Source organism: Actinomadura fibrosa (assembly GCF_900659615.1).
Classification (GTDB): Bacteria; Actinomycetota; Actinomycetes; order Streptosporangiales; family Streptosporangiaceae; genus Spirillospora; species Spirillospora fibrosa.
Map to the genome: position 1 here is coordinate 1 of NZ_CAACUY010000034.1, position 56,378 is coordinate 56,378.

Genomic DNA, 56,378 nt, shown 5'->3' on the forward strand with positions numbered 1-56,378 from the left:
GAACGCGCCGTAGCGCAGCACGATCCCCTCGATCCACCCCGCACCCAGCACCGCCTTCTCCAGATGCCCGACCGCGGCGATCATCGCCGCCATCGGCGCGACCGGCGCGGGGTCCAGGGGGTCCTCCTCGCTCTTGACCGGCCCACCGGTGCGGCCGTAGGTGAACGCGCCGTTGCTCTGCGCGACGAACCGCCGCACCCCGTGGGTCCGCGCGGCCGCCAGCAGGTTGTCGGTGCCCTCGATCCGCAACCGGTCGGTCGCGGCGAAGCTGCGCGCGAAATGCCGGGTGTCGATGTGCCCGATCGCGGTCAGCTGGTTGACGATCACCTCGGGAGCCGCCTCACGCACCGCCGCCTCGACCTGAGCCCGATCCAGCGCATCGGCGATCACCGGCACCGCACCCCACTGCGCCGCCCGGGCCTTGCCGGCATCGCTGCGCACCATCGCGAACACCTCATGCCCGGCCTCCACCAGACGCGGCAGCAGCTCCTTGCCCATCGCCCCGGTCGCCCCTGCCACCAGAACCCGCATCGTCGGCTCCCTTCCTCTCCGGTTCGATCTCGCCACTTGAACCGAAGAGCCCGCCGATTGCTGACAGAACCCGGACGTGATCCACCTCACACCACCAGCAGCGGCTCCCCGTGGTCGGCCGCGGCCCCCTGCCCCCAGTCGCGCGTTCGAGCGTCCCGGCCACTCGGCGACGGAGATCGGCGCGGACGGGTGCAGGGTTGTAGTAGCTAGTTGTTTCAGTCATAGTTGAAACTACTAGCCAGCCCACTACGAAGTGAGCCGTGGAACACGTGACCCCCAACAGCCTCGACACCCGCTGCGCCGGTGATCTCTACCTGCCCGAGGCGGGCAACGCGATCCTCGGGCACAGCGTGCGGAGGCCTCGCGTGTGGAACGCATGGCGGTGCATGGAACGCCTCCGGGGCCGTGCTGGTGTCCATGCGCTGCGCGACCATCCGCAGCAGGACTGGCAGCACCGCGAAGGCGAGCAGAGCGCTCGCGTGCCGCACCTGACACCGGAGGGAGACAGCACGTCCGGCTTCCGGGCATCACCACGACACCCACCCGTGACCCGGTGGCCGCCATGACACAGTGAACCGGCACGCGATCAGCAACGGAGGGTGCGACGATGAGCACTGAGGAGCAGCAGGACCGGCTGGTCCGCTGGGTGGAGCGGGTGGCCGCCTTCTGCGTCGAGGAGTGGGGCCTGCCGCCCATCACCGGACGCATCCTCGGCTGGCTCATGATCTGCGATCCGGCCGAGCAGTCCGCCGGGCAGATCGCGGAGGTCATCCAGGCCAGCCGGGCCTCGCTCACCTCGAACATGCGGTTCCTGACCGCCATCGGCCTGGTCAAGAAGGTGCGAAGGCCCGGCGATCGCGTCTCCTACTACCGCATCGAGGACGACGCCTGGCAGAAGGTCATCCAGCGCAAGCTCGAAGGCCTGAGCGCGTTCGGCGAGATCGCCGACGAAGGACTCACGATCGCGGGCGGCGAGAGGCACCGCACCGAGCGCATCAAGGCCGCCCAAGACTCCCTGACATGGCTGCAGAACCTCGCGGCCCGTCATCCGCTACGCCGTTAAGGAATCCCCATGCCCCGCTGGCAACCCAAGCTCGGACTGATCCAGGAGACGCTGCTGCTCACGCTCCACGCCAGAGCCCTGGACGCCGGGCTGCCCAGCCCGATCCTCGGCGACACGCTCTCCGCCGACCTGGCCGGCAAGATCGATTACGACTTCGGCAAGCTGAAGGTCAAGCCCAGTCTCGTCCTCACCACCGCGCTGCGCGCCAAGAGGCTCGACGATGTCGTCCGCGCCTACACCGCCGCTCACCCCGGATGCGTGGTGCTCGACCTGGGCTGCGGCCTGGACACCAGGATGTACCGCTGTGATCCGCCGCCCGGCGTCGACTGGTACGACATCGACTTCCCCGAAGTGGTGGACCTGAGGGCCGAATGCCTGCCCGGCCGTTCCCACCTGGTCGGAGCCGACCTCACCAGCTCCGACTGGCTCGCGGCCATCCCCGGGGACCGGCCGGCGATGATCGTCGCCGAGGGGCTGCTCCCCTTCATGCCCGGAGACTCCTTCCAGGCGATGATCCGCGCCCTGACAGGGCATCTCCCTTCGGGCGAACTCGCGCTCAACGGCTACACCCGCTTCGCCGCCTGGGCCATGAAGTACCACCCGACCATCAAGGCGCTCGGCATCAAGGCCGCCCAAGGTTTCGACGACCCACGCGAACCGGAGTCCTGGGACGCCGGCCTCGAACTGATCGAGGAGCAGATCCTCACCCGCGCACCGGAAGTAGCCCGGTTCCCGCAGCCCCTGCGCGCGCTGACCCGTCTCACCGCCCGCAGCACGGCCTTGTCTCGGCAAGGGGCACGCATTCTCCGCTACCGGTTCTGAGTCCGGGCGGACGCCTCCCTAGGGAGAGGGCGGGAGGAGGCGGAATTTGGGTCCTGACCGAAAGGAGGACGGGCGCTAGTGTCAGGATCACATCCGGTCTTGACCGAAAGGGTCTCCTCGTGATCCAGCGTCGCCAGTTCCTCCAGACGGTTGCCGTCGCGGGCGGTATGCCCCTCCTGTCCCCCGGCCTCGCGAGCGCCACGGAACGTCCTCCGCGCGAGGCGGAGGGGACCGTCACCGAGCTCGGCCCGGCCAGCGTCACCACCCCGCTCGGCAACGGCGAGTTCGTGGACGGGGTCCTCTACGCGGGCACCCGGGGGCTGTCCCCCAACGTCGTCGGGGCCTACGACCTGGCCGAGGACGCCGTCACCGCCCACGTCGACATCCCGACCGGCATCGGCGTCTGGGCCATGTGCAAGGTCGGCACCGACGTCTACGTGGGGACGCACAGCCAGTCCGACCTCTACCGCCTCGACACCCTGACCGGCTCGGCGACCAAGGTCGGCGCGTACTCCTACCACTTCATCTGGAACCTCGCCGCGTCCCCCGACGGCAAGGTCTTCCTGGCCATCTCCGAGCCGGGCCGCGTGGTGGAGTACGACCCGGCGAGCGGCGCCAGCCGCGACCTCGGCGTCACGGTCGAGGGCGAGGCGTACGTGCGCAGCATCGCCGCCGACGAGACCACGATCTACGCGGGCGTCGGCGCGCACGCCCACCTCGTGACGATCGACCGCGCCACCGGCGCCAAGCGTGACATCCTCCCGGCCTCGCTCGTGGGACGCGACTTCGTGGCCAGCCTCGACGTCTCCGGGACGCACATCGCGGGCGGCATCTCGTCCAACGGCGAGGTCCTGGTGATGTCCAAGAGCGACCCCGCCGACCACCGCATCATCACCACGTCCGAGAAGTACGTCCCCTCCGTGCTCCTCCACGACGGCTACGTCTACTTCACCGGGCGCCCCTCCGGCGCGCTCTACCGGTGCGCGCTCGACGGCGGCGAGGTGGAGACGCTCGGCGTCGCGCAGCCGGAGGCCGCCACGCACCGGCTGCTCGCGCACGAAGGGAAGGTGTACGGGGTGCAGGACGGCGCCGTCTTCGTGTTCGACCCCGCCACCAAGGCGCTCGACTACGTCAACCTCGTCCAGCGCGGGTTCAGGGCGGCGCCGGAGCAGCCGATGTCGGTGCATTCCGACGGCAGGCGGGTCTATGTGGGCGGCAAGGGCGGCGCCGACATCCACGACCTCGCCACCGGGACCCGCACGCGGCTCGGCATCCCCGGGGAGCCGAAGACCGCGCTGACCGTGCGCGACCGCACCTACCTCGGCGTCTACACCCAGGGGCTGCTCTACTCGCACCGGCCGGGCGACGCCGAGGCGACGCTGCTGGCCAGGACGGGCAACCAGCAGGACCGGCCGCGCGACCTCGCGTACGACCCGGCGACGGGCCTGATCGCGATGACGACGCAGCCGGAGCCGGGGCATGTCAACGGCGCGCTGTCGCTCTACTCGCCGCGCACCGGACGGTTCGAGACGCACCGGCCGGTGGTCGAGCGGCAGAGCCTCTACGCGGTGACGTGCCGGCGGGGCGTCGCCTACATCGGCACCAACGTCCAGGAGGGGCTCGGCCTGCCGCCCGTGACGACGACCGCGCGCCTCGCCGCGTACGACCTGCGGCGCCGCAGCCTGCTCTGGCAGGTGGAGCCGGTGCCGGGGGCGAAGGTCGTCCCCGGGATCGCGCACACCGAGCGGGCCGTCTACGGCGTCACCGACACCGGGGTGCTCTTCGAGTTCGACCTGCGTCGGCGGACGGTGACCCGCACGGTGCAGGTCGGCGCGCGCGGTTCCGACCTGCACATCGTGGGACGCAGCGCCTACACGACGGACGGCCAGGCCGTCTACAAGATCGACCTGGCCGCTCTCACCGTCAGGGTCATCGCCGGCGGGCTGGCGGGCGAGTGGTTCGGCGGCGAGCCCAAGCTCGCCCTCGACCCCTCGCGCCGCGCGCTCTACGGGGTGAAGGGCCGCGCGCTGGTGCGCATCGCGATCACGGGGTGACCGCGGCGGGGACCGTCAGCGCCGGGCACCGGGGATCGAGCCTGATCCGGGCCAGGTCGCGGCCGATCAGGGCCCAGGCGTTCCACGAACCGGGCTCGAAGGCCAGCTGCGGGTTGGTGTACCACTCGTCGCCGAGCCCGGTCGCGAGGAGCTTGGCCTCGGTGTGCAGCGCGTAGACGTTGCCGCCGCCGAAGTAGGTGGAGGCGAACACCCGGCCGCGGTGCACTTCGATCTCGCCGTACCCGGGCAGGGCGCCCTGGTGCGTGATCGTCCGGGTGGCGAGGTCCATCGCGAACCAGCTCGCGTTGCGCTTGTAGACCCCGTACAGCACGCCGTTGTGCACCTTGATGTCCTGGAACGTCCGGTAGCCCTGGACGGGGTCGACCTGCCAGAGGACCTTGCGGGTGGCGAGGTCGAACGCGGCGACCGACGCGGACGTCTTGGTGGGGGGCGTGCCCCCGCCGCCGAGCACGTCCCCGCCCAGGTAGACGACGCCGTTGGCGGAGTCGAGCGAGAGGCTCATCAGGCTCTGGTCGGGGATGACGTCGACGTACACCTGCTTGTCGCCGGTGTCGGGGTCGACCACCGACAGCGCGCCCTTGAGGTTGGCGCCGAGCGGCGCGGTCGCGACGAGCAGCTTGTCGGTGCGGGGGTCGTACTCCAGGTCCCACGGGCGCTGCTGCCCCTGGCCGAGGTAGCCGAGGCTCCGGATCCGGCCGGTGCCCGGGTCCAGCTCGATGATCTGCCCGCTCGGGTAGATCGCGGCGTACACCTTGTCGCCGCGCCGGACCATCGCCTTCGGCTCGCCCGGCACCCACAGCCGCCGCTGCGCTCCCGTGCTCAGGTCCCGTACGGTCACCGCGTAGTGCCCGCCGATGTAGAGCGCGCGGCGGCCGTGGTCGAGCAAGATCGACTGGGGCCGCTCCGAGCCGGTCGTCAGGCCGGCCTCGATGAGGTCGGTGTAGGTGACGGCCTTCGTGGTGAGGTCCATCGTCCACATGCCGCCGCTGCCGGAGAACCCGGTGAGCCGGTCGCCGTCCGGTACCAGCCGGCGCGTCTCCTCCCCGAGCCGCGGCGTGCCGAGCTCGGTGGGCGCGCTGTCGCCGGTGCGGTAGCGGTAGACGGTGCCGTTGGGCCGGGACGCCAGGTAGGCCGTGCCGTCGGCCCCGAAGGCGATGGTGTCGAGGGTGACGCCGCCGAGGTCGACCGACCGCGGGTCGGTGCCGTCCTTGCGCACGTCGAGGAGGGTGGTGCCGCTCGCGGCGAGCACGCGGTCGCCGTGCTCGGCCACGGCGCCGATCCCGGCGGGGCCCTGCGCGAGTTGCCGGACGGCGCCGTCCGACCGCCGGATGGCCATCAGCTTCCCCTTGTCGAGCAGCCCGGCGTAGACGTTGTCGGCGTCCGCCGCGACGGCCCGGACGTAGCGTTCACCGGCGGCGAGCACGCCGAAGTCGCGCACGGCCCCGGTCGAGGGCACGTACTCCCAGACCCTGCCGTCGGGGTAGGTGCCCGCGTAGAGCGTGCCGTCGGGCGCGGTGGCGAGGCTCCAGACGAACCCGCCGTTGCGGCCGAACGAGCGCAGGTGCTGCACCTCGCCCGTCGCCGGGTCGAAGCTGTAGAGGTCGGGCACCGGGTAGGTGCCGATGTAGATCTTGCCGCCGGACACGGTGGTGGCCCAGGCCCCCTCGGCCTCGCCGGCGGCGGGCGCGTCGGGCAGCCGGACCTCGCGGACGACCTTGTTCGTGGCGAGGTCGATCTCGGCGAGCAGCGGCGGCTTGAGGCCCCGGGTGACGACGTACGCCTTGCCGTCGTGCACCGTCGCCCCGACGATCGCGCCGGTCAGGGACGCGGGGCCGAACGTCTGGTAGCCCGGCGCCGCGCAGGACGCCGGCGAGGCGGTCGCCGCGAGGGCCCCGGGGGCCGGTGGGATCGCGGTTGCGGCCAGGAGGGCAGAGACGATCACGGCCCGGGCCCGGCGGCGGGAACGGCTTGGGTGCATGCCGTACCTCCTCAGTAGACTTATGGCCTGGACCGTAATCAGCGACGGCCGTGCTAGTCAACGGTTCCCCGCTCTTGCTCCCGGCCAGGGACCGGCTTAGGGTCTTGACCGATATCGGCAAGAGAGGGGTCCGATGACGGCATTCTCGACGGAACGCTTGATCGGCGGGCTCACCGTCACGCTCGATCTCGACGTCCTCATCGGCGCCCATCCGGATCGGGACGGTCCGCCCGGGACCCCCGAGGCGGTCCTCGGCGCGCTCGCCGCGCACCGGATCACGGGCGCGGCGGTGGCGAGCCTGCGCGCCGCGCTGTTCGACATGGCCTCGGGCAACGACGAGGTCCTCGCCCTGGCGGCCGAGCGTCCCGAGGTGGTACCGGTCGGCGCCGTCGACCTGCGCGACCCGATCGGCGCCGCGGCGGAGATCGACCGGCTGGCCGCCCTGTCGGTGCGGGCGGTGCGGCTGTTCCCGGACGAGCAGCACGTCGAGGCCGACTTCCCGTCCGTGCGGCACGTCGCCAAGCGCGCCGCCGGGCACGGGCTCGTCGTCCTCACGGGCGGTGACGTGCGGCGCTTCTGGCGGCCGTTCGGAGGGCTCGGGGCCACCGTCGTCTTCCTCGACACGCACTTCTACCACCTGGGCGACTTCCTGGTGGCGGCGGCCGACGAGCCCGGTTTCCACACCTCGACCCGCCTCCTCAACTCCCCCGACGCGCTGGAGACCGCGGCCGCGCACCTGGGCCCCGACCGGCTGGTGTTCGGCTCGCGCACGCCGCACACCGAGACGGTCGTGCCGCTGCTGCGCCTGGCCACCGGCGGGCTCGACCCCGCCGGCGTCGCCGCCGTCGCGGGAGGCACCGCCCGCCGCCTCCTCGGGCTCGATCCCGGAGCCGCCTCATGATCATCGACGTGCACGCCCACTGGGGCCCGTGGTTCTTCACCATGGACGTGACCCGCCTGAGCCTGCGGACCATGGACCGCTACGGGATCGACCTCGCGATCGTGTCGGCGACCGAGGCCGTCATCTACGACGCGCCGCACGGCAACCGCGCGCTGGCGGAGGTGCTGGAGACGACCGACCGGCTCTACGGGTACGTGACGGTCAACCCCCGGCGGCTCGCCGACGCCGAGCGGGACCTCGCCGCCTACCTGCCCACCGGACGGTTCGTCGGCGCCAAGATCCACACCGACTACACCGGGTCCCCGGTGTCCTCGCCGCAGATGCGCGACGCCCTCGCCCTGCTCGCCTCGCACGGCTGCCCGGCGCTCGTCCACACGTGGGGGACGTCGGTGCTCGATCTCGCCGCGCTCTGCGAGCAGACCCCCGGCCTGAAGGTCATCGCCGGCCACATGGGCGCGGACGGGTACCGGCACGCGATCGAGGCGGCGAACGGCTGCGACCGGGTCTACCTCGAACCGTGCTGGTCGCAGGCCCCGGCCGGACGGTTCGCCGAGGTGGCCGCGGCCGTCGCGCCCCGGCAGCTGCTCTTCGGCACCGATGCGACGCTCATCGACCCGGCTTCGGCGTTCGGCGCCGTCGCGGCCGCCGGCCTCTCGGACGAGATCGCCGAACAGGTCGCCTGGCGCAACGCCGCCGAACTGTTCGGCCTGCCCTCGCCCCGATCCCGGAACACGGACGGCGTCCAGGGTGAACCGGAACCTCTCCCCCCACGCCTGCCCTAAAGCTCCGCCGCAACTCCAGGCCGACGGGCCCCTCCGCCTCCGCCGCAACTCCAGGCCAGCGGGGTCATCCGGCCCCGCCGCGGCTCCGGGTCGGCGGGCTTCTCCGGCCCCGCCGCGGGCTACGGTCGGCGCGCCGGACCCGCGTCGGCATGCCGGACCCCGCGTCGGCGCGCCGGGCCTGCGTCGGCGTGCCGGGCTGCGTCGGCGTGCCGGACCCCTGCGTCGGCATGCCGGGGCCTGCGTCGGCATGCCGGACCCGTGTTGGCGTGTTGGGGCTGTGGGTGGCTCGGTTGTCATCGGGCCTGACCGAAAGCCGTGGGGTGCTCCCAACATGCCCTTTCACGGCCCCGATCCCGCGCCGGACGACTCGATTCGCGGCCGGTGGGCGGTGCCGCCGGCACGGGAGGCGACATCGACGCGGTTCACGCGGTGGCCGACACGTGTCCGGACGACAGCGGGATCGGATGTTCCGTCCCCGGTCAGGCCGCGATCGGCAGCACCGGTGGTCCGCCGGTACCGGCCGGGCACGGTGCGCGGCGGTGACCAACGGGCTCCGCCGGCGGGGCGGAGATGATCCACATCACGCCCAGGCATTGACACCCGAAATCCGCCGCGGCTACTTTCGGCCTAGACCGTTATTGTTCCTCGTTCCGCCCCCTGCCCCCACGCGTCTCCTCGAACTAAGGGGTCCCGTTCCGATGAAGATCAGTCGCAGCCGGCTCACGGCGTCGATCACCCTGCTCACGCTGGCCACCGGGCTCACCGCCGCCTGCGGCGGCGGCTCCGAGGGCTCCGGCGCGTCGCTGACCCTCTGGATGTATCCGGTCATCACCGACGTCCAGGCGAACAACGCCTACTGGAAGAAGATCGAGACGGACTTCGAGGCCGCCCACTCCGGCACCGACCTCAAGATCGAGCTCCAGCCGTGGGACGGGCGCGACACCAAGGTCGCCACCGCGCTGTCCGGCGGCAAGGGCCCCGACGTCGTCCTGCTCAACCCCGACCAGGTCCCCCAGTACGTCGCCAACGGCACGCTCAAGCCGGTCGACGGCACGGTGGCCGCCACGAAGAGCGCCTTCCTGCCCAACGCGCTCAGCGCCCTGAGCGTGGACGGCAAGCTCTACGCCGTCCCCATCTACCACACCGTGACCAGCATGATCTTCAACAAGAAGCTGCTGGCCAAGGCGGGCATCAGCACGCCGCCGCAGACCTGGGACGAGGTCAGGGCCGCCGCGCCCAAGCTCAAGGCCAAGGGCTACGCCACCCTCGACTACTCGGCGTCCTCCGAGGCCTCGCTCAACATGAACTTCTACCCGCTGCTGTGGCAGGCGGGCGGCAGCGTCTTCACCCCGGACGGCAAGAAGGCGGCCTTCGACAGCCCCGAGGGGCTGGAGGCGCTCACGTTCCTCACCGGCCTCTACAAGGAGGGCGCGGTGCCGAAGAGCGCGCTGACCAACAAGAACGTGGTCGCCGACCAGGCGCTCGGCAAGCAGCAGGTCGCCGCCGGGCTGATGAACGTGCCGGCGGACGCCGAGATCGCCGCGAAGACCTGGGGCGAGGAGAACGTCATCGTCGGCCTGCCGCTGGAGGGCCGCAAGCGCGTCGGCTTCGGCATCCCCGGCGGCCTGGCCGTCAACGCCAGGTCCAAGCACACCGCGGCGGCCGAGAAGTTCCTCAAATTCATGATCGACCCCAAGCAGATCACCAGCCTCGGCACCGCGTCCGGCTTCCTGTCGCCGCGCACCGACGTGAAGGTCCCGCCGCCCAACCCGCGCGCCGCCAAGTTCGCCGAGGCCCTGCGATACACCTACCCCGGGGACGCCAACCCGGCGGCACGGCAGGTCATGGCGCTGCTGCGCACCGAGATCCAGGCGGCGCTCACCGGCAAGAAGACGCCGAAGCAGGCATTGGAGGACGCCGCGAAGCAGGCGGACGACCTGCTGTCGAGGCAGCGGTAGCCGACCGACGATGAACGCGAACGAACGGCCAGGTCCGGGCGGCGGCGTCCGCCCGGGCCACGGACTCGTGGAGGCGTCTGTGCCCATGTCCAGCGCGGCCGCCGTGGCCCCTCCCCCCGGCGGCGACGCCGAGAAGGGCCCGGCAGCCGGCGGCCCGCCCCAACCCGGCGGGGGCGGGGGCAGTGGCGGGCGGGCCCGCCGGCGCCGCCAGGCCCGGGCCGGGCTCCTCTTCGCGGCCCCGATGCTCCTGCTGTTCGCGGTGTTCCGGTTCGGGCCGGTGCTCGGGGCGGTCTTCCTGTCGCTGACCGACTACCGCCTGAACGGCGAGTGGACGTTCGTCGGGGCCGAGAACTACACCCGGCTCGGCGGCGACGAGCTGTTCCGCGACAGCCTCACGGTCACGCTGCTGTACGTGGTGATCTTCGTGCCGCTGACCGTGCTGCTGTCGCTCGCCACCGCGGCGATGCTGCACCAGGTGGTCTGGCGGCGCGGCCTGTTCCGGGGGATCTTCTTCCTGCCGTACGTGACCAGCATCGTCCTCGCCGCCGTGATCTGGAAGTGGATCTACGACGCCGAGGACGGGCTGCTCAACGGGCTCCTCGGGCTCGCCTCGCTCGGCCCGGTCGACTTCCTCGGCAGCGGCGGGCTGGTGCTCCCCTCGATCGCGCTCACCTCGGCGTGGAAGGGCTTCGGCTACTCGATGCTGATCCTGCTCGCCGGGCTCCAGGCGATCCCGCGCTCCTACACCGAGGCAGCCATGATCGACGGGGCCGGGCCGTGGCAGCGGTTCCGGCACATCACCCTTCCGCTGCTGCGGCCGGTGCTGTTCTTCGTGCTGGTGATCGAGACCATCAGCGCGTTCCAGGTCTTCGACGCGATGTACGTGATGACCGGCGGCGGACCCGTCCGCTCCAGCTACTCCCTCGTCTACATGCTCTACGACTCGGGCTTCAAGTTCTTCGACTTCGGCTACGCGAGCGCGATCGGGCTGGTGATCTTCGTCTTCGTGCTGGGCGTCTCCCTCGTCCAGCGCCGGTTCCTCGGCAAGGAGGACTGACCGCCATGGCGGCATCCCGCACTGCGGCCCGCGCCGGACGGCTCACGCTGCCGGTCCTGCTGGTGCTCACCGCGATCGTCACCATCGCCCCGTTCGCGGCCATGGTGCTCGTCGCGTTCGCCCCGGAGAGCGGGCAGACCTTCCCGGACGCGCTGCTGCCGGACCGGCTCACCCTGGCGAACTTCGAGCGCGTGCTGTCCGGCTCCGACGTCCTGCGCTGGACGTTCAACTCGCTGGTCTTCTCGTTCGTATCGGTCGTGCTGGTCCTCCTGTTCGCGGCCATGGCGGGCTACGCGTTCGCCAAGAAGCGCTTCCCGGGGCGCGACGCGGTCTTCTGGGCGCTGCTCGCGACGCTGATGGTGCCGTTCCAGGCCACGCTCATCCCGTCCTACATCCTGGTCTCGCGGCTGGGCGGCGTGGACACCTACTGGGGCATGATCGTGCCGACGCTCGCCAACGTGCAGGCGATCTTCCTGATGCGGCAGTTCATCGTCCAGCTCCCGGACGAGCTCTTCGAGGCCGCCGAGATGGACGGCGCCTCGGAGTGGCGGATCTTCACCACGATCGTCCTGCCGCTGGTGCGGCCGGCGCTCGCCACCCTGGGCGTCTTCGTCTTCCTCTGGCACTGGAACGACTTCCTGTGGCCGCTGGTCATCGGGCAGTCCGGCGAGATGCAGACGCTCACCGTCGGGCTGGCGACGCTGCAGAGCGAGGACGTGCCGATCAACCAGGTCATGGCGGGCGCGACCATCACGGTGGTGCCGAGCCTCCTGGTCTTCGGCCTGCTCCAGCGCTACCTCACCGACAGCATCGCGATGACGGGCCTCAAGGGCTGACCGGCCCGTGGTCATCGACATCGACCGGGTGCTCGGCCCGATCCCCGAGGACGACGTGGCGAGCGCGGACGAGCAGGGCCTGCTCGCCGAACTCGACCGGCTCCGCATCGACCTGGCCTGCGTCGTGCATTCCCACGCGCTGTTCCACGACCCGACGTCCGACCCGCCGCGGACGGTGTCCGACCGGCTCGTGAGGGTGCCGGTCCTGGTGCCGGGACCGCTCGGCACCGGCGCCGTCCCGGCGCGGCTGGTGCGGCTCTGCCCGGCCGAGCACCGCTTCGCGCTCACCGGCCCGCACGGACTGGCGCTGGCCGGCGACCTGTCCGACCAGGGCACGGCGGTGCTGCTGGGCTGGGGTTCGGCGACATTCGAGGAGATCCACCACCTCGCGACGCGGTACCCCCGGCTGCGCCTCGTCCTCATCGACACCGGCTACCGGAGCCTGCGCGAGCTGGCCGACCTGATGGACGCCCACCCCGCGATCGGCGTCGACACCGCGACGCTGAACGGGCACCGGAGCGTCGAATGGCTGGCCCGCCGCTACGGCGCGCACCGCGTATGGTTCGGCACGGGCGCGCCGGTCGGCGACGACGCCGGGCCGCGCTTCCAGCTGGACCATCTCGACCTGCCCGGCGCCGACGTCGCGCTGATCGCCGGCGGCAACGCGCGTGCCCTGCTCGGGCCCGGCCGGGACGGCCGGTGAACGACCCGGACGCCTGGCGCGGCAGGGTCGTCGACGCCCACGGCCACCTCGGCGGCTGGTCCGGTTTCGCCATCGCCGACACCTCGGCCGAGAGCCTGGTCGCGCTGATGGACCGTTGCGGGGTGGCCGCGATGTGCGTGTCGCATCTGCTGGGCGTCGGTCCGGACGCCCGCGCGGGCAACGCCCTCCTGCTCGCGGAACTCGCTCGGTGGCCCGGCCGGTTCCTCGGTTACGCCGTCTACGATCCGCACGACCCGGAGGCCCCCGGCCGGGTGCGCGACCTCCTCGGCGAGCCCGGCATGATCGGGGTGAAGCTGCATCCGGACACGCATCGGCACCCGCTCGACGGCCCCGGCTACGAGCCCGCCTTCGCCGCCGCCGCCGCGACCGGCGCGATCGTGCTGTCGCACGGCGAGCACGGCTCGCCCTGGTCCGACCCGGCCCGCTTCGCGACCGTCGCCGGACGGCACCCGGCCGTCCCGCTGCTGATGGGCCACGCCGGGCTGTGGCCCTCCGGCTTCGCCGCAGCGGCGGACGTCGCGCAGCGGTGCCCGAACGTGGTGCTGGAGACCTGCGGCTCGCGGATGACCGCCCGGCATCTGGCGCGGCTGGTGGCGGACGTCGGCGCGGACCGCATGGTGTTCGGCTCGGACGCGCTCTTCCTCGACCTGCGCGTCGGCCTCGGACGCGTGGTGCTGGCACCGCTCGACCCGGCCGACCGGGACCGGCTCCTCTTCGGCACAATGACCAGGCTCCTGGAAGGAGCACGATGAGGCCGCCCCTCGACGGCGGCACCCCCGCCCGCACGGTGAACGGCACGGTCGGCCTCTTCCTGGCACTGCGCGCCCCGGCGTGGGCGGCCCCGGCGTGGGCGGCCCCGGCGTGGGCGGCCCCGGCGTGGGCGGCCCCAGCGTGGGCGGCCCCGGCGACGAGGTGATCGGGGCCGCCGAGGCCGAGCGCAGGCACGGGTTTCGGACTCAGCCGGAAATGACGTGACCGAAAGCCTCGATGGCGCGGAGGGCGTCCGCCTGCGGCATCCCGGGCGGCTGGACGCGGAGCACGACCCCGTCGGCGCCCATCGCCGCGTAGCGCTCCAGCCGCTCCGCGCACTGGCCCGGCGAGCCGATCACGCTCCGCGCGGCGATCTCGTCCCAGCCCTGCGCGTAGCGGCCCGCGTCCGCGGAGGTGCGCTTCCAGCCCGTGTAGGCCTCGTACAGGTCGCGGAGCGGAGCCTCCAGCGCCTCGCGCGCCTCCTGCGACGTCGGCGCGCAGTAGCCCTCGCGGCAGACGATGACCTCGGCGCCGAGCGTGCCGGGGCCCCGCTCGTACGCGCGGTACTCCTCGATCTTCCCGGGGAGGTCGGAGTCGAGCTCGTTGAACGAGGTCGTCCAGCCGTCGCACATGCGCGCCGTCCGCTCCAGCACGGCCGGGACCCGGCCGCCGTTCCAGAGCCTGGGGCGCGGCGCCTGAACGGCACGCGGGGCCAGGAACGCCTCCTCGACCTGCGTGAACCTCCCCTTGAACGTGACCTCGTCCTCTGTCCACAGCCGGGTGAGGAGCCCCAGGCACTCCTCGAACCGGGCGACCCGCTCGCGCTGCGGGACGCCGAAGAGGGCGAACTCCTCGGGCCGGTAGCCGAGCACGAACCCGGCCGTCAGCCGGCCGCCCGACAGCACGTCGATGTGCGCGAGCGTCTGGGCCAGCACGACCGGGTGGTAGAACGGCGCGACGATCCCGGCGGTGGCCAGCCCGATGCGCTCGGTGCGCGCCGCGATCCAGGTCAGCGAGGTGAGGATCTCGTGGTAGCCGGGCCGGTGCAGGTGGCGCTCGCCCAGCACGACCCACGCGAAGCCGGCCTGTTCGGCGAGCCGCGCCTGCTCGACGGCGTCGTCCAGGGACGGGCGGTCCGCCGCGTCGCCGTACAGGTTCAGATACAGGCCGAGGCGCATGGGGCCGTCCTCCAGTCGTCGGTGGCATTGACATCAGCCGAGCACGCTACTTACGGTCTAGACCGTAAATCATTTGCCCTCTCATTGCGACCCCAGCAGAGGAGTCAGCCTTGAGCGTCGCCCTCCCCCGGCCCGGCGAGCGCCCGCCCGCGACCGGGGGCCCGATCGCCACGATCCGCACGTGCGTCGTCCGGGCCCCCTACCGCCGCCCGTTCCAGATCAGCAGCGGCGTCAGCACGGAGCTGATCAGCCTGGTCGCGGAGGTGGAGACGGCGGACGGAGCGATCGGCGTCGGCGAGACCTCGCCGATGACCGCCTACACGGGCGAGACCCTCGCCGGCGTCACCGCGGCCGTCGAGGAGCACCTCGGCCCCGCCCTGATCGGCCTCGACCCCCTCGACCGGGCCGGCGCGCACGTCGCGATGGACGTCGCGCTGCGCGGCCAGCACGTCGCCAAGGCCGCCCTCGACATCGCGCTGCACGACCTGGCCGGGCGGCTCGCCGGATGGCCGGTCACCGCGCTGCTCGGCGGCCGGGTGCGCGACCGCGTCCCGATCGCCTGGGTGGTCGGGCTCGGCACACCGGACGAGATGGCGGCGGAGGCCGCGGACTACGCCGGGCGCGGATTCCGGCACATCAAGGTCAAGGGCGGTCACGACCCCGAGCGCGACCTCGACCTCGTGCGCGCCGTCCGGACCGTCCTGCCCGCCGACGCCGAGCTGTGCCTGGACGCCAACGAGGGCTACGACCTCTCGGCGCTGCCCGTGCTGGCCAGGATGGCCGACGCCGGGCTCTCCCTGCTGGAGCAGCCGCTGCCGCACTGGGACCTCGACGGGCTCGCCCGGCTCCGCGAGCGCCTGGACGTCCCGGTGATGGCGGACGAGAGCATGCGGTCGCCGCAGGACGCGCTGGAGATCGTCCGGCGCGGCGCGGCCGACGTGCTCAACATCAAGATCCTCAAGGTGGGCGGGCTGCACCCCGCGCTGCGGATCGCGGCCATCGCGGAGGCGGCCGGGCTGGCGGTCAAGGTCGGCTCCATGCCGGAGCTGGGCGTGGCGACGCTGGCCGCGCTGCACCTGGCCGCCGCGCTGCCGGGCGCGACCGTGCCCGCGGACCTGGTGGGGCCGCTGCTGGTGCGGGACGAACCGCTCGCGCCCTCGGCGTTCGCCGCCGCCGACGGATGGGTGGACGTCCCGACCGCCCCCGGCCTCGGCCACGACCTGTGACCCGGAACGGAGACCCGACGATGCACCCACTGGTCGACCGGCTGCGCGGCACCCTCCTGCCCGCCGTGGTGACCCCGATGGACCGGCGGGGCGTCGTGGACTACGACGCCCTCGCGGCGTACGCCGACCGGATCGCCGCCGGGCCGATCGGCGGCGTGGCCGTGTGGGCCCACACCGGGCGCGGGCTCCACCTCTCCGCCGGCGACCGCGACCGGGTGCTGACGACGTGGCGGCTGGCCACCGCGAAGCCGATCGTGGCGGGCGTCGGCGTTCCGCGCTCGGTCTCCGCCCCGACCCTGGCCGCGGCGTCGGACGCGACGGTGGCGATGGCGGTGCGGGCGGCGGAGCTCGGTGCGGACGCCGTGATGGTCTACCCGCTGGCCGCGCTCCGCGAGGAGCCCGACGGGCACGACCGGACCGTGCAACTGCACCAGCGGGTGGCCGCCGAGAGCGGGCTGCCGCTCGTCGGGTTCTACCTGCACGCGGAGGCGGGCGGCTACCCGTACCCGCCCGCGTTGATCCGCGACCTCCTGGCGCTCCCCGCGATGCTCGGCGTGAAGACGGCGACGCTCGACAGCGCCATCGGATGCCAGGAGGCGATCTGGGCCGGCCGCGGCACCGGCAAGCTCTCCATCACCGGCGAGGACCGCATGTACGGCCCTTCGTTCATGTGGGGCGCCGACACCGCGCTCGTCGGCATCGCCGCGGCGCAGGCCGAGCTGAGCGCACGCGTGCTGCGCGCCTGGACGGCACGCGACCACGCGGCGTTCGTCGAGGCCTCCGACCGGCTCGACCGGTTCGCGGCGGCGACGTTCTACGCGCCGATCGAGGGATACGTGCAACGCATGCTGTGGGCGGCCGTCTGGGAGGGACTCGTCCCCGAGGCCGCGGCGCACGACCCGTACGGTCCCGCGCTGCCGCCCTCAGAACGCGACCGGGTAATCGCCTGCCTAGAGGACCTGCGCACCACCGCCGCGCACTGACCAGCCAGTTCCGCGGCGAAAACAACCGGCGGATCCGCGGCGAGCGACGGGGTGGGCGACGAACAGCAGCGACCGGCCGCGCGCGGCACCGCGAGCGGCGAGCAGGCGCGGCGACCGGCCGGGGGGCGCGGCGAACAGCGGGGGGTGCGGTGAGCGCCCTCCCGCCCGTCTCCCGCCGGGACGGCCGGGCAGCGGGGCGGCTGGGCAGCAGGACGACCAGGCGGTCGGGTGGCGGAGCGGTCGGGTGGCGGGGCGGCCGGGACGGCGCGGCGAGCGGCGGGGGGGCGGTGTGAGCGCCTCCCGGCCCGTCTCCCGCCGGGCGGCCGAGTGGCGGGGGCGGGAGGTCGGGGGTGGGGGCGGCGGGGGCGTGGCGGTCGTTCTCGTGGAGTCGGCGGACGGGCCCGCCTCTTACGCGAGCTTGCCGTGTACGTGGCGCATCGCGCGGGCGATGGTCTCAACGTGGTCGGGCGTGTAGCCCTCGTTCCAGTGCAGGATGACCAGCGTCCGGTCGATGAGGCGCTCCGCGTTCGGGCAGAGCCCGGCCGGATACGAGCGGCCCTCCAGCGGGAAGCGCGAGGCGCCGTAGACGGGCTCGTCCGCGAGCGCCGGGTTGGCGTACAGGGGGCGCTCCAGATACCCGGCGACCGCCGGGACGCCCTCCGCGGCGAGCGCCTCCGCCCAGGCGCGGTTGCCCGGATCGTCCGGCACCGTGAACGGGAACAGCCACCAGGCGTGCCCCGCCGGATCGGGAAGGCCGATTCCGGTCAGGTCCCGGAGCGAGTCCAGGAGCCGCCCGGCGCTCTCCGCGCGGCGGGCGACGACCCCGGCGGCCTTGGCGAGCTGGGCGCGGGCCACCGCGGCCACGAGCTCGGTCATGCGGTAGTTGAGGCCGAGCGACAGGTGCCGCCGGCCGAGCGTCCGGTCCCAGCCCTTGTCCATGAACAGCCGCATGCGGCGGGCCAGCTCGTCGTCATCGGTGCAGCACAGACCGCCGTCACCTGCGGTGATGTGCTTGTACTGCTGGAGGCTGAAGCACGCGATCTCGCCGACCGTGCCGAGCAGATCGCCTCCGGGGGTGGTGCCGAGCCAGGCCTGGGCGCAGTCCTCGATGAGGATCAGGCCGTGCCGGTCGGCGACCGCGCGGAGCCCCGCGAGGTCGGCGGGCGCGCCGAAGAGGTGCACCGCGATGATCGCCCGGGTGCGCGGGGTGACCGCCGCCTCGACCGCGGCGGGGTCCAGGTTGCCGGTGGCGGGATCGACGTCGGCGAAGACGGGGACCCCGTTCTGCGCGAGGATCGGCGCGACGGTCCCGAAGTCGGAGATGGGGGTGGTGATGACCTCGTCGCCGGGGTCGAGGCGCACCGCCGCGACGGCGAGGTGCAGCGCCGCCGTGCCCGAACTCGACGCGACCGCCGCGCGGCGGCCGTACAGCGCGGCCATCTCGGCCTCCAGGGCGCGTGCCTCGGTGCCGAAGGTGCTGCACAGCACGGCACTGTCCAGGACGCGCAGCACCGCCTGGCGCTCCTCGGCTCCGAGCGTCCGGCCGCTCGGCGCCAGCACATCGGGGAACCGTCCGCCGTCCGCGCCCATACCTCTCCTGCCTTCGGTATTTTCGGTCTTGACCGAAAGTTATTTCACGCCAGGAACTGCGTCAAGAGCGCAGGCGTGGGAGGTAACGATTCCCGAGGACGGTGCACTAACCTAGCCGGTTGAGGGCTGGACCTAAATAGAGGAGCAGAGAGTGCCCATCACCATCGGGGTCGTGGGTCCCGAAGACCTCGTCCACCGCGCCGTCGCGGTGGGCACCGAGATGGGCGGCGCCGTCATGTCCGGCCTCGCCTACCGGCACGAGGGCGAGGCCGTGGAGGTCGTCGCGGCGGCCCCCGAGGAGATCGACGCGTTCCTGTTCACCGGTGTCGTCCCCTACACGACGGCCATGGCCGCGGGCGTGGTGACGCGGCCCTCGATGTACGTCTCCTACGACGGCGCGACCCTGCTGCGGGCGCTGGTCGAGCTCCTGCGCCTCGGCCACGACGTGACGCGCGTCTCGGTGGACACGCTCCGCCGCGCCGAAGTGCTGGAGACCCTCACCGAGGCCAAGCTGCCGACCGACCAGGTCCAGGTGCTGCCCTACAAGCCCGGCCTCACGTCCGAGGACATCGTCGCCTTCCACCGGACCGCGCGCGACCGGCACGACACCCGGGTGGCCATCACCTGCCTGGGCTCCGCCTACAACGTGCTGGAGCCCCAGATGCACACCGTGCGGCTCGCCCCGTCGCGGTTCTCGATCCGCTCCACCATCCAGGCCCTCATCCTGACCGCGGTCGGGCAGCAGGTCGGCGACGCCCAGGTCGCGCTGGGCCTGATCGAGCTTCCCGGCCCGGACGACACCCTGGCGGCGGACGCGGTGACGCTGGGCGGCAGCCTGGCGCCGCTGCCCGGCGGGCGCCACCTGATGGTGACCACGCGCGGCCTCCTGGAGCAGGCCACCGAGGAGTTCACCCGGTTGCCGCTGCTCGACCGCCTCGCCGCGCGGCACCCGACCGTGCACATCGGCTTCGGCATCGGCCGGACGGCGGCGGAGGCGGAGTCCCTGGCCAAGCGGGCCCTCGGCCGGGCCGGGGCGGCCGGCGCCTCGGTGGGCGTCGTCGCGATGGCCGACGACGTCGACATCGTGATCGAACCCGCCGACGGCGGCGAGCCCCCGGCCGAGCGCGCGGCCGAGAGCCTGCCGCTGCTGGCGCGCCGCGTCGGCCTCAACGCGCAGACGCTGGTGCGGCTGCGCGAGCTGGTCGCCGCCCGGCCGGACGGCCTGACCACGCACGACGTCGCCGTGCACCTGGACGTCCAGCAGCGCACCGCGCGGCGCGTCCTCAAGCGCCTGGAGCGAGCCGGGATCGCCAGGCCGACCGGCAGCCAGCAGCGGGGCCGCACGGGCCGCCCCCCGACCGTCTACCACGTGAACCTCTGACCGCGCCCCACCGGCGGCCCGCCGCCGCGCGCCGCCACTTATCGGTTGCCGGGTGCCGGAGGGTGGTGCGGCGCCAGGGTGGGCGGGTGTGGGGCGTCTCGGGCGTCTTTGAGGTGGGTGATGTCGATGCAGTATTCGCAGATGCCGTCGTCGGGGAGGGCGCGGCCGACGAATAGCATCCAGCGGCGGGTACCGTCGGCGAGGATGTACTGCTTCTCGTAGGGGCCGATCCGGCCGGTGGCTTCGAGGACCTCCAGTTGCGCTTCGCTTGTGGGATCCAGTCCGGTGGGGTCATGGCGCGCCAGTTCAGGGCACGGGTGTCGACCTGGTCGCGGGTGTAGCCGGTCATCCGCAGGAACATCTGGTTGGCGTCCACGATGGTGCCGGTCTGGTCGAAGTACGGCATCCCGACGTTCTCGGTCTCCAGGAAGCGGCTCAGCCGGTCCTGGTTGACCTGGCGGATCCGGGAGAGTTCGAGCCGCGCGCCGACGCGCGCCACCAGTTCGCGGGCCGAGAACGGTTTGACGATGTAGTCGTCGGCGCCGGCGAGCAGCCCTTCGACGGCGGTCGCCTCGCCCGCGCGGGCGGTGAGCAGGATGACCGGCAGCGCGGCCAGGTCGGGGACGGAGCGGACGGTGCGCAGCAGCGCGAAGCCGTCCAGGCCGGGCATCATCACGTCCGCGAGCACCAGGTCCGGCCGCTCGTGGCGGGCCAGCGCCAGGGCTTGGGCTCCGTCGCTCGCGGTGGTCACGCGCCAGGTCGGGGCGAGGAGGCGGGTCAGGTAGTCGCGCATGTCCTGGTCGTCGTCGACGACCAGGACGCGGGCTCCCGGAGCCCGCGGCGGCAGCTGCCCGCCGGTCTCGGACGCGCCGAACTCGGACGCGCCGAACTCGGACGCGCCGGTTTCGGACGCGCCGAACTCGGACGCGCCGGTCTCGGACGCGCCGACCTCGGCCGCGTCGAACTCGGACGCGCCGGAGCCGGCCGCGCCGGGCCCGGCGGTGCCGGTGGGACTGCCCGGGCGGTGGCGGTGGTGCGAGGCGCCGTTCCAGCGGGCGGCCTCGCCGGCCATCGCCGCCGCCAGGTTCCGGGCGGGGGCGGCCCGGTCGGCCGGACGGGTGGCGGCGTCCTGGATGCGGGGACGGGCGCCGCGCGGGACCCATACCGTGAGCACGCTGCCCTCGCCGACCTGGCTGGTGACGCGGATGCGGCCGTTGTGGATGCGGACGAGTTCGTGGGCCAGCGCCAGCCCGATCCCGGTGCCCTCGTGGGTGCGTCCGCGGGCGTCGCGGACGCGGTGGAAACGCTGGAACAGGCGGGGCAGTTCGTCGGCCGGCCAGGTCGGTCGGGGCGAACCGCGCGCGCATCCGGCCGGTTTCGAGCTGGGAGAAGTCCAGCAGCGTGTCCACCAGCCGCAGCAGCCGCCGGGTGTTGCGGTCGATCAGGTCCACGTCGGTCAGGTGCTCGCCGGCGGGCCGGTCGGGGTGCCGCTGCAACTGCTCCAGCGGGCCGAGCATCAGCGTCAGCGGCGTCCGGAACTCGTGCGAGACGTCGCAGAAGAACTCGGTTCTCGCGCGGTCGAGCTCGGTGAGCCGCTTCACCTTCTCCTGCACGCGATGATGCGCTTGCGCCTCGGCCAATCCGGCGTTGATGGTCTCGGCGGCGAGTGAGAGGAAGGCGCGGTAGTCGTGGTCCAGCGGCGAACGCGGGTCGGCGCCGAGGACGAGCACACCGAACACCCTGCCGTTGGCGCCGCCGTCGGTGTCGCCGTCCGGCTGGTCGCGCAACGGGTACAGCACGGCGGACCGCACCGTCACCGGCTCGGACCCGACGCCCTGGCCGCGGAACCGCGTGTCCAGGCCCTTCAGCACGATCGGCCGCCGGCCGTCCATGACCTGGGTCAGGGGCCAAGTCCCGTCGGGGGAAAGGCACAGGCTCCGGGGGGCGAGTGCGCTGCCTTCGGCCACGCCGACCGCGCCCGCGAGGTTCGCCCGCTCCCCCTCCAGCAGGTAGCCGATCGCGAACGGCACGTCCTCCGCTTCGCGCAGGCCGGCGAGCGCCTGCTGCAGCCCGCACGCCGCCCACTCACCACGGGGGCGGACGCCAGCCGGTTGACCGTGCGCTGCCGACGTGCGGCCAGCACCTCCCCGGTGCGCTCGCCGAAGAGGTTGAGGACTCCGACGACCCGCCCGTCCAGGTCGCGGACGGGGCGGAACTCGAAGTCCCACCAGGCGTCTCGGAGTTCCCCGCCGCGCATCAGCCGGTGCGGGAACCGCTTGACCCGCACCGCTTCTCCGGTGAGCGCGCGCTGCCGCAACGGCTCGACCTGCGGCTGCGTCCCGGGGTACACCTCCGCGTGGCGGCGCGCCAGAACCTCCAGCGGCGCGCGGGGCAGGAGCGGAAGCGCCGCCTCGTTCACCAGCATCAGCCCGTCGGGCCCCCACAGGATCATCGCCGGCTCGGGTGCGTCCATCGCGAGGCGCACCACCGCGCGCAGGTACGCCGGCCAGGTGTGCACCCGGCCGAACGGTGTCGCGGAGCAGTCGATCCGCTGCGCGGCGGCGGCCACCTCGCCCGCATCGCCGAACGTCGCCCGGTTCGTGTCGCGCTCGTCGTCCGGCCGCGGTACGGGGCGCCGGCGGTGATGTCGCCGAGCACGCCGGCGATCTCGTGCAGCGGCAGCACCAGATCGGCGCCGGCCGCCGCGGCGGCCATCGGCATCGACGGGTACTCCGCGCTGTCCTCGCTCTGGGCGACGACCAGGCCGCCGCGGGCCTTCAGCGCGGCCACGCCCGCCGCCGCGTCGCTCCCGGACCCGCTGAGCACCACGGCCACGGCACGCGACCCGAAGGAGTCCGCCAGCGAGGTCAGCAGGGTGTCGTGCGGCCGCGGCCGCTGGTCCAGCGGCGCCAGCGGACGCAGCGAGCACGTCCCGTCGGGCAGGACCTCCAGTTGCCGGTGCGGCGGGCAGACGCTCACCCGCCCCGGCGTCAGCGGCGCGCCGTCGGCCGCCCACCCCACCCGGTGCCGGGTGCGCCTCTCCAGGATTCTGGGCAGCGTGCTGCCCCGGCCGCCCAGATGCTGCTGCACGATCATCGCCGCCGGCAGATCCACCGGCAGGTCCCGCAGCACCGCCGACAACGCGTCGAGCCCCCCGGCGGACGCCACCAGAGCGACCACCTCGAAATCCGACGCCTGCCGCGGACCCGGCACCCACCCACTATCGACGCCACGCCCGGACAAGCCAGGGCGCGGGCGACATCGCATACGACGATCAGCGGGCTCGTCCGGTCCGCTCCCGGCACGGCGCAGGGCAGCGCGGCGTCCGGCCGGATGACAGCCTGGTGCCGCTTCCGCCGGGGATGGCAGAATTGTCTGCTGGCGGCCGGAGAAGGAGCGCCAGGGTAAGCAGGGCCTGGCGACGGCGGTCAAGACGAAGGCACCGACCGGCGCGGAAAACCTGGAGTACATCGCGGGCAGACTCCGAACAGGGCCTCACTCACGACCACCCTCGCGACGATGGGGAGGCGGTGGCCATGGACAACGACGCTTCTGATCATCGAAGCGGAGCGCGACAGCGCAGGCTCGCACTGGCCGATGCGGCGAAGCAGCAGCAGCAGCGCCACCAGGACGCCCAGCAACGCCGGGCCCGCGCCAAGCAGCACATGGCCGACGCCCGGGACGCATGGCGACAGCAGCAGCATGACCTGCACTGGCACGCCGCCACTAAGCAGCGCGGCGGTTCGGCCACGGCGGCCTTCTGGAATCCCTACCTTGGCCTGACCGACACCGGCGAACCGGCGACCGGCGCCGTGCTGCAGGCGCTCCTGGACGCCGTGCTGGAGATCGGACGGACCGACCGCGGCAACGTCCAGCTGCTCGACCAGACCGCCGGCGGGTTGCGGATCACCACCCACCACAATCACGCCCGGCCGTTCCTGCGGTTCTTCGACGTCGTCACCGACCAGGCCACCAGCTGCGGGGAAGCGATGACCAACCGGCGCCCGGTCGTGGTCGACGACGTCACCACCAGCCCCATCTTCGCCGGGACCGAGAGCATGCAGGTCATGCTCGACGACGGATCACGCGCCGTGCTCTCGATCCCCCTCACCCAGCCCACGGGGGAGATCGCCGGGATCGTCTCGGCCCACTTCTCCCGGTCCGGCCACCTCCCCACGGCCGAGCAGCGACTACTCCTGCACGCCCTGGCCCGCCGCGCAGGCCGCCTCCTGCTCCCCCAATCCGAGCACCCGGCATAGAGACCCCGGCGCCCCGCACCGCCCGAGCCCTACCGGGGCTGATCCCACCGGCTCCCGGTCCGGTGCTGAGGCAGGAGTGGTCACTCCCGTCCGGGCCGCCGACTGCGTCAGGCGACCGCCGTCCACTATCCAAGAGAACCGCACCCCAGTGATCTGCGGTTGCGCGGAGTGACGCTTATGGGGTGCGGTCGTCCGGTCCGGCTGGGGTAGCTTTCTGATCTCTGGACGTGTGTCGGTGACGGGTCCGACTCGCTGTTCTGGATCTTCTCGGCCAGCAAGCCGTTCGTCGCGCTCCTGGTGCACCAGCTCGCCGAGCGGGGCGCGCTGAACCTGGACGACGCCGTGGCCGCGTACTGGCCGCGGTTCGGCCGGCATGGCAAGGACCGCATCACCATCCGGCAGGTGCTTCAGCACCGCGCGGGCGTTCCCCTGGCCGGCAGCATGCTCGGCGACGCGCTCGCGATGATGAGCTGGGAGCGGGCGGTACGCCACGTCGAGCGGGCCCGGCCCCGGTGGCCGCCCGGGCAGGTCCCCGCCTACCACGTCATCACCTACGGCGTCATCCTCGGGGAACTCGTCCGCCGAGTCGCCGGCGTCCCGGTGCCGGACGCCCTCACCGCCGCCTTGCTCCGGCCGCTCGGCCTGCACGACACCTACCTCGGCCTGCCCGACCATCTGTGGCACCGGCACGTCCCGGTACGTGCCACCGCCCCGGTGGACCAGATCATCCGGATCGGCCTCAACCGGCCCGCAGCACGGCGGGCGGTGGTCCCCGCGGCGGGCATCTCCACCACGGCCCGGGACCTCGCACGGTTCTACCAGGCACTGCTCCAGGACGGCGAGCTGGACGGCGTGCGCGTCGTCGACCCGGCGACGATCGCACAAGCCACCCTGCCGTCCAGCGAGGGCGAGACGGATCGGCTGCTCGACCTGCCGATCCGGTGGTCACAGGGCTTCCAGCTCGGCGGACCCAGGCCGGGCGCCCGGCGCAGCCCACCGATGGGCAGGCTGAGCAGCCCACGCACGTTCGGCCATAACGGCAGCAACTGCTGCATCGCCTGGACCGACCCGTCCCAGCGGCTCCTCTTCGCCTACCTGACCGCCCTCCTGCCGCCCAGACACGAGGGCGCGGACCACATCAACAGCGTGAGCGACGCCACCAACGCAGCCTGTCGATAGGAAGGTGTCTTCGATCCCTTCAACGATAGACCGCGCGTTGGCCATCTCTTTCTCGCCTCGTCCGCCGCGAATGCATAGGCGGAGCCTCGATCGTGCGCCGGGTCTCCGGTGGTCGCGTCGCCGAGCGGACTTCGTTTTCCGCACAGCCGGGTGCCGCGGATTCGTTTCAGACATTGGCAGATCGGTGGCGGGCCCCGACGCTTGTCGTTATGACCGGGGTGACACGCGAAGTGGCAGGAGCTGTGGAGCGGTCCCATGCGGGACGGGGCACGGCGCGCGATGCGAGCGCGGGCGACCTTCTCTGGCGATCCAGGCATCTGCATGTCACGGCACGGGAGATCCGGCTTCGCGCGGAGTCGTTGTTGCAGGAGTACCGCGTCCTCGTCGAGGAGATCAGGGCCACCCTGGAGCATTCTCACGGCGCCCCCGCCCCGCGCGAGCCTTCGGGCGAATGACCCGCGCAGCGCAGACTTGTCAGGGGCGCGGACGCGCTTCCGTGCGCCTCTCAGCTCGTCACGACTTCGAGCCGTTCGTTCTCGACCTCACCGTCGGCGACGACTGCGCAACGCGAGTGTCGACGGAACGCTGCATCTCCTTCAGCCGCATGCGTGCCCGCGTCGCCTGCTGGGCGGCCGCGTCGGCATGCCGCTCCGCCTGCCTGGTCCTCGACTCGGCCTGCCGAAGACGCTGCTCCACCCACTCGCCGAACGCACCGAACTCGGCGACGACCGACCGCCGGCTCGTTCCAGCGGGAACAGACTGCTCCATCTCGGCGTATTACCCGCACGTGCCGCGCCTCAGACGACGCTGACACGATCCGGCAACCAACGACCCCGCCGACCGGCCGGACGGTGTCTCGCCTACCCGAATCGTTCGTCCCGGTCGGCCTCCCGCCGCGCTTCAATGGCCCGGCGCCGGTGCTCTTCCACGTCTCCGATTCCCAGGGCCGCTGCACGCTCGTGCAGCTCGGCGTTCCGTCGCAGCGTCCGGGTGGCGTTGCGGTAACCGGCCCGGGCCTCGACCTGACTCTGGTCCGCCGCCGCGCACGCCTGCTCCACCCGCCTGGCGATCAGCGCCCGGTTCTCCGCCGATACGCCGGCAACGAAGCCTCGCCTGCGCCCTTCCTCAAGCTCTTGGATGCGCCGACTCAGCTGTTCGTAGCGTTCTTCGGCGCGCCGGCGCCGGTCTCTGGCGCGGTCAGCCCGAGCCTGCGCCTCACTGTTGCGTAGGAGAAGAGTGTCCTCGTCCATCTCTCCGCCCTACCCGGCAGTCATCGGACGCAACATCCGGCAGGCCAGGAGAACCGTGGTCGCAGACCGTCACCAGGAGCAGTCCTCAGCGCCTGCGACCGCCGCTCTGCCACGCTCGGCGGAGATCGGCCACCCGCCAGAGCGGACCTCAGAAGACCTCGGCCGAGCGCGCCGGTCTCCCCGCCGCCCGGCAGCCGTGATCGGGCACGCTCCACGGCTCGGAGTCACTCGCCTCGTTCCGCGGAGCCTGGACGACGGTGGAATTGCCTTTGGTCGGCACCGTCTGGGCCGAACCGCCACGAGCCGCCGTCAGCGGATGTGGAGGGTAGTGGAGGGCAGCACACCGTAGATGGCGTGGTAGGCGGCGGAGAAGCGGCCGTGATTGGCGAAACCCCATCGGGCGGCGACGGCGGTCACGGTCGTGCCGCTGCCAGGGTCGGTCTCCAGAAGGTCCCGGTGGACGCGGGCCAGGCGGATCCGCCGCAAGTACCGCATGGGGCTGAGCTGGTGATGGCGGGCGAAGGCGTACTGCAGCGCGCGTGGGCTGACCTGGCAAGCGGCGGCGATCTCGGAAAGGCCGACGTCGGTATGGGCGTGGGCGTGGATGTAGTCCTCGGCGCGCCGGATCGTGGCCGGGGTGGCGGCACGCACGTTGAGATCGTGCCCGGGCGGCAGGGTGCTGGGGAACACCGCCAGTGCGGTGCGGGCCAGCAGCCGCCGGGCGCTGCCGAGGATCAGCGGGCTGCCGGCGGTCTCGTCGTCGTCCAGGACGGTCCGGACGAACGCCGAGGTCCGCTTCCAGTGCTCGGCGGCTCCGGCCGAGGCGGGCGCCAGGGAGGCGAACCGCAGCGGCGCGGTGTCGTCGCCGGACAGGGCACCGGCGGCCTGGGCCAGGGCCGTCGCGGGGATGGTGAGGATCGCGACCCGCAGCCGGTGGCAGGTGACGCGGTAGTTCCCGGCCGGCCAGGAGCCCAGGGCCACCTCGCCCGCCCGGTAACGCTCAAGGCTTCGTCCCCATTCGGCCTGCTTCGTCCCCCGCAGGAACTCCGAGATCGACAGGTCCTCGGTGCCGGCCAGATGCAGCGTCGCCTCCGGCGGCAGGGTGAAGTCCACGCTGCTGATACCGCCGGCGCTGACCTGGGAGATGGCCACCGACGAGGTGCGGTCGAACTCCGCCGACCGGCGCGCACGGGCGGCGTACATCTGGCCGATGAACGCGTACGCCTCGTCCGGGTCCGTCGTGCTGAACCGCGTCCGCTGCGGCGTCACGCGACCGGGCGGCGCGGATGAGCGGGTCACGGCGGAACTCCTTCGGGCCGTCCGTCCGATCAGGTCCGCAGGGTCTGGCTGGGCAGCACACCGAACGCCTCGCGGTAGGCGGCGGTGAAACGATCCGGCTTGGCGAAACCCCACCGGGCGGCGACCGCCTTGACGGTCGTGCCCTGCGTCGGGTCGGCCGCCCGCAGCTCACGATGTGCGTGTTCGAGCCGCACCCGGCGCACGTACCCCATCGGCGTGGTGCCGTAGTGCGCGCGGAAGGCGTACTGCAGGGCCCGGGCACCGATGCCGGCCGCGGTCGCGATGGCCGAGAGCGTGACCGGCTGGTCGGCGTTGGCCTCGATGTAGGCCACCGCCCGGCGCAACGCGGCCGGAGCGACCCAGCCCGGCCCGCGCGTATAAGGCGCGGTCATGGTGGTGTTGGGGAAGGTGTGCAGTGCGGCGATGGCGACGTTGCGCGTCATCTCCTCGGCCACCAGAGGGGAGGCCATCGGTGACGGATCGTCCATCAGCGCGCCGTTGGTCAGGTTGACCACCGCCCGCCAGTACCGATGCATGGCCGGGGAGACGGGCCTGAGGGCCTCGAAGCGCAGGGAGCCCGGCGGAGCGTCGAAGGCGTCCGCGGCCATCTGGTCCAGCCGCTCAAGCGGGAGCCGCAGCACGCTGAGGGTGATGTCGCGCATGGCGAAGCCGACCGGAACACCGACCGGGCAGGCGACTGCGGCGCCGGGCGCCAGTTCGACCTGGCCCTCGGCGGGCGTGGTGATCAGCACGTTCCCCCCGTCCACCACGAAGAACAGCAGGTAGTCGAACGGGTCGGTGGTCTGCGTGTAGTCCAGGGTGCTGCGGATGCGGTCGCCCGCGATCTCCGGCAGCTGACTGGTCCGCACCGCGAACCGGGCGTCGCCGCTCGGCCGCGCGAACCTCGAACGCGTCCCGACGAACGTCTGCCGCATGAACTCGGTGATCTCCTCCGCCACCGCCGAGGAGATCGAGGACCGCTCGGGCGGCTCCATGCGAGCACCGGTCTTCGACATGGCCGCCTCCCGGACGGGGCTCCAGACGGATAGACCTACCCCCACGATACGCACGTTCGGCCGGGAAACGATGCCGAACATCGCCATCTGCGACGAGCTGTGCACGATGGTCTTCCCAGGGCGGCAGCCCGCGACAGCCACCGGCGGCGCAGCGGAAGCACCCATGCAGCGAAGACGCTACCCAGAGGAACGAAACAGCAGACCCGGATACTGGCCGAATCACTCGTGCGCGCTTCTGATAGGGGTGTGGAGAAGCCCACAGACACCCCCGAAGAGCGGCTGGAGGCCGTGCTCAGGCATCTGGCGAACGCGCGCGCCAGTGCTGAGCAACGCCGAGCCGACGCACAGCGCCAGATGGCCTTCGCCGAGGCCGCACGAGACGCGGCCGCGCAAGCCCACGAGCGTCTCCGCGGATTCAGGTCCTCCTGAACCCCGGCAGTCCACCCAGCAACTCACCAAGCGCCTCCCGGAAGTGACCGCGTCGGCCGACCCGGCGACGAGATCGGAATGACCCCGGTCAGGACGTCGAGCCGACCACCGAGCTCAAGTACCGCTACCTCATCGATCACCACATCATCCCGGCGTTCGCTCGCGTCCGGTGAGCACCTTCACCAGCCCCGAGGAGGACGGGTCGAGCGATCAGGGCCAGCGAGGACGACTGCGCGCCCGGCCAGAGACCGACGACGCGCCGAAGCGAGTTCATGCCGGTGGACTGCCGGGGATAGGTAGGCGGACCTGATCTCGACGCTCATGACCGTGGAGGCGCGCTCGTGGGCGAGCGGGATGGGTGGGGCGGTGACCGCGTCCCCCGTGGCTCAGCCCCTCAGCGGCTCAGCCCGCATGGCGGAGCTCCTCGATGAAGGGATGGGGGGACAAGCCGAACGTCCAGATCGTTCTGGTGCCGGGCAGCCGGAGCATCTTCCAGACGCCGAGCCACTGGTCGGGCGCCAAGCGTTCGACACCCTGCGAGGAGGTCCACACGCCGTCCCGGTAGTGCAGGTACGAGGTGCGCCCCTGCGACATGTCGCTGCCGAGCCAGATCCCGCCCCGGCCGTCGTCCGCCATCCCCGCCTTGGCGCAGTACCACTCGGGAACCGGGATGTCCTCCCACGCGCCGCCCGTCCAGCGCAGCAACGTGTGGCGGCCCGGCATGACGCCGTCCAGCCGCCAGGCCCACGCGAGATGCGCGGACACCGGCAGGATCTGCGAGATGCCGAGGGAGGTGTCCGGCTCCGCGAGCGGGATGTCGGTCCACTCCGCGCCGTTCCAGCGCAAGGTGTACGTCCGGTCCCTGTTCCGCCCACTGAGCCAGACGTCCCGGTTCGTGCGGACGGCGAGCACCTGGGGCTCGGCCCATATCGGCAGCGGAACGGTCTGCGGGACCCATGCCCCGCGCTCGAAGCGCATGACGGTGTAGCCGCTGTACTTGTAGTGGTCGGCTATGGCCCAGGCCGTCGCGTGCGGAGCCGCGGCCAGCCTGAGCGGCGGGTAGGTGTCCGGCGGGTAGTCCACCGCGTGCCAGGTGGCTCCGTCCCACACCCCGGCCAGGTTCGAGCCGCCCATTCCCCAGGCTCTCCGGCGCCCGGACACCGCGACCATGTAGTAGAGGGCGGGCGTGGAGTAACGCGTCCAGTCCCAGCCGTTCCAGTGGAACATGCACGGGCCCCCGCCGTCGAAGCCCGCCGTCCACACGTCGCGCGGCCCGCTGGCGGCGATGTCGCCCAGCTCCCCGGCGCGGCTGACATCAGGAACCGGTATGTCCCACCAGACGGGCGGGGCGCCGGTCGGCGCGGCCGTCCGCCCGGTGGCGGCGACCTCGGCGGACGCGGAATCGGTGACCAGGGCGGTGGAGATCGCGGCTCCGAGGCCGGCCGAGAGGACCGCACGTCGGCTGACTGGATGATGACTCACCCGGACTCCTCAGGTCAGGAAGCGTGATCCCGGGCAATGTCTCAGCGTCCGGCGACCCCGCTCAACGTCGAGACCGGAAGCGGCCCGGACCCCGACCAGAAGCGGCCCGGACGCCGACAAGAAGCGGCCCGGACGCCGGCCGGAAGCGGGCTCGCGGCGGCCTGTGAGCGACCTGGGTGTGAGCCAGGGCAACCCCGCCCGTACCCACGTGGCCACGGGCACGGCCAGCGCGTTGCCGACCTGCCGGTACCGGGCGGTGCCGCCCTGTTTCCAGCCCCCGGCGCTGTAGCGGGTCCAGTCGTCGGGTGGGCCCATCAGCCGCTCGTACTCGACCGGCATCAGGTGTCGCACGCCCCGGCCGTCCACCACGTAGGCCCGCGCGGTGTCCAGGCCGATGCGGTGCCCACCCTCGGCATTGCAGCCCAGCAATCCGGTCAGGCGGCTCGAAGGCCATACAGCTAAGCCCCGAGCGCAGGCCGCGGCGTGCGTCGCGTGATGAGCCGGCAATGGTCAGCGGTCGTTCGCCGGTGGCCACCTGCCACTGGTGGCTCTTGCTCGACCAGTACGACAGTTCGCGCCGGCCGACGTGGAGGTTGACCGTCACCGTCCTACCAGCCGGGACTTTGACCCGGTCGAAGGCGGCGAACGACCGTATCGCGAACTGGACGCCCGATGGCCGATCGGCAGGGGTTCCCAGGTAGAGCGCTGAACTGGATACCCCAAGCCGGCAGTGCGCCGACCACCGGGCCGCCGTGGAGGCGGCGCGCAAGGCCAGGACCGCGGTCGTCTTCGCCTGGAGCAGCTGGAGCGGCAACCTGTCGACTCCGCTGCCGGAAGGCCAGGGCCAGCTGGTCGCCGAAGTCGCCGCGATCGACCCGAACACGATCGTGGTGCTGAACCAGCCCTTCGCCATGCCGGTGGCTCGGCAAGGTCAACGCCGTGCTCGACATGTGGTTCCCCGGTGACGAAGGCGGCTGGGCGACAGCCGACGTCCTGCTCAGGAAGAAGAATCCTGCCGACCGGCTTCTTCACCTGGCCCGCCGCGCTCAGCGGCCGCCATTCGTCCCGAGGTGTCGCCAGACGATCTGCTCAGCCTGGTGACGGCGGTGTCGCTGGCCACCGAAGGTAACGTACCGGCGGCCAGGCGCCTGCTGAGCCTGGCCCTGGTGGGCGTATTGCCGTGAGTCCGTCACAACCCACTGGCGAAACGGCGCACCCGCTCTCCATGACGGGCCTGCTCTTCGGGGGTCCTCGCAGGGCCTCCCGAGCGCTCGGACGTCCGGCCTACCGTCGAGCCATGGACATCACTTCCCGCACCGTCTTCATTGCGGGCGCGACCTCGGGCATCGGCCTGGAGCTGGCCCGCCGGTTCCGGGCCGCCGGCAGCACCGTGATCGTCGGCGGCCGGCGCACCGGCCTCCTCGCACGTCTCGCCGGCGAGGGACTCGCCACCGTCGAGATCGATGTCGCCGACGCCGGATCGGTGACCCGGGCGCGGGACGAGGTGCTGCGCACCCACCCAGGCGTCGATACCGTGATCACCATGGCCGGCACCGGGGCACCCGAGGACCTCTGGGATCCCGGCCACTTCGGCACGTCCGAGACGATCATCGAGGTCAACGTCCTGGGCACCATCCGGGTCATCGACGCGTTCACGCCGCACCTTCTCGCTCGCGGCGGCGGCGCGATCGTCACGGTCAGCTCGGGGATCGGGTTCCTCCCCTTCCCGCTCATGCCCACCTACGGAGCCTCCAAGGCCGCCGTGCACGCCTACACCGAGGCCCTGCGAGCGCAGCTCGCCGGCACCGGGGTGGAGGTCGCCGAGCTCGTCCCGCCCGCCGTCGCGACCGCGATCGGCGGCGGCAACCCGCACGCTCTCGCCCTCGACGCCTACGGCGCCGAGGTCATGAACCTGCTGGCGCAGGACCCGACACCGCGCGAGATCCTCGTCCAGCGGGTCCTCATGCACCGGTGGGCCGAACGCGACGGCACTTACGACGAGCTCGTGGCTCAGCGCTCGCAGGCGCTCTCGACGCTGCCCGGCCGCGCTGCCCGGGCCGGTTCCCGCCCATGACCACGAACGACGCCGGGAACCGGCTCGGCGCCTACCTGCGTGCCCGCCGCGCCCTCGTCACACCCGAGCAGGCCGGCATCCCGGCGGGCGGGGCCCGCCGGGTGCCGGGCCTGCGCCGCGAAGAGCTCGCGATGCTGGCCGGCATCAGCGCCGACTACTACCTGCGTCTCGAACGCGGTCGTGACACCCACCCCTCGCCCCAGGTGCTCGACGCGCTCGCCCGCGTGCTGCGCCTCGACGAGGCCGAGCGCGACTACCTGCACAGCCTGGTCACGCCGCCACCGCGCAGCCGGCGACGCCGGGCGCCCGAGCGCGTCCCGGCCCGGCTGCACCACCTGCTCGCGTCCGTGGGGGTGCCGGCGTTCGTGGAAGGACGGGCCTTCGACGTCCTCGCGGCCAACGAGCTGGCGACCGCGTTCTCACCCCGCCTGCGGCCCGGCGAGAACCGCCTGCGCTCGCTGCTGCTGGACCCCGAAGAGCAGGCGTTCCACGAAGACTGGACCGCGGCCGCGGCGGGGTTCATCGCCGCGCTGAGGGAGTCGATCGGCGTGGACGTCGACCACCCCAGGTTCGTGGAACTCGTCGGCGAGCTGTCCCTGACCAGCGGGCGGTTCCGCCAGCTGTGGGCCCGGCACGACGTCCGGCCCCTGGAGGGCGGCACCACCACGGTGCACCACCCCGTCCTCGGCCGCCTGCACCTGCACCGCGACAAGCTGCCCGTGGACGGGGTCCTTCTCGTGCTCTACTACGCCGACGCGGGCAGCGAAAGCGCCGAGAAGCTCTCCCTTCTGGGCTCGCTGGCGGAACCGAACAGCTGACCACCCTGCACGTCCAAGGCCGAACACAGGCCCTCCCGACCATCGCATCACTCTGCCAGTGCGGGCCTTGCGGCGCGGGCCTTCGGCACCCGTTCCCGCAGGCAGCCCACGATTGGCAGAGATGTAGGGCAGGGCGAGCACGGTGCCGAAGGTCAGCCCGGCCGAGACCGTGCCGATGGCCAGCCCACCATCCAGCGTCGTCGATCGTCCGTGACCACGCTCATCGTGTCCTCCGTGCTAGGAGGGGTTCTTGACCAGACCGAACCTGATCAGGCTGCGGGCGCTGTCCACGATCAGGTCCTCGTTGGACCGGGGTTGCCAGCCGAGCAGGCGGCGCGCCTTCTCCGCGCTCGCCCGCTTGACCTTGCCCAGTTCGTGGATGACCGCGCGCAGTGACGGGTCGAGGAGCGAGGCCAGGCGCACCAGCGGATCCGGCGCCTCCCGGGTGGGGACCCGCGCGCCCAGCCGGTCCCGGAGCACCCGGGCGATGTCGGCGATCCACAGCGTCGCGCCGGCCACCGCGAGGAAGCGCTCCCCGCGGGCCGCCGGGTCGGTCATCGCCCGCACGTGCAGGTCCGCGACGTCCCGTACGTCGGTCAGCGCGAACGACAAGCGCGGCAGTGCCGGCATGTCGCGGTTGAGCAGACGCTGGACGAGCGTGCTGGAGGTCGACAGCTCGGGCCCGAGGACCGGCCCGAGCACCCCGACGGGATTCACGACCGCGAGTTCGAGCGATCCGCCGTCACGCTCCACGAAGTCCCACGCGGCGCGCTCGGCCAGGGTCTTGGACTTCGCGTAGGCGCTCACGTGCGGGCCGTCGAGGTCGGTCCAGTCCTGCTCGGTGAATGTCCGTCCGGTATCCGGGTGGCCGTAGCTCATCGCCGCGAAGGACGAGGTCAGCACCACCCGCCGCACGCCCGCGTCGCGCGCGGCGCGCAGTACCCGCAGCGCACCGTCGCGCGCCGGCACGATGAGGTCGTCCTCGTGGCGGGGAACGGTGGCCGGGAACGGCGACGCGACATGGAGCACGTAGTCGCACCCCCGCACCGCGCTCGCCCAGCCATCGTCGGAGGTGAGGTCGGCGAACGCGAAGCCGAGTTCTCCCCCCGGTTCCGCGCCGCCCGCGCGCAGCAGCTGGCGGACGTGCTCCTCCCGTGCGGGCGAGCGCACGGTCGTGCGCACGGTGTAACCCGCTTCGAGCAACCGGAGGACGCAGTGCGCTCCGACGAAACCCGAGCCCCCGGTGACCAGTACCGACTCGCCGCTCATCCCTTGTGCTCCCGTGCCCTCGACTACTTTATGAGACATGAATGTCTCACGGCGAGACTTAAGCGTCAAGACAGCGGTGTCTCATTCTGATACGCTGCCGACTGCCATGGAACCGGTGACGCCTCCCCTCAGCAGCAAGAACTCGCCGCGCTTCGACCGCACCTCCGCCGCGATCCTCGACGCCGGAGCCCAGGTCTTCTCCGCAGAGGGCGCCGGCGCGAACCTCGCCGCCGTCGCCGCGGCCGCCGGCGTCAGCCGCGCCACGCTGTACCGCTACTACGCCAATCGAGAGGCCCTGCTCGACGCCCTCTCGGCCGACGCCCTCGACGCCGCGGCTCGCCGCCTCGCGGACGCCGGGCTTGAGCGCGCGACCGTGGAAGAGGCGATCGAGCGGATCCTGCGCGCGTTCGTGGCCCTCGGAGATCGCTACGCCGTGCTCACCAACGACCACGCGACACTCGAAACGGCGCACGAACAACTCGCCGCTCCGCTCCAAGACGTCCTCGCGCGGGGAATCCGGACCGGCGTACTGCGCGACGACCTCTCCGTCGAGATCCTCTACGAGTTCCTGGCCGCCACCATCCTCCAGGCGATCAAGCTCAACCAGCGGCACCGTCTGGGGCTGGAAGAAGCCAGCGCCACCGCCGCCCGCTTCTTCCTCGATGGCACCCGCGCGCGGAACTGACGGCCTGGCGGACTGCCCGCACCTTCACTCGACAGGCAGACTCCGAGCGAAACTCTGGGCGAACTCATCCCGCCAGCGGCCGCTTCGGGGACGGGACGACGGCGTCCTCCATGCGCGGCCGGACTCGCCGCGGTTACGCGCTTCAGCGACCTGCTCAAGCGACATGCCCGCCGGACGGCCACGAGGATCCCGTTGGGGCGCAACGCTTCCAGAGCCTCTCACTTGCAGCGACGCCCCGGCCGCCGTGGCTTTCACCGCGACCGTCGCCGCGCTGGCGTTGGCCGCGGTGGTGGCCCTCCTCCGGCTCGAACGCCGCCGTCCCGCCTCGGACGGCTCGGAGTCCGACCGGGAGTCGGGCAGCGCACCACGCCGACGATGACGCACGCTCTCCAATGGTTAGTGTGGCGGCATGCCGAAAACGCCGCGCACCCGCAGACCGCGTCCGGGCACGCCGGGCCGCTCGCCCCTGGCATGGCTGCCCAACGGCGAACCAGCCGACGTCTACAGCGCGCCATGCCCCTCCCGCGCCGCACTGGACCGGATCGCCGACAAGTGGACGGCGCTGATCGTCGGCGCCCTGTTCGAGGGGACACGGCGCTTCTCCGAGCTCCGCGCGGACATCGACGGCATCAGCGACAAGATGCTCACCCAGACGCTCCGCAGCATGGAGCGCGACGGGCTGGTGACCCGGCACATCCACCCGACGGTGCCGCCCAAGGTCGAGTACCGGCTGACAGACCTCGGCCGGACGCTGGAGGAACCGCTGGCCGCCGTGCGGAGCTGGGCGGAGAAGCACATCAATGAGGTGGAGCGGGCCCGGCTGGAGTTCGACTCCGACGAGGGCGCGCACTTGCAAGTGCGTACTTCCCAGTAGTTAGTGACTCTCCGATAGTGGGTGCAGCGGCCTCGCCGGAGGCCGCCCCCCGAGAGGATGGTCATGGTTCTGCCGGCTTCCCGCGCACAGGTCCGCCTCGGCGCGACCACTGTCACCTTCCTGCCCGACGGCCACGCGCGCGTCGTCCCCACGGCGGTGTTCCCCGCAAGCACCCCGACCGGCTGGGCAACGCACAGCGAGTTCCTGGATGCCGACGGGCGGCTCCCCGTCAGCATCGGCTCGTTCCTCGTCCGCACGCGCGACCGTGTCGTCCTGGTTGACCTCGGTTTGGGGCAGGTGGACTTCGAAGTCCCCGACCTGGCGTCGTTCAGGGGCGGAACCCTGCTTCGCAGTCTTGCCAAGGAAGGACTCGCTCCAGAGGACGTCGACACGGTCGTCTACACCCATCTCCACCACGACCACGTGGGCTGGACCACAGATGTGGCGCCCGGCCCCACACTCCCCGAAGGAAGCGCCCCCAGCGCCTTGACGTTCCCGAACGCGCGCCACCTCGTCGCCGAAGCGGAGTGGAAGCACTGGACGGGAACGGCGGAGGTCATAGGCCCGGACCCCGTCGCCGTGCAAGGGCCCCTGTCGGGTCGCGTGGAGTTCGTCGAGGACGGGCAGGACATCGCGCCCGGAGTCCGGGTCCGCGCGACTCCCGGCCACACGCCCGGACACCAGAGCCTCGTCGTCAACGATCCCGGCGACGACCGCCGCCTCATCATCCTGGGCGACGTGATGCACTGCCAGGTGCAGGTCGCCGAAAGCGAGTGGGGTTTCGTTTTCGACGACGCCCCTGCGGAGGCTGCGGCGACCCGCGAAGCGCTGCTCACCGAACTGGAGGACGAGCGGACGCTTCTGGCCGGCGGCCACTTCGCCGGTCACGTCTTCGGCCGCGTCCTGCCTCCCGTGACGCGCCGTGCCTGGAGCAGTGCCGAGTAGATCCACGTAGCGGCTACGGCCCGACGAAGGCGGTGTAGGCGGGGGCGCCGGGGTCAGCCCAGCGGTCGGCGTCCCAAGCCGTCGGACTCGGCACCCCGCGTCGGCTGGATCAGGTGAACAGGACGGGGCGTCCACCGAACCTGGCTCGCATTCGCCGCGCCACCGCCACCAGCACCCATCGGCCCGTGCCGCCGAACATCCGCGGCAACACCGACATATGACTCTCCACCGTGCGCTCGGAGACCTGCGGCACGTCGGCGACCTCCCGGTTGCGCGCCCTCCCCCAACGAGCCAGAACACCTCCAGCTCACGCCGCGTCCTTCCCGCCGCAGGTGGAGACCGATCCTGCGCACCCAGTGGTCAGTGAGTTCGCCGTCGTAGGCACCAACTTCGCCGAGTGCCTGACAGCCCCGATCCCCGCTCAGTGGTGTTCATCGGTAGCTGCGCGCGCCCCCGGCCGACATACCGCCGGCTGTGGTACCAACTCAGTCAGCACACATCGTGACCTCAGGCAATGGCCACGTCGGGAGACGACTGAATGTTGCGGGTCACGACCCCATCGACAGTTCTACCTGGTTCTCTGCCGCCCACTCGGCGAGGTGGGCCAACGGGCCGCTGGCGAAGGACGTCCCCAACGCCGTGAGTTCGTAGACGGCTGCGTCGCGTCCCGAGTCGCGTGGCGTCTTCGCGACCAGGCCACGCGAGGCCAGGCGGCGGAGCGACTCGGTCAGCACTTTGTCGCTCGCCCCGGCGATGCGGTCCAGGAGAACGCTGCGTCGGGTCGGCCCCATGCGCAGAGCCGAGACGACGACCGGGTCCCACGTGTGGTTGATGAGTTCGACCGCAGCTCGTACGTGGCAGTCCGAGACGAAGGCTTCGCAGCTCGCTTCCTTCACCAATCCAGTCTCCCATCTCGTCCCCTACCGATTGGTAGGAGACGGTCTCCTAGCGTCGCCGTGACACCTCACGAAACGAAGGAGCACGAAATGAAGATCGGACTCTTGGGGACCGGAAACCTTGCGGTGACGCTGGGAGCCGCATGGGCAACCGCCGGGCACTCGATCGTGGTCACCGGCCGTGACCCCGGCCGCGTGAAGGCGGCCGCGGAGCAGATCGGTGCCGCTGCGACGCCGGTCGCTCCTGGCCAATTCGCCGACCAAGCCGACGTGGTCGTGGTCGCCATCGCATGGGACGGGCTGGAGCAAGCCCTGCGGCTCATCGGCGGTCCGGACGGGGTGCTGTCCGGGAAGACGGTCATCGACTGCACCAATCCTGTCGACTACGCGACCGGGCGCTTGCTGCCGGAGACGGGTTCGGCCGCCGAGTTGGTCGCCAAGGTCGCGGCCGGTGCCCACGTGGTCAAGGCACTGCATCTGTTCGCGGGGGCGTCGTGGCCGTTCTCCGGCGAGAAGGGCGACTCGCCCGTCGTCGCGATCTGTGGCGACGATGCCGGCGCGCTCGGCCGGACCACCGCACTGCTCGAGGATCTCGGAGCGCGCACCGCGGTCCTGGGCGGGCTCACTGCTGCTCGGCAGGCCGAGGAGACCGCCGGTTTCGTGATGCGGGTGGTCGCGGCGGGCGCGAACCCGCGCTTCGCGGTCCCGGATGTGGACCCGGCCCTCCTCCACGCAGGAACCACAGACCAGTGACCCTGCCACCGAAATCGGTCTTTGCCCAAGCCCCACGCCGACTCGTGCGCACCGCTCAGGCCGACCACCGAGCGGCCGGGTGACGAGGGCAGGGCACTGATCACCGCATGGTCAAGCCCGCTCACTGGAGGAAGGCACGGCCGGATGGCGGCGCGTCCTGTACTGGGTCCGCGCCGCCAGCCGGACGTGTCTCCTGCGGATCCAGGATGCGGTGCGCCTCGCGGAGGGGGCGGCGTTGAACGGGCCGAGGTCGCGGGGGGCGATGGTGACCAGGACGCCTTGGTCTACGAGCCGCGCGATCTGGGTGGGCCCTTTGAGGGTGGCGGACGGGTCGCAGCGGTGCGGCCGAACCCGCGTGCGCCGACAGGAAGTGCACAGGCAACGGCGCCCCGGCCACGACGGAGACGGCTTACCAGGCGTGTGCCATGGACGCCGACCTGTCCACCGCACTGCTCGCCGCCTGGTCTCTGCCGCCCCTGACAGGTTGGTTCCAGCTCGTCCACCTGGACATCGTGGCATTCGTCCGGAGTCGGGCAAGGCGACGCCCCGACTCCTCGTAACCGGAAGGTGGTGGCACGCCACCAGGTCTACAGGTCGATCACGACCTTGCCGTGCACGTGCCGACCGGCCTGGAGCTCGACCGCGGCACGGATCTGCTCGATCGGGAAGCTCGCCGCGATGGGCACCCGAAGTTGGCCCGCCGCGACCAGGCGGGCGATCTCTTCCAGAGCGCCGGGGGCGGCGTCCGCGCCGTTGGCGGGCTTCACGCCGTCGACCTGCGCGGCGATGGTGCAGATCCGGGCATCCGGAACTCCGAGCTCCCTCGCGGCGTGCACTGTCTCCGTCCCGTACAGGTCGATGGCGGCGGTGACACCACCGGGGGCGAGAGCCCGGACCCGGTCGGCCAGGCCGTCGCCATAGACGACCGGCTCGGCCCCGAGGCCGCGGAGGAAATCGGATGACGCCACCGATCCCGTCCCGATCACCCGAACCCCGGCGAGCCGGGCCAGTTGGACCGCGAACACTCCCACCCCGCCCGCCGCGCCACCGATCAGCATGGTGTCGCCCTGGCCGGCCTGGACGACGGCCAGCGCGGCGGTCGCTGTGCGGCCCGCGATCGTCAAGGTGGCGGCGGTGCGGTCGTCGACCCCGTCCGGGGTATGGTGCGCCTCGCTCGCCGCGGCGCCCCCGGCCGCGTCCACCACCACGAGATCGGCGACCGCGCGGGACAGAGCGCCGCCGAAGACCCGGTCGCCGGGCGCGAACCCGGTCACCCCGTCGCCGACCTGCTCCACCACTCCCGCGTAGTCGGTTCCGAACCCGGTCGGCAGGCTCAGACCGAACCGGGTGGCGGTGCCGGCGTCGGCAGTAATGATCCAGTCCATCGGGTTCAGCCCCGCCGCGGTGACCCGCACGCGGATCTGCCCCGGGCCGACGTGCGGCGCGGGTACCCGGCGGACGTCCAGGACCTCGGGGCCGCCGAAGGAGTCGAGTCGGACCGCCCTGCTGGTGCTCACCGGCATCTGATCACTCCAGAACTGATCGCTCGCCTGCTCTCGCGAGGACGAGGCACGTCGAAACGGACTATGCTCCGTTTACATGTGCCAACCTAACACAACCGGAGCGTGATCCGTTTTGACTGAGACGGAGAGGCGCGCACCGCGGGCGGACGCGGCCCGCAACCGCGAGCAGTTGCTCGCCGTGGCGGCCCGCGTCTTCGCCTCGCCCGGCGGGGAGCCGTCGATGCGCGCGATCGCCCGCGAGGCCGGGGTCGGCATCGCCACGCTCTACCGGCACTTCCCCACCCGTGAGTCGCTGGTCGACGCGGTCTACCGCGACCAGGTCGTGCGGTTGACGGCGGGCGCCCACGAGCTGCTCGACCTGCTTCCCCCGGCCGCGGCGATGCGGCGCTGGATGGACTTGTTCGGGGACTGGGTCGCGACCAAGAACGGCATGCTCGGCACGCTGCTCGCGATGATCGAGTCGGGCGAGATCGCCCATGCTCGGACCCGCACCGAGCTACTGGCCGCCATCACCACGATCCTCGACGCCGGCCGCGCGACAGGCGACCTCCGCGACGACGTCACCGCCGAGGACATCGCCGCCTCCCTCATCGGCATCTTCACCGTGGCCCCCCGTCCCGGACATGAGGCTCAGGCCGCCCGCCTGCTGAACCTTCTGATGGACGGCCTCCGGCCCCACCCGGCACGGTGATCAGGGCCCAGCCGTGACGCCCGGACGGGCGGGGGCGCTGACGCTCAGCAAGCGTCCGACGTCGCCGCGGCGTACGGCGACGTGGCGGGGCCGCGGATTCGTCGCCGCGGACGCGGAGCCTGCGTCCGAGCGCTGCGAGCCCGCGCGTCGCGCGTACGGCGGACGGCGGGCGAGCACGCCAACGTGTGCGGTTCGCCGAGCGCGCCTTCTGAGCAGTGACGATCGTGCGGTCGTCTGCCGATCAGGCCATCCGTCGTTCGGCGGTAGAAGATCGTTGGTGACGTGCCGCCGGACGGCCCTTACCCGCCGCCAGCGCAGGTGCTGCGTTCGCCCCGCAGGGCGGCGGTGAGCGCGCGGGCGAGCGAGCCGGGGCCGAGCCGCTTGGTAGAACGCCGCCGTGAAGCGTGGTGGCGCACGACGCGAAACGCTCGGACTAGGGAGGTTCCTCGGGACGGTACTTCTGCCCGCTCAGCCTCGAACCCAGGCGGCAAGGGAGGCGCTGCCCTGTTCACGGACGTTCTGCTGGCGGGCAGTCGGTCACACCAGGCCCGCGTCGTGCACGAGGATCGCCGCCTGGACGCGGTTGCTCAGCCCGAGTTTGGCGAGGGTCCGGCTGACATGGGTCTTGACCGTGGTCTCACGCATACCGAGAGCGCGGCCTATCTCGCTGTTGGAGAGGCCGCGGGCGACGGCGACGGCGACCTCGTGTTCCCGGGGGGTCAGCGCCTCCAGCCGAGTCTTGGCGGCGGCGATCCCGGCGGGTCCCCGCTCGGCGAAGTGGCCGATGAGGCGCCTGGTCACGGTCGGTGCGAGCACGGCGTCGCCGCCGGCGACGGTGCGGACGGCGGCGGCGAGGTCGCGGGGCGGGGTGTCCTTGAGCAGGAAGCCGGAGGCTCCCGCGCGCAGGGCCTGGTGGACGTAGTCGTCCAGGTCGAACGTGGTGAGCATGATCACCTCGGGGGCGTGCGACGCGGCGGCGATGCGGCCGGCGGCGGTGATGCCGTCCATGCCGGGCATGCGGACGTCCATCAGGACCACCTGGGGACGGCACCGGGCGACCGCGGACAGGGCTTCGGCGCCGTCGCCCGCCTCCGCGACCACGGCGATGTCGTCGTTCGCCTCCAGGATCGCGCGCAGGCCGGACCTGACCAGATGCTCGTCATCGGTGATCAGCACGCGGATCATGCGGGGATCCTGGCACGGACGGTGAAGCCGCCGTCAGGGTCGTGATCCGCGTCCAGATGGCCTCCGGCCAGGTCGAGCCTCTCCCTGAGGCCCGTCAGGCCGAGGCCGCTGCCGGGCAGGGGGTCGGCCCGGTGCTGGGCGGGCGGGTCGTTGCGCACGGTCACCTCCAGGTGGTGCGGGTGGTAGTGGAGGGTCACTTGAGTGGCGGCTCCCGCGGCGTGCCGGTGCACATTCGTCAGGGCCTCTTGGACCACGCGGTAGGCGGCGCGTTCGGCGGCGGACGGAAGCGTCCTGGCGTCTCCCTTGACGTGGCGGCGGACCTGGAGGCCCGCCGCCCGGGACTCGCGGAGTAGCCGGTCGAGGTCGTGGAGAACAGGGGGCGGGACGGGCGGCTCGGCGGGGGCCCGCGGCGCGCGAAGGACACCGAGGACGTCGCGCAGGTCGCCCAGCGCCTCCCGGCCCGCGGTGCGGATCAGGGCGGCGGCCGTCTCGGTGGCCGCGTCGGGGGCGTTGACCTCCAGGGCCCCCGCGTGCAGGACGATCAGCGAGACCTTGTGCGCCACGACGTCGTGCATCTCCCGGGCGATGCGGGTGCGCTCGGCGGCGCGGGCCTGCTCGGCGCGCGCGACCTGCTCGCGTTCCAGGCGCCGGGCGCGCTCGGCCAGCCCGGCGATCACCGCGCGGCGGGCGTCGATCCACAGCCCCACCGTCAGCGGCGTGCCGACCAGCAGCAGACCGGTGAAGGCCCGCTCCGCCGCCGACACCTCGGGGTCGGGGCCGAGAAGGAAGCCGGTGCCGAGTGCCGTGTTGAGCAGCGGCATCCCGGCGAGCCCAGCCGCCGCGGCGGCGGTGAACGCCACGATGTGGATCCCGCGCCGCAGGCGCGTCGCCGCGTAGTAGGACGCCACGATGAGTCCCGGCCACTGCGAGAAGAGCACGGTCCCGGCCGCGGTCACCGCGAACAGTGGCCAGAGCCGCCGGCGGGACGTCCCCGCCGTCACTCCGGCGAGGGCGGCGAAGAGCACGATGACCAGGTCCCTGGGCCGGGCGTGCCGTCCGGCCGAGTAGTCGACCAGGACCAGGGCCGACAGCAGCAGCCCGAGCATCCACGGCGCCGCGCCATCGGCGAGCCGGGTCAGGCGGTCCCGCGACGCGATGGTGTCCACGGCCGAAGGCTAGGCGGGTACGGCCTCGGCCGGATCAGCCGAACGTCGACGGTGCCTCATCCTTAAGTGGGCCTTCGCCGGGCGACGATCCGCCGACGCGCGCGAGCTCCGCAGGCCCAAGCCTGGAACCGACACAAGTCGCGTGAAAGGCGGAGCGATGACGATTCCTGTGACGATGAGACGGCTGGCCGTGGCCGGCGTGGCCGCGGCACTGGTGGCACCCGTGCCGGTGGTGCGGGCCGCGGGCCATGGAGGCGGCGCCGACGAGATCTACGTCGCGCCGTGGGGCAGGGACCGCTGGCCGGGCACGCTCGCACGGCCCTTCGCCACGCTGGCGCGGGCGCAGCGGGCCGTGCGCGGCCGGACGGCGCGGATGGACGCTGACATCGTGGTGAACCTGCGTGCCGGGACGCACCGGCTGACCGCTCCCCTGCGCCTCGCGGAGGCCGCGGGGGACTCGGGACGCAATGGACATCGCGTGATCTACCAGGCGTACGGCTACGGGACCTCGCACGAGGAGCCGGTCACGGTGAGCGGCGGACGCACGATCTCGTCGTGGCGGCCCGATCCGTCCCTGAAGGACGTCTGGCGCGCCGACGCCGGGAATCTGGAAACCCGCCAGCTGTACGTCAACGACCGGCGCGCGACCCGAGCCTCGCTGGGAGTGGGCCTGCCGGGAACGGTGAGGACGACGAAGACCGGCTACATCACCGACAGCACCGTTCCGCAGACCTGGCGGAATCCGGCGGACATCGAGTTCGTCTACACCTTCCCGCTCTGGGCCGAGGCCCGATGCGGCGTCGCGGGCATCACCGGCGACGCCCGGCGGTCCACGATCACCATGGATCCGGCCTGCTGGAAGCTCGCGCGCGCCGAGTACGAGGACGACTCCGAGCCGATCAGCGGCCCCACCGGCATCGAGAACAGCGCCAGCTTCCTGGCGACGCCGGGCAGCTGGTACCTCGACCGCTCGCGCCCAGGACACCACGTCCTGCTGTATCGCCCTCGCGCGGGCGAGGACATGCGCGGCGCACGCGTGATCGCCCCCGTCCTGCAGACGCTGGTGAGCGGCAGAGGAGGCGCCAAGCGCCCCCTTCACGATGTCGCCTTCCGCGGGCTGACGTTCGCCCACGCCACCTGGCTCGCGCCCAACCAACCCGCCGGATATGTCTCCTCGTGGAGCCTGTACAAGCGCCCGGGTGTGAAGAGTTGGCTGACCGTGCCAGGCAATATCGCCTTCAGTCTCGCCGACCGCATCTCCCTCGAAGGCAACCGATTCACCCACCTGGGTGCGCAAGCTCTGGAGATCACTCGAAACACATCGGACGTCACGGTCCGCGGCAACGAGTTCACCGACGTGTCCGATGGCGCGATCCTGCTGGGTGTCCCCCTTCCAGCCGCCAGCGGCACCATCAGCGACACCCATGTCACCGACAATTGGATCCACCGCATCGGCGTGGAGTACCGCGCGGCTTCAGGCATCTGGAACACCGCCGGGAAGGACACCGTCCTCGACCACAACCAAATTAACGACGTCCCCTACAACGGCATCCTCTCGGGCCGGGACCCCGACCTGCCCGGCCTCACCCGCGGCGCTCGCATCACCGGCAACCGGATCTTCGACACCAACCGGCTCCTCGCCGACGGAGGAGGCATCTACCTGCGCGGACGACAGGGCTCCTCGCTCGCCGACGGTGCCCTCATCGCCGGCAACGCGGTCACCGATTCCCCGCACAACCCCTTCGACATCGGGATATACACCGACGACACCATCGAGTGGGTCACGGTGCGCGGCAACGTCATCTACCGCTACCGCGGCTCGATCGGCGGCTGTAGCGAGACCGCACAGGGTCGGCCCGTGCGCAACGTGCGCTACCAGGCGAACTTCTGGGACGACACAGTGCCCGACGACGTCAAGCGGCGCCCCTACCCCGGCACCTGGCCCTCGGCAGCCGACGACTGCGGCGATCCAGAGAACCTGACGTTCACCGGGAACACCCGCCTGTCTCCAGGCCACCCTGACCAGGCATGCCTGACCATCCCGGCATGCGCGTCCATCATCACCATAAGCGGCCCGCACCAGCCCTTCCGCAACCGCCTCAGGCTCGGCTGAACACCTGCCCATGACGAAAGCCTCCCGGCGGCCGGACCATTGTCAGTGGAGGGACGGGTCGGCGAGGGCCTGGGCCGCGATGTCGGGAGCATAGGCGGCCAGGGCGGTGACAAGAGTTCGGATGCCGTTCCGGATCCGGGGGGCGAGTTCACTGTTGCGGGCGACGTCGAGTTCGTTGGCGATGGTCAGGAGGGGCGAAGTCGGTGAGGTCGGGGGCGGCTAGGGCAACGGTCTCGCCGGTGAAGCGGTCGGTGAGCGGGAGCGGCGTTGCGCCGAGGTGGGCGTAGGTTCTGCCGCGGTCACAGGCACCGTAGAGATGGACCAGGGATTCGGCCGTGTCGCCGATCGCCGTTCTCAGGCGGTCCCGCTGGTCGAGCGGCAGCAGCGCGTGCGGGAAGCCGTCGGTGCCGTAGGCGGCGTGGCACAGCGCGGCCAGGCATGCGCGCCGGTCCCCGCCCCAACCGGCAACGAGGTCGTGCACCCGCTGGAGATGGTCGAGGAGGTTTCCGCCGGGGTGGTCGATCTGAGCCGCGCCGAGGTCGCGCAGGAGCCTCAGTGCCGCCCACCGGGTGATGGCGGTGATGATCGCCTCGGCCAGCGCCGCGGGTTGATCCCGGGCGACGAGGTGCCCGGCGCTGCGAATGCGGGTCACCGTGGCGTGCGGGACGAGGCGCAGCAACCGATCGACGTCGTCGTCGGTGATAGGCGATCGGCTGCCTCCCCGGACGAGCAGGACGGGCATGCGCAGATCCGCGGTGGCCTGCCTCAGCCGTGGCGATTGGGCCAGGACGTCCTCAACGAGGTCTGCGCTGGCCTCGGGAGCGCCGCTGGCGGCAAGGAAGCGGCGGGTCCGATGAGGGTCGGGGTCGGGTACGACGTCCACCAGGACCAGGCCCGTCACGCTCGCGCGCACGTCCGGGTCGCCGAGTGCGGCGATGGCGGCGAGCCCGCCCAGCGAGGCGCCGACGACCACGCATCCGGGATCGGCGCGGATCATCGCGGCGACGTCGTCCGCGCAGGGCCCGAGCGCCCGCGGCGAGCCGCCGCTGTCGCCGTGACCGCGCTGGTCGAAGGCCACGCACCGAAACCCGGCATCGACGAGGACCTCGGTGATCGGCGCCCACACCCGACGGCGCTCGCCACCGGCGTGCAGGAGCAGGACGGTCGGCCCGGCTCCGAGCTCCTCCCCACGCAGGACCGCGCCGGGACGAACGATCTGCCGTTCCCGGGAAGTGGAGAGATCGGTCATCGCGGCACCCCTTACCTTGTGGCATCAAGGTAAGGACGGTAATGACTCTGCCTTGGCGGGTCAAGGTAGGGTGGCCGGCGTGACCGGTTCGCGTGTGCGCCGTCCGCCCGAAGAGGCACGGCGCCTGATCCTGGCCGCCGCGGAGGGACTCCTGACCGAAGGCGGTGTGGCCGCCGTCCATGTGCGGGCCGTCGCCGATCGCGTCGGCATGACCGACGCGGGGGTCAACCACCATTTCCGCACCCGGGACCGCCTCCTGGAGGCGCTGCTCCGCCACGGCGGCCGGAGGATCCGGGACGGACTGCAAGAGGTGCTGGACTCCTGGCTCGACCGCGGCGCCGAGCTCGACGCGCTCGTCCAAGCACTGGCGGCGTTCTACCGCCGGGGCTACGGCGAGCTGGCCGCGGCCCTCCACGCCGGCGGATGGCGGGACGAGGGAAGCGGGATGCTCGACCCGGTCGTCGACGCGCTGCACGCCCTGCGACCCGATGCCGCCACAACGCCCATCGACGACACACGGCTCGCCGTGGCCGCCCTCCACCAAGCCTTGGCCACCGAGCCCCTGTACGGCACGGCATTCCGCCGCAGCGCCGGGCTCACCGGCTCAGATGCCTCCTCCTCCGCAGCCCAGCTCCGCTGGTGGACCACCCACCTCACCCAGTCCCTCGGCCTGCAATAACTTGAGTCCCGGTGTCCACACCCTGACCAGATGCGAGTGGGTCAAGGACCGCCAGCCGCTCTGTCTGATCGGCGACGGCGGCACCGGCAAATCGCCTCGATGGCCTGCTGCCACCCCGTAATAGGCCGGGCCAGACAACCGTCGTTAGCGATCACAGGGCCACCATCATCCTCGACCAGGTCGGCCAGCACCTCCACCGACGTCCCTCGGCCTGGGCCGCCCGGTTCGTCGGCCACGACGCTTGGCGATGAGCGGGTCCTACCTCGGTGGGCCCCTGGTAGAGGGGCCCGGCAGGAGGCGTGACCCGCGTAGTGCACCGGCCACGTCCCTGAGAGGGTGTCTTCGATCCCTCTGACGATCACCGAAGAGGGTCGAAGACGGCCTCTCAGGCAGGGACCAGGCAGGTGTCGACGACCCAGCCGGTGATGCCCCTCGACGTGATCTTGGAGTAGTGGTTGTCGCGGGCACCGCAGGCGGTGTAGGTGGTGCCCGCCTTGAAGTCGTAGCTGCAGGAGACAGCGCCCTTGAGCATCAGCCCCAGGCTGGTGCCGTCGGTCGGCGAAACGCGGATCTTCAGGTTCTCCGTCGCCTTGACGTTGGAGATCGGGCAGGATGCCGCCGGCTGGACCCCGGCGGCGGAGGCTGGACCCGCCAGTCCCGTCCCTGCGAGGGCAAGGGCGGCCAGCGCCGCGGAGATACCGAGAACTCTTCTCACGATGGATCCTTCCGTTGCCAGAAGGGCCCCATCGGTGCTGCCCGGCCCTCCGCGTCGGACCCTAGCAGTTCATGATCGTTTACGTGAACGGTCGGAAAGATGCGGATTCTCCGCATGCAGGTGGCTTACCGGAAACGAGCCGAACCGAGTGCGACCGTGTCTCCCTCCTCCGCCGCCAGCACCTCAGAGGGTGTCTTCGATCCCTCTGACGATCACCGAAGAGGGTCGAAGACACCCTCTCAGGGGAAGGTGCTGTCGACCACGGTGGTGTGGTCGGTGAAGGTCAGGCCGCCGTTGGGGTCGATGCAGGTGCCGTCCGGGCGGCAGGGCGCGATGGTCGATTGCCGCCCCCACATCGCGGCGTTGGCGTTGGCGGGCGCGGACAGGGAGTTGGTCACGGTTTCGGAGGCCATCACCTGGACCTGGGTGGTGGTGGAGTAGCCCAGCTGCCGTGAGGTGGTGCAGAAGAAGGAGACGTGGCCGTCGGCGGAGAAGAAGTCGCCTTCGACGCCGGCCTCGACTCCGGTGTCGTAGCCGACCGTCACTCCGTAGGAGGCCGAGTAGGTCTGGCTTTGGGCTGCGGTGACGCCGACGTCCAGCGCGACCGACTGGGGCTCGCTCTGGACGGCGCCGTGCTGGTTGTTGATGAAGCAGACGTTCTCGTAGCCGATGTAGTGCTTGAGGGTGTAGAAGGCGTTGCCGTTGACGTGCTGGTCCACCGTCAGTTCGGTGTCGGTGATCGCTCCGAACGGGACCACCACCGAGTAGTCGTTGACCGGGGTGGTGTGCTCGGCCGGCGGGTCGTAGGAGGTGAGCGAGGGCGGCGCGGGCGGGGCGTTCACCGTGATCTGCGGTACCGGCACCATCAGCACCAGCGGCGGCGGGTCGGTGGGCGCGCTGTCGCTGCGGCCGTTCTTGCCGGTGAACCCGGTGATGCCCAGCAGGGCGTGGTCGGCCTGCTGGGAGAAGGTCTGACCGTTCAGGTCGGTGTTGATGGACCAGATGGTCTCCTCGGCCGGCCTGGCGCCGGCGCCGTCGGTGTTCCATAGTTGCTGGCCGTAGCTGCCGGTGTGGGTGTAGTCGGCGCGCACGCACCGGAAGGTGTTCCACGGCGCCTTGCCGGAGTCGGGTGTGACCCAGTCGGAGCCGCCGCCGGTGAAGATGTCGCCGAGGGTGACGTAGCCGTCGGGCGGGACCGCGCGGTACACCTTGCCGTACATGGTGGCGCCGGTGTTGTCGTCGCTCCAGCATTCGGTCCAGCCGGTCGGCGCGGCGAGCACACCGCTGCCGCCGTGGTCCTTGACGATCACGCCGACGCGATAGCCGCCGGGGTCGCCGTCGTAGTCGTCGCAGGGCCAGGACATGCCGCCCAGCCAGCACCAGCCGCCGTCGTCGACGGCCCACTGTGGCAGGACCGGATGCCAGAACCGGCCGTACATGGTGGCGCCGCTCTTCTCGTCCTGGTAATCCAGTGCGAACTGGCTGGTGAACGCCACACGCAGCTCACCGTAGTCGTACCAGTAGGTCTGAGCCGCCGGGGAGCTGAGTCGAGGTGAGGTCATCGTGCTGGCTCCTTCCGGCCCCCGAGCGCCGGCCGCCGGGACGGGCCGGGTGACGGGCGGGGTCCTGCCGCGAGCGTGACCCCGCTTCCCCGGCCGAGATAGCCGTCAGACCAGAACAGGACACAGATATGGAAAAGTGGGCATTTCGGTCACGTTGTGGTCTCTCTGATCTGCCCGGTCTATACCCGCGCCGGTGGCAGCGCGCGGTCGGGGCCATGTCGTACAACGATCGTGCACGGCAACGCGCGACGGCGTGGTCGATCACTCGTTGCTGCGCGGTGACGCGGGCGTGTCGGTCGCATGCGGCGTGCGCGTGCGCGTGCGGGTGGTCGGTGAGGCCGTACACGGCCGCCGATCACCACCGTGTGCACCGGCCGCAGCCGCTTGAGGACGGCCATCTTGTGGTATCTCGGCAGGTCCGCCGCCTTGGCGCACTGGTGGATGGTCGGGTGGCCTGCGGCACCTTGGTGGTTCAGCTGGTTGCGGGGCGGGTCATGGCGGTGTGCGGTGGGGTGTCACGGCGGCGAGGAGGCGGCGGGTCGCGGGGTGGCGGGCCTCGTCGAGGTCGCCGGTGGGCAGGTCGTCGACGGCGCGGCCCTGGTCGAGGACGACGACGCGGTCGGCGGCGCGGCGGGCCGCGCGGAGGTCGTGGGTGACCATGACGATGGTCAGGCCGCGGTCGCGGCGCAGGCCGGTGAGCAGGTCGAGGACGCGTCGCTGGGTGAGGACGTCCAGGCCGCTGGTCGGCTCGTCGGCGAGCAGGACGTCGGGGTCCTGCGCGAGGGCGCGGGCGATCGCGACGCGCTGGCTCTCGCCGCCCGACAGCCCGGCGGGACGGCGGTCGGCCATCGCCGGGTCCAGGCCGACGTAGCGCAGGAGGTCCGGGGTGTAGGGGCCGGCTTCGGCGATGACCTGGCGGACGGTGTGGCGGGGGTCGAAGGAGGCCGCCGGGTTCTGGAAGATCAGGCCGGTTCGGCGCCGGACCGCGCGGCGCGCCCGGCCGGGCATGGCCCACACGTCCCGGCCGTCGCGGTGGACGGTGCCGCCGTCCGGCCGGTCGAGGGCGGCGAGCGCGCCCAGCAGGGTGGACTTGCCCGAGCCGCTGCGGCCGACGATCGCGACGGCTTCGCCGGGTGCGATGTCGAGGTCGATGCCGTCCAGCGCGAGGGTGCGCCGCCGCCGGGCGCGCAGTTCGCGGCGCAGATTCCGGACGGTCAGGGCGCCGCCCGTGATATGAGCCGGGCGTTCCGGCGCGCGGGTGTCGTCGGCTGCCTGGAGCAGGGCGCGGGTGAGGTCGTCGCGGGGGTCGGTCAGGACGCGGGCGGTGGGGCCGTGCTCGACGATGCGGCCCGCGTGCAGGACGGCGATGTCGTCGGCCCAGCGTGACGCCACGGTCAGGTCGTGGGTGATGAGCAGGACGGTCCGGTCGCGGGCGTCGGCCTTGACCAGGTCGAGGACGGTCTCCTGGGTGATCGGGTCGAGGGCGGTGGTGACCTCGTCGGCGATCAGCACGGCGGGCTCGTGGACGGTGGCGATCGCGAGGGCGGCGCGCTGCGCCTGGCCGCCGGACAGCTCGAACGGGTAGGCGTCCGCGAGTGCCGGGTCGAGGCCGAAGCGGGTGAGGGCGGCGGACGGGTCGCCCCGCCGGTGCGCGCGGACGGTCTCGGCCAGGTGCCGTCCGATGGTCACCGTCGGGTTGAGCGAGGCGGACGCGTCCTGGAAGGCGTACCCGACGTCGCGTCCCCGGCGGACGGGCCGTCCGTCCAGCAGCACCGACCCGCCGTGGGGCTGGAGGCCGGCGATCGCGCGGGCGGTGAGGGTCTTGCCGCTGCCGCTCGGTCCGACCAGGGCGAGGATCCGCCCGGCGGGGACGGTGAGGTCGAGGCCGTGCACGACACGGCGTCCGGGGACGTCGACGGTGAGGCCCTCGACGGTCAGGGCGCGGGCGGCGTCGTGCGGGCTCACCAGGTCCCGCCTTCGGACGGGCCGGAGACCGCGCCGGCGACGACGTTGACCGCGATGATCGTGACCACGACCGCGGCGGCCGGGATCGCGACGGTGTACCACTCGCCGGTGAGCAGGTGCGCCTGCGCCTCGGTGAGCAGGTTGCCCCAGCTCGGCCGGTTCGGCGGGACGCCCAGGCCCAGGAAGCTCAGCGTGGACTCGGTGAGGATCGCGTGCCCGACCTCGAACGCCGCGACCGAGGCGACCGGCGGGAGCGCGCCGGGCAGGAGGTGCCGCCACATGACCTGCCAGCGCGAAAGGCCGAGCGCGTAGGCGGCGCGGACGTGGCGGCGCTCGCGGCGGCTGCGCAGCTCGGCGCGGACGATCAGCGCGACCGGCATCCAGCTCGTCACCGCGATCGCCACCACGACGAGGCCGAGGGACGGGCCGGCGACCGCGGCCAGGGCGAGCACGATGACCAGCAGCGGCAGCGCCAGCAGCACGTCGGCGGTGCGCGCGATCAGCCCGTCCAGCCAGCGCGGCGCGACCGCGGCCAGCCCGCCGGCGAGCATGCCGAGCACGACGGTGATGGCCGCCGCGGTCAGCCCGACCAGCAGGGACGTGCGGGCGCCGTACAGCATCCGGGCCCACAGATCGCGTCCGAGCAGGTCGGTGCCGAGCGGGTGCCCGGCCGAACCGGGCGGCAGCGACGTCGCCGAGGTGTCGGTGGCGACCGGGTCGAGCGAGGTGAACAGCGGTGCCAGCACGGCGAGGGTCCCGAGCACGGCCAGCACCGCCACGGCGGTCACCAGCGCGGGACGGCGGGGCCGCAGCCGGACGGCGAGCAGCCCGCCGGGACGCCGCGGGCCCTTGGCGCGGAGCGGATCAGAGCGCATCGGCCAGGCCCGTCCGGACGCGGGGGTCCAGCGCCGCGACGATGAGTTCGGCGACCAGGTTGGCCGCGATCACGACCAGCCCGGTGCTCAGGACGATGGCGGTGAGCACCGGGTAGTCCTGGGCGCGGGCGGCGGCGACGGCCTCGCGGCCCATGCCCGGCCAGGAGAAGATCACCTCGGTGGCGTAGACGCCGGCGATCAGCGTTCCGGCGCCGGCGCCGAGCCGGGCGGTGAACGGCACCAGCCCGGGCCGCATCAGATGCCGGGTCACCACCGTCCGTCCGGGGAGGCCGCGGACGCGTGCGTTCTCCACGTGCGGCGCGTCCTTCACACGCCGGACGCCGTTCTCCACCAGCCGGACGTAGATGCCGAAGTGGTGGCCGAACGCCAGCGCGCACGCCGGGAGCACCAGGTGCGCGAGCAGGCCGTAGGCGGTGACCGGCTCACCGGGACGGCTGACACCGCCCGACGGCATCAGGTGGGTCGCCGCGGCGAACACGTACAGCAGCAGCAATGCGGCGACGAACCCGGGCATGCCGCCCATCACGAACAGGACCAGGTCGATGCCGCGGCGCAGCCACGCCCGGCGGGCCAGCGCCGCCACCAGCCCGACCGCCAGCGCCGCGGTGAACGACAGCAGCATCGCCGCGGCGGTGAGCAGCAGCGTCCACGGCACCGTGTCGCCCAGCGTGGCGGTGACCGGGCGTCCCGACATGGAGGAGGTGCCGAGGTCGCCGCGCAGCGCGTGCGACGCCCACCGCCGGTACCGCACCGGCGGCGCGTCGTTCAGCCCCATCTCGGCCCGCAGCTCGGCGATCGCCGCGGGAGTCGCCGGACGGCCGCCCGACCGGGCCTCCAGCACGGAGGCGGCCGGATCGCCGGGCGCGGCGTCCAGCAGCCCGAAGCACACCGCCGACAGGGCGACGGCGACCAGGGCCGCCGTCGCCAGCCGGCTCAGCAGACGCAGCGCCATCTAGGCGTAGCGCCAGGTCTCGGCGTTCCAGAAGAACCCGTAGCCGTGGTGGCCGAGCGTCCGCTGAACGGGCCCGGTGAGGTTCGCCGGGACGGCGTTGATGGTCGTGAGGTAGGAGATCCACACGAACGGCGGATCGTCCTGGAGCGCCTGCTGGAAGGCGGTGTAGGCGGCCTTGCGCTTGGCCGGGTCGAGGGTCGAGCGGCCCTCCTCCAGCGCCTTGTCGGCGGCGCGGTTGGAGTAGGACCCGTAGTTGGAGCCGCCCTTGGCCAGCGCCTGGGACGAGGCGAACGGCCCGTACACCGAGGAGTCGGGGTCATAGGGCGTGCCCCAGCCGACCACGAACCCCTGCAAGTCGCCCCAGTGCTTGCGCACCCAGTCCCGTGGGCGCGGGCGCGGGTCGATGTCGAAGCCCTGCTGCTTGAGCTGGGTCGCGGCCACGTTCAGGATGGCGACGCGCAGCGAGTCCTCGGCGAAGGTGGTCAACTCGAACCTGACCGTCTTGCCGTCCTTGGCCCACAACCCCTGCCCGTTTTTGGCGTAACCGGCCTCGCGCATCAGCGAGGCGACCTTGGCCGGGTCGAACGCGAAGCCCGGGGCGGCGGCGTAGGGGCTGGTGTCCAGCGGCCCCTTGGCCGGCGACCCGTACCCCAGCACGACGCTCTTGGCGATCGCGTCACGGTCGACCGCGTGGTTCATCGCCTGCCGGACCCGGCGGTCGGCGAACACCGCGTGGGTCATGTTGAACATGATCGCCCGGTAGTCGGCGGTCGGGTACACCTCCAGCCGCCTGCTCCCGGCCTTGTCCGCCTGCCGCGGTGCCAGGTTCGCCGCGCCGACCTCGCCGTTGCGCAACTGGACCAGCCGCGCCGAGTCGTCCGGGACGTACTTGATGACGATCCTCTTCAGGCCCGGTTCGCCCTCGTAATACCCGTCGAAGGCGGTCAGCTCGGCGTACTGGCCGCGCTTGTAGGTCTTCAGCGTGAACGGGCCGGTCCCGACCGGCCGCTGCCCGAACCCCGGGTCGGTGAGCTTCTTGCCCGCCAGCAGGTGCTTGGGGAGCATGCCCATCGACACCGCGTCCAGCATCGGCGCGAACGGCTTGTCCAGCGTGAGCCGGACCGTGGCCGGGTCGGGGGTGTCGATCGCCTTGACCATGGTGAAGTTGCGCGACAGCGGCGAGCCGGCTCCCGCGTCCCGGATGCTCTCGATGGTGAACCTGACGTCCTCGGCGGTGAACGGCTTGCCGTCCTGCCAGGTGGCGCCCGGCCGCAGCGCGAAGGTGTAGGTCTTGCCGTCCGGTGCCACGGTCCACGACCTCGCCAGCGCCGGGACGACCTTGTTGTCCTTGTCGTGCCTGGTCAGCCCGCGGAACACCAGCTCGGTCACCGGGTCGGTGTGCTCGTCCTGCAGACCCGGGTTGAACGTCTCCGGCTCGTCGCCGATCGCGTACGTCAGCGATCCGTCCTTCGCCTCCGCGCCGGACTCGTCGCCCTGCCCGCACGCCGACACGGCCGCGGCCGCCACCACCAGGCCCAGCAGGGCCCTGACCGGACGTTTCACCATGACCGGCATTATTGCAACAAAGATGCAGTAGCAAGCAACTCGCGGCTAGCTGCCCGGCCGCGGGCGCGAGAGATCAGCCTGCCGGGACGGTACGGCTGGTCGCCGGGTTCCAGCAGGCCGATCAGTCGGCCAGCGGGATGTGGGTCGATCCGGTGGGGCTGAGCTTCTGGACGGTGTAGACCTCGTCCCGGTCGGGACGCGTGGAGTCGGTGAACTGGAACACCGCGCGGCGGCGCACGACCTCCGTGCGCAGGTCGGCCGGGTTCACCAGCTCGACCCGCTGCGCCTGCGGGCCCCAGGCGAAGCGCACGCATTCGACGTACGTGTGATCGCCGGCCGTCTGCCTGCGCAGCAGCGCGTACGCCGCCTCGGTCGCGGGGGTGACCGGAGCCTCGACGATGGTGATGTCGAGTTGCGCCACGACCGGTTTCACCGGGCCCGAGCCGACGCGCAGGACGAGCCGTAGCCGCTCGCCGGGCGTGAAGGGGCCGTTCGACTTCTGGATCGCCGCCAGTGACAGTTCGTACAGCCTGCCCGGGTCGAGCGTTCGCGGCCCGTTCGCGGCATCCGGGTCCTGGAGGTCGCGCGGCGTCTGGTCCAGGTCGATCCTCTGGAGCGTCAGCGTGGCCTTCGGGGCGCCCGGGGGCGGTTCGCTCCAGTCGAAGCGCAGGGCGAGCGAGCCGGACGGATTGCACTCCCGCCGCTCGGCGGAAAGGGTGACGATGCGCTGCGGGCTCGTGCCGTCCGCTTGCTGCGGGAACTGCACCGACGCGCCGGCGTGGGCCGAGGGCGAGGCGAGCCGCCGGTTGTACTCGGGATCCTCGAAGAGGACGTAGCGCGGGACGAGCGGCAGGTAGGACGCGTTCGGGTCGGCCACGCGGAGCGGGAAGCGCAGCACGTGGCCGTAGCCGTCGTGGTAGGGCTCCGCGCCGGGGAGGTGAGGGGTGAACCGTGCTGTGACGCGCGCGTGGACGGTCGCGCCGGGCGGCATGCTGGCGATCAGCTCGCGGGCGCGGTCGGCGCGGGTCTTCGGGTCGCCGGGCAGCCCGAATC

Annotated in this window: 55 protein-coding genes and 3 pseudogenes (1 of these 58 running past the window's edge); 29 read left to right on the forward strand and 29 right to left on the reverse strand. The window is 72.2% G+C overall.

The features are described 5' to 3' along the window. Positions 1–531: NAD-dependent epimerase/dehydratase family protein (locus E1300_RS14785; protein WP_131757570.1), on the reverse strand; the 531-nt coding region annotated here is incomplete at its 3' end. A 260-nt stretch (positions 532–791) separates the two neighbouring features. Here E1300_RS14785 and E1300_RS14790 point away from each other — a divergent pair. From E1300_RS14790 to E1300_RS14805, 4 genes are all read left to right on the forward strand, one after another. Continuing rightward, positions 792–1,097, forward strand: coding sequence for a hypothetical protein (locus E1300_RS14790; protein ID WP_131757571.1), 306 nt, complete (start codon positions 792–794; stop codon positions 1,095–1,097). A 41-nt stretch (positions 1,098–1,138) separates the two neighbouring features. Beyond that, positions 1,139–1,594 (forward strand): GbsR/MarR family transcriptional regulator, encoded by a 456-nt coding sequence (locus E1300_RS14795; protein WP_131757572.1) that lies wholly within the window; start codon positions 1,139–1,141, stop codon positions 1,592–1,594. A gap of 9 nt (positions 1,595–1,603) precedes the next feature. Beyond that, complete coding sequence (locus tag E1300_RS14800) at positions 1,604–2,416, forward strand: class I SAM-dependent methyltransferase (protein WP_131757573.1); 813 nt, start codon at positions 1,604–1,606, stop codon at positions 2,414–2,416. Positions 2,417–2,535: 119 nt separating this feature from the next. Continuing rightward, positions 2,536–4,470 carry a hypothetical protein gene (locus E1300_RS14805; protein WP_207399727.1) on the forward strand — a complete coding sequence of 645 codons (1,935 nt, stop codon included), beginning with the start codon at positions 2,536–2,538 and terminating at the stop codon, positions 4,468–4,470. On the opposite strand, the gene E1300_RS14810 is transcribed toward E1300_RS14805, so the two are convergent. Then, positions 4,460–6,469: an outer membrane protein assembly factor BamB family protein gene (locus E1300_RS14810; RefSeq protein ID WP_131757574.1), complete on the reverse strand. Its 2,010-nt coding sequence runs from the start codon at positions 6,467–6,469 to the stop codon at positions 4,460–4,462. The two genes, E1300_RS14805 and E1300_RS14810, sit on opposite strands and share 11 nt — an antisense overlap. A 133-nt stretch (positions 6,470–6,602) precedes the next feature. On the opposite strand from E1300_RS14810, the gene E1300_RS14815 reads away from it, so the two are divergent. The 8 genes from E1300_RS14815 to E1300_RS50055 all read left to right on the forward strand — a co-directional run bounded on the left by E1300_RS14815 (position 6,603) and on the right by E1300_RS50055 (position 13,643). Beyond that, positions 6,603–7,370: an amidohydrolase family protein gene (locus E1300_RS14815; protein WP_131757575.1), complete on the forward strand. Its 768-nt coding sequence runs from the start codon at positions 6,603–6,605 to the stop codon at positions 7,368–7,370. After that, positions 7,367–8,152 carry an amidohydrolase family protein gene (locus E1300_RS14820; RefSeq protein ID WP_131757576.1) on the forward strand — a complete coding sequence of 262 codons (786 nt, stop codon included), beginning with the start codon at positions 7,367–7,369 and terminating at the stop codon, positions 8,150–8,152. The genes E1300_RS14815 and E1300_RS14820 overlap by 4 nt, the downstream gene beginning before the upstream one ends. A 698-nt stretch (positions 8,153–8,850) precedes the next feature. Next, on the forward strand, positions 8,851–10,110 hold the full coding sequence (locus tag E1300_RS14825) for an ABC transporter substrate-binding protein (protein WP_131757577.1): 1,260 nt from the start codon (positions 8,851–8,853) through the stop codon (positions 10,108–10,110). A gap of 85 nt (positions 10,111–10,195) precedes the next feature. Then, complete coding sequence (locus tag E1300_RS14830) at positions 10,196–11,167, forward strand: carbohydrate ABC transporter permease (RefSeq protein WP_131757614.1); 972 nt, start codon at positions 10,196–10,198, stop codon at positions 11,165–11,167. A gap of 5 nt (positions 11,168–11,172) precedes the next feature. Continuing rightward, positions 11,173–12,003, forward strand: coding sequence for a carbohydrate ABC transporter permease (locus E1300_RS14835; protein WP_131757578.1), 831 nt, complete (start codon positions 11,173–11,175; stop codon positions 12,001–12,003). 7 nt (positions 12,004–12,010) lie between these two features. Beyond that, positions 12,011–12,706 (forward strand): amidohydrolase family protein, encoded by a 696-nt coding sequence (locus E1300_RS14840; RefSeq protein ID WP_131757579.1) that lies wholly within the window; start codon positions 12,011–12,013, stop codon positions 12,704–12,706. Further along, entirely contained in the window at positions 12,703–13,479 is a 777-nt protein-coding gene (locus E1300_RS14845; RefSeq protein ID WP_131757580.1) for an amidohydrolase family protein, read from the forward strand. The genes E1300_RS14840 and E1300_RS14845 overlap by 4 nt, the downstream gene beginning before the upstream one ends. Continuing rightward, complete coding sequence (locus E1300_RS50055; RefSeq protein WP_165502840.1) at positions 13,476–13,643, forward strand: hypothetical protein; 168 nt, start codon at positions 13,476–13,478, stop codon at positions 13,641–13,643. Before E1300_RS14845 ends, E1300_RS50055 begins: the two co-directional genes overlap by 4 nt. A gap of 40 nt (positions 13,644–13,683) precedes the next feature. On the opposite strand, the gene E1300_RS14855 is transcribed toward E1300_RS50055, so the two are convergent. Next, complete coding sequence (locus E1300_RS14855) at positions 13,684–14,655, reverse strand: LLM class flavin-dependent oxidoreductase (protein WP_131757581.1); 972 nt, start codon at positions 14,653–14,655, stop codon at positions 13,684–13,686. A gap of 110 nt (positions 14,656–14,765) precedes the next feature. Between E1300_RS14855 and E1300_RS14860 the strand changes: the two genes are divergently transcribed. Next, positions 14,766–15,881 (forward strand): mandelate racemase/muconate lactonizing enzyme family protein, encoded by a 1,116-nt coding sequence (locus E1300_RS14860; RefSeq protein ID WP_207399728.1) that lies wholly within the window; start codon positions 14,766–14,768, stop codon positions 15,879–15,881. Positions 15,882–15,901: 20 nt separating this feature from the next. Continuing rightward, the gene (locus E1300_RS14865) at positions 15,902–16,864 is read left to right on the forward strand and encodes a dihydrodipicolinate synthase family protein (protein WP_131757582.1); all 963 of its coding nucleotides are present in this window, start codon (positions 15,902–15,904) and stop codon (positions 16,862–16,864) included. 408 nt (positions 16,865–17,272) lie between these two features. Here E1300_RS14865 and E1300_RS14870 read toward each other — a convergent pair whose 3' ends face one another. Beyond that, positions 17,273–18,454, reverse strand: coding sequence for a DegT/DnrJ/EryC1/StrS family aminotransferase (locus E1300_RS14870; protein ID WP_131757583.1), 1,182 nt, complete (start codon positions 18,452–18,454; stop codon positions 17,273–17,275). A gap of 151 nt (positions 18,455–18,605) precedes the next feature. Between E1300_RS14870 and E1300_RS14875 the strand changes: the two genes are divergently transcribed. After that, positions 18,606–19,835: a hypothetical protein gene (locus E1300_RS14875; RefSeq protein WP_131757584.1), complete on the forward strand. Its 1,230-nt coding sequence runs from the start codon at positions 18,606–18,608 to the stop codon at positions 19,833–19,835. Here E1300_RS14875 and E1300_RS14880 read toward each other — a convergent pair. The 5 genes and pseudogenes from E1300_RS14880 to E1300_RS14900 form a co-directional block, all read right to left on the reverse strand. After that, positions 19,738–21,009: a response regulator gene (locus E1300_RS14880; protein WP_207399729.1), complete on the reverse strand. Its 1,272-nt coding sequence runs from the start codon at positions 21,007–21,009 to the stop codon at positions 19,738–19,740. The genes E1300_RS14875 and E1300_RS14880 overlap by 98 nt on opposite strands. Positions 21,010–21,045: 36 nt before the next feature. Then, a pseudogene (locus tag E1300_RS53930) lies at positions 21,046–21,159 on the reverse strand (two-component sensor histidine kinase); the annotation flags it as partial. 106 nt (positions 21,160–21,265) lie between these two features. Continuing rightward, positions 21,266–21,727, reverse strand: a pseudogene (locus E1300_RS53935) (histidine kinase dimerization/phospho-acceptor domain-containing protein); the annotation flags it as partial. A gap of 8 nt (positions 21,728–21,735) precedes the next feature. Continuing rightward, positions 21,736–22,308, reverse strand: coding sequence for a PAS domain-containing protein (locus tag E1300_RS14895; RefSeq protein ID WP_165502841.1), 573 nt, complete (start codon positions 22,306–22,308; stop codon positions 21,736–21,738). After that, on the reverse strand, positions 22,284–23,015 hold the full coding sequence (locus E1300_RS14900) for a chemotaxis protein CheB (RefSeq protein ID WP_207399730.1): 732 nt from the start codon (positions 23,013–23,015) through the stop codon (positions 22,284–22,286). The genes E1300_RS14895 and E1300_RS14900 overlap by 25 nt, the downstream gene beginning before the upstream one ends. Positions 23,016–23,371: 356 nt before the next feature. On the opposite strand from E1300_RS14900, the gene E1300_RS14905 reads away from it, so the two are divergent. Both E1300_RS14905 and E1300_RS14910 read left to right on the forward strand, forming a co-directional pair. After that, positions 23,372–24,094 carry a GAF domain-containing protein gene (locus E1300_RS14905; RefSeq protein ID WP_165502842.1) on the forward strand — a complete coding sequence of 241 codons (723 nt, stop codon included), beginning with the start codon at positions 23,372–23,374 and terminating at the stop codon, positions 24,092–24,094. A 252-nt stretch (positions 24,095–24,346) separates the two neighbouring features. Beyond that, entirely contained in the window at positions 24,347–25,273 is a 927-nt protein-coding gene (locus tag E1300_RS14910; protein ID WP_131757589.1) for a serine hydrolase domain-containing protein, read from the forward strand. Positions 25,274–25,786: 513 nt separating this feature from the next. Here the strand turns inward: E1300_RS14910 and E1300_RS14915 are convergent. The 7 genes and pseudogenes from E1300_RS14915 to E1300_RS53945 form a co-directional block, all read right to left on the reverse strand. Beyond that, positions 25,787–26,041, reverse strand: coding sequence for a hypothetical protein (locus tag E1300_RS14915; protein ID WP_131757590.1), 255 nt, complete (start codon positions 26,039–26,041; stop codon positions 25,787–25,789). Between the two features lie 92 nt (positions 26,042–26,133). Continuing rightward, entirely contained in the window at positions 26,134–26,523 is a 390-nt protein-coding gene (locus E1300_RS14920) for a hypothetical protein (protein ID WP_131757591.1), read from the reverse strand. A gap of 309 nt (positions 26,524–26,832) precedes the next feature. Then, a complete protein-coding gene (locus E1300_RS14925; RefSeq protein WP_131757592.1) occupies positions 26,833–27,822 on the reverse strand; it encodes a helix-turn-helix domain-containing protein in 990 nt (329 codons plus the stop codon). Positions 27,823–27,851: 29 nt separating this feature from the next. Next, a complete protein-coding gene (locus E1300_RS14930; RefSeq protein ID WP_207399731.1) occupies positions 27,852–28,838 on the reverse strand; it encodes a helix-turn-helix transcriptional regulator in 987 nt (328 codons plus the stop codon). Between the two features lie 831 nt (positions 28,839–29,669). After that, complete coding sequence (locus tag E1300_RS14935; protein WP_131757593.1) at positions 29,670–30,749, reverse strand: hypothetical protein; 1,080 nt, start codon at positions 30,747–30,749, stop codon at positions 29,670–29,672. A gap of 9 nt (positions 30,750–30,758) precedes the next feature. Next, entirely contained in the window at positions 30,759–31,118 is a 360-nt protein-coding gene (locus E1300_RS53940; protein WP_370784862.1) for a DNA cytosine methyltransferase, read from the reverse strand. Between the two features lie 136 nt (positions 31,119–31,254). Then, positions 31,255–31,563: pseudogene (locus tag E1300_RS53945) on the reverse strand (fibronectin type III-like domain-contianing protein); the annotation flags it as partial. Here E1300_RS53945 and E1300_RS52470 point away from each other — a divergent pair. The 4 genes from E1300_RS52470 (at position 31,502) to E1300_RS14960 (ending at position 33,641) form a co-directional block, all read left to right on the forward strand. Then, positions 31,502–31,714, forward strand: coding sequence for a glycoside hydrolase family 3 protein (locus E1300_RS52470; protein ID WP_165502843.1), 213 nt, complete (start codon positions 31,502–31,504; stop codon positions 31,712–31,714). The pseudogene E1300_RS53945 and the gene E1300_RS52470 overlap by 62 nt on opposite strands. Further along, positions 31,698–31,850 carry a hypothetical protein gene (locus E1300_RS53950; RefSeq protein ID WP_370784864.1) on the forward strand — a complete coding sequence of 51 codons (153 nt, stop codon included), beginning with the start codon at positions 31,698–31,700 and terminating at the stop codon, positions 31,848–31,850. Before E1300_RS52470 ends, E1300_RS53950 begins: the two co-directional genes overlap by 17 nt. Positions 31,851–32,046: 196 nt before the next feature. Further along, entirely contained in the window at positions 32,047–32,823 is a 777-nt protein-coding gene (locus E1300_RS14955; protein ID WP_131757595.1) for an SDR family oxidoreductase, read from the forward strand. Beyond that, positions 32,820–33,641 carry a helix-turn-helix transcriptional regulator gene (locus tag E1300_RS14960; RefSeq protein ID WP_131757596.1) on the forward strand — a complete coding sequence of 274 codons (822 nt, stop codon included), beginning with the start codon at positions 32,820–32,822 and terminating at the stop codon, positions 33,639–33,641. Before E1300_RS14955 ends, E1300_RS14960 begins: the two co-directional genes overlap by 4 nt. Before the next feature lie 237 nt (positions 33,642–33,878). Here the strand turns inward: E1300_RS14960 and E1300_RS14965 are convergent, their stop codons facing one another. Continuing rightward, positions 33,879–34,910: an SDR family oxidoreductase gene (locus tag E1300_RS14965; protein WP_131757597.1), complete on the reverse strand. Its 1,032-nt coding sequence runs from the start codon at positions 34,908–34,910 to the stop codon at positions 33,879–33,881. 115 nt (positions 34,911–35,025) lie between these two features. Here E1300_RS14965 and E1300_RS14970 point away from each other — a divergent pair, with 115 nt between their 5' ends. The 4 genes from E1300_RS14970 to E1300_RS14980 all read left to right on the forward strand — a co-directional run bounded on the left by E1300_RS14970 (position 35,026) and on the right by E1300_RS14980 (position 37,414). Continuing rightward, positions 35,026–35,595 (forward strand): TetR family transcriptional regulator, encoded by a 570-nt coding sequence (locus tag E1300_RS14970; RefSeq protein WP_207399732.1) that lies wholly within the window; start codon positions 35,026–35,028, stop codon positions 35,593–35,595. Positions 35,596–35,839: 244 nt separating this feature from the next. After that, entirely contained in the window at positions 35,840–35,974 is a 135-nt protein-coding gene (locus E1300_RS53415) for a hypothetical protein (protein WP_278045359.1), read from the forward strand. Positions 35,975–36,004: 30 nt separating this feature from the next. Beyond that, a complete protein-coding gene (locus E1300_RS14975; protein WP_131757599.1) occupies positions 36,005–36,469 on the forward strand; it encodes a winged helix-turn-helix transcriptional regulator in 465 nt (154 codons plus the stop codon). Between the two features lie 63 nt (positions 36,470–36,532). Beyond that, positions 36,533–37,414, forward strand: a complete 882-nt coding sequence (locus E1300_RS14980) for an MBL fold metallo-hydrolase (protein ID WP_131757600.1) — start codon at positions 36,533–36,535, stop codon at positions 37,412–37,414. Positions 37,415–37,962: 548 nt separating this feature from the next. Here the strand turns inward: E1300_RS14980 and E1300_RS14985 are convergent. Next, the gene (locus E1300_RS14985; RefSeq protein ID WP_131757601.1) at positions 37,963–38,310 is read right to left on the reverse strand and encodes a winged helix-turn-helix transcriptional regulator; all 348 of its coding nucleotides are present in this window, start codon (positions 38,308–38,310) and stop codon (positions 37,963–37,965) included. 90 nt (positions 38,311–38,400) lie between these two features. Here E1300_RS14985 and E1300_RS14990 point away from each other — a divergent pair, with 90 nt between their 5' ends. After that, on the forward strand, positions 38,401–39,063 hold the full coding sequence (locus E1300_RS14990; protein WP_131757602.1) for an NADPH-dependent F420 reductase: 663 nt from the start codon (positions 38,401–38,403) through the stop codon (positions 39,061–39,063). Positions 39,064–39,650: 587 nt separating this feature from the next. Here the strand turns inward: E1300_RS14990 and E1300_RS14995 are convergent. After that, a complete protein-coding gene (locus tag E1300_RS14995) occupies positions 39,651–40,586 on the reverse strand; it encodes an NADP-dependent oxidoreductase (RefSeq protein WP_131757603.1) in 936 nt (311 codons plus the stop codon). 112 nt (positions 40,587–40,698) lie between these two features. Between E1300_RS14995 and E1300_RS15000 the strand changes: the two genes are divergently transcribed. Next, entirely contained in the window at positions 40,699–41,277 is a 579-nt protein-coding gene (locus E1300_RS15000; protein ID WP_131757604.1) for a TetR/AcrR family transcriptional regulator, read from the forward strand. A gap of 537 nt (positions 41,278–41,814) precedes the next feature. Here E1300_RS15000 and E1300_RS15005 read toward each other — a convergent pair. Together E1300_RS15005 and E1300_RS15010 are read right to left on the reverse strand one after the other, a co-directional pair. After that, positions 41,815–42,462 carry a response regulator gene (locus E1300_RS15005; protein ID WP_131757605.1) on the reverse strand — a complete coding sequence of 216 codons (648 nt, stop codon included), beginning with the start codon at positions 42,460–42,462 and terminating at the stop codon, positions 41,815–41,817. Continuing rightward, positions 42,459–43,628: a sensor histidine kinase gene (locus E1300_RS15010; RefSeq protein ID WP_131757606.1), complete on the reverse strand. Its 1,170-nt coding sequence runs from the start codon at positions 43,626–43,628 to the stop codon at positions 42,459–42,461. Before E1300_RS15010 ends, E1300_RS15005 begins: the two co-directional genes overlap by 4 nt. Before the next feature lie 157 nt (positions 43,629–43,785). On the opposite strand from E1300_RS15010, the gene E1300_RS15015 reads away from it, so the two are divergent. After that, entirely contained in the window at positions 43,786–45,741 is a 1,956-nt protein-coding gene (locus tag E1300_RS15015; protein ID WP_207399733.1) for a right-handed parallel beta-helix repeat-containing protein, read from the forward strand. A 148-nt stretch (positions 45,742–45,889) separates the two neighbouring features. Here E1300_RS15015 and E1300_RS15020 read toward each other — a convergent pair whose 3' ends face one another. Continuing rightward, positions 45,890–46,990 carry an alpha/beta fold hydrolase gene (locus E1300_RS15020; RefSeq protein WP_207399734.1) on the reverse strand — a complete coding sequence of 367 codons (1,101 nt, stop codon included), beginning with the start codon at positions 46,988–46,990 and terminating at the stop codon, positions 45,890–45,892. 79 nt (positions 46,991–47,069) lie between these two features. Between E1300_RS15020 and E1300_RS15025 the strand changes: the two genes are divergently transcribed. Next, on the forward strand, positions 47,070–47,669 hold the full coding sequence (locus tag E1300_RS15025; protein ID WP_207399735.1) for a TetR/AcrR family transcriptional regulator: 600 nt from the start codon (positions 47,070–47,072) through the stop codon (positions 47,667–47,669). Positions 47,670–48,054: 385 nt separating this feature from the next. Here E1300_RS15025 and E1300_RS15035 read toward each other — a convergent pair whose 3' ends face one another. The 7 genes from E1300_RS15035 to E1300_RS15065 all read right to left on the reverse strand — a co-directional run. Continuing rightward, entirely contained in the window at positions 48,055–48,384 is a 330-nt protein-coding gene (locus E1300_RS15035; RefSeq protein ID WP_131757607.1) for a hypothetical protein, read from the reverse strand. Between the two features lie 239 nt (positions 48,385–48,623). After that, positions 48,624–49,946: a hypothetical protein gene (locus E1300_RS15040; RefSeq protein ID WP_131757608.1), complete on the reverse strand. Its 1,323-nt coding sequence runs from the start codon at positions 49,944–49,946 to the stop codon at positions 48,624–48,626. A gap of 492 nt (positions 49,947–50,438) precedes the next feature. Further along, positions 50,439–51,911, reverse strand: a complete 1,473-nt coding sequence (locus E1300_RS15045) for an ABC transporter ATP-binding protein (protein WP_165502844.1) — start codon at positions 51,909–51,911, stop codon at positions 50,439–50,441. Beyond that, positions 51,908–52,786, reverse strand: coding sequence for an ABC transporter permease (locus E1300_RS15050; RefSeq protein ID WP_131757610.1), 879 nt, complete (start codon positions 52,784–52,786; stop codon positions 51,908–51,910). Before E1300_RS15050 ends, E1300_RS15045 begins: the two co-directional genes overlap by 4 nt. Next, positions 52,776–53,759 carry an ABC transporter permease gene (locus E1300_RS15055; RefSeq protein WP_131757611.1) on the reverse strand — a complete coding sequence of 328 codons (984 nt, stop codon included), beginning with the start codon at positions 53,757–53,759 and terminating at the stop codon, positions 52,776–52,778. Before E1300_RS15055 ends, E1300_RS15050 begins: the two co-directional genes overlap by 11 nt. After that, positions 53,760–55,325, reverse strand: a complete 1,566-nt coding sequence (locus E1300_RS15060; RefSeq protein WP_131757612.1) for an ABC transporter substrate-binding protein — start codon at positions 55,323–55,325, stop codon at positions 53,760–53,762. Positions 55,326–55,446: 121 nt separating this feature from the next. After that, positions 55,447–56,378, reverse strand: partial view of a LamG domain-containing protein gene (locus E1300_RS15065; RefSeq protein WP_207399736.1) — the end only. Its footprint extends 5,014 nt past the window's final position; only the last 932 of its 5,946 coding nucleotides appear in the window; its start codon lies off the right edge, out of view — the gene reads right to left on this strand; it ends in the stop codon at positions 55,447–55,449.

Coding starts and splice junctions, on each gene's coding strand:
- E1300_RS15020 (WP_207399734.1), bottom strand. CDS start 46,990: ATGACCGATCTCTCCACTTCCCGGGAACGGCAGATCGTTCGTCCCGGC.
- E1300_RS14810 (WP_131757574.1), bottom strand. CDS start 6,469: ATGCACCCAAGCCGTTCCCGCCGCCGGGCCCGGGCCGTGATCGTCTCT.
- E1300_RS14835 (WP_131757578.1), top strand. CDS start 11,173: ATGGCGGCATCCCGCACTGCGGCCCGCGCCGGACGGCTCACGCTGCCG.
- E1300_RS14980 (WP_131757600.1), top strand. CDS start 36,533: ATGGTTCTGCCGGCTTCCCGCGCACAGGTCCGCCTCGGCGCGACCACT.
- E1300_RS14815 (WP_131757575.1), top strand. CDS start 6,603: ATGACGGCATTCTCGACGGAACGCTTGATCGGCGGGCTCACCGTCACG.
- E1300_RS14800 (WP_131757573.1), top strand. CDS start 1,604: ATGCCCCGCTGGCAACCCAAGCTCGGACTGATCCAGGAGACGCTGCTG.
- E1300_RS14870 (WP_131757583.1), bottom strand. CDS start 18,454: ATGGGCGCGGACGGCGGACGGTTCCCCGATGTGCTGGCGCCGAGCGGC.
- E1300_RS14920 (WP_131757591.1), bottom strand. CDS start 26,523: ATGGACGAGGACACTCTTCTCCTACGCAACAGTGAGGCGCAGGCTCGG.
- E1300_RS14905 (WP_165502842.1), top strand. CDS start 23,372: ATGGACAACGACGCTTCTGATCATCGAAGCGGAGCGCGACAGCGCAGG.
- E1300_RS53950 (WP_370784864.1), top strand. CDS start 31,698: ATGTGGTTCCCCGGTGACGAAGGCGGCTGGGCGACAGCCGACGTCCTG.
- E1300_RS14960 (WP_131757596.1), top strand. CDS start 32,820: ATGACCACGAACGACGCCGGGAACCGGCTCGGCGCCTACCTGCGTGCC.
- E1300_RS15040 (WP_131757608.1), bottom strand. CDS start 49,946: ATGACCTCACCTCGACTCAGCTCCCCGGCGGCTCAGACCTACTGGTAC.
- E1300_RS14865 (WP_131757582.1), top strand. CDS start 15,902: ATGCACCCACTGGTCGACCGGCTGCGCGGCACCCTCCTGCCCGCCGTG.
- E1300_RS14825 (WP_131757577.1), top strand. CDS start 8,851: ATGAAGATCAGTCGCAGCCGGCTCACGGCGTCGATCACCCTGCTCACG.
- E1300_RS14955 (WP_131757595.1), top strand. CDS start 32,047: ATGGACATCACTTCCCGCACCGTCTTCATTGCGGGCGCGACCTCGGGC.
- E1300_RS14965 (WP_131757597.1), bottom strand. CDS start 34,910: ATGAGCGGCGAGTCGGTACTGGTCACCGGGGGCTCGGGTTTCGTCGGA.
- E1300_RS15055 (WP_131757611.1), bottom strand. CDS start 53,759: ATGGCGCTGCGTCTGCTGAGCCGGCTGGCGACGGCGGCCCTGGTCGCC.
- E1300_RS14795 (WP_131757572.1), top strand. CDS start 1,139: ATGAGCACTGAGGAGCAGCAGGACCGGCTGGTCCGCTGGGTGGAGCGG.
- E1300_RS14855 (WP_131757581.1), bottom strand. CDS start 14,655: ATGCGCCTCGGCCTGTATCTGAACCTGTACGGCGACGCGGCGGACCGC.
- E1300_RS14990 (WP_131757602.1), top strand. CDS start 38,401: ATGAAGATCGGACTCTTGGGGACCGGAAACCTTGCGGTGACGCTGGGA.
- E1300_RS15050 (WP_131757610.1), bottom strand. CDS start 52,786: ATGCGCTCTGATCCGCTCCGCGCCAAGGGCCCGCGGCGTCCCGGCGGG.
- E1300_RS50055 (WP_165502840.1), top strand. CDS start 13,476: ATGAGGCCGCCCCTCGACGGCGGCACCCCCGCCCGCACGGTGAACGGC.
- E1300_RS14820 (WP_131757576.1), top strand. CDS start 7,367: ATGATCATCGACGTGCACGCCCACTGGGGCCCGTGGTTCTTCACCATG.
- E1300_RS14995 (WP_131757603.1), bottom strand. CDS start 40,586: ATGCCGGTGAGCACCAGCAGGGCGGTCCGACTCGACTCCTTCGGCGGC.
- E1300_RS14930 (WP_207399731.1), bottom strand. CDS start 28,838: ATGTCGAAGACCGGTGCTCGCATGGAGCCGCCCGAGCGGTCCTCGATC.
- E1300_RS14975 (WP_131757599.1), top strand. CDS start 36,005: ATGCCGAAAACGCCGCGCACCCGCAGACCGCGTCCGGGCACGCCGGGC.
- E1300_RS14895 (WP_165502841.1), bottom strand. CDS start 22,308: ATGGACGCACCCGAGCCGGCGATGATCCTGTGGGGGCCCGACGGGCTG.
- E1300_RS14830 (WP_131757614.1), top strand. CDS start 10,196: ATGTCCAGCGCGGCCGCCGTGGCCCCTCCCCCCGGCGGCGACGCCGAG.
- E1300_RS15005 (WP_131757605.1), bottom strand. CDS start 42,462: ATGATCCGCGTGCTGATCACCGATGACGAGCATCTGGTCAGGTCCGGC.
- E1300_RS14915 (WP_131757590.1), bottom strand. CDS start 26,041: ATGGAGCAGTCTGTTCCCGCTGGAACGAGCCGGCGGTCGGTCGTCGCC.
- E1300_RS15015 (WP_207399733.1), top strand. CDS start 43,786: ATGACGATTCCTGTGACGATGAGACGGCTGGCCGTGGCCGGCGTGGCC.
- E1300_RS15060 (WP_131757612.1), bottom strand. CDS start 55,325: ATGGTGAAACGTCCGGTCAGGGCCCTGCTGGGCCTGGTGGTGGCGGCC.